This is a genomic window from Pseudomonas sp. MWU12-2029, from assembly GCF_023242425.1.
Lineage (GTDB): Bacteria > Pseudomonadota > Gammaproteobacteria > Pseudomonadales > Pseudomonadaceae > Aquipseudomonas > Aquipseudomonas kribbensis.
Genome location: NZ_JALJDY010000009.1, coordinates 115,343 through 171,331 on the forward strand (window position 1 = coordinate 115,343; position 55,989 = coordinate 171,331).

The 55,989-nt window shown below is 61.9% G+C and carries 55 protein-coding genes (2 of these 55 only partly in view); 25 read left to right on the forward strand and 30 right to left on the reverse strand.

Annotation, left to right across the window (positions count from 1 at the left end):
- Window positions 1-120, forward strand: partial view of an autoinducer binding domain-containing protein gene (locus tag M5B44_RS21875; RefSeq protein WP_248740463.1) — the 3' end only. The gene continues 594 nt to the left of window position 1, outside the view; the window shows 120 of its 714 coding nt (coding positions 595-714); the start codon falls outside the window, past its left edge; its stop codon occupies window positions 118-120.
- A gap of 165 nt (window positions 121-285) precedes the next feature.
- Window positions 286-1,410, forward strand: coding sequence for a methyltransferase (locus tag M5B44_RS21880; RefSeq protein WP_248740464.1), 1,125 nt, complete (start codon window positions 286-288; stop codon window positions 1,408-1,410).
- Window positions 1,411-1,479: 69 nt separating this feature from the next.
- On the opposite strand, the gene M5B44_RS21885 is transcribed toward M5B44_RS21880, so the two are convergent.
- The 3 genes from M5B44_RS21885 to M5B44_RS21895 are packed head-to-tail and all read right to left on the reverse strand — an operon-like array spanning window position 1,480 to window position 4,152.
- The gene (locus M5B44_RS21885; RefSeq protein ID WP_248740465.1) at window positions 1,480-1,647 is read right to left on the reverse strand and encodes a DUF2474 domain-containing protein; all 168 of its coding nucleotides are present in this window, start codon (window positions 1,645-1,647) and stop codon (window positions 1,480-1,482) included.
- Window positions 1,648-1,704: 57 nt separating this feature from the next.
- Window positions 1,705-2,712: a cytochrome d ubiquinol oxidase subunit II gene (gene cydB / locus M5B44_RS21890; protein WP_248740466.1), complete on the reverse strand. Its 1,008-nt coding sequence runs from the start codon at window positions 2,710-2,712 to the stop codon at window positions 1,705-1,707.
- A gap of 3 nt (window positions 2,713-2,715) precedes the next feature.
- The gene (locus M5B44_RS21895; RefSeq protein ID WP_085712222.1) at window positions 2,716-4,152 is read right to left on the reverse strand and encodes a cytochrome ubiquinol oxidase subunit I; all 1,437 of its coding nucleotides are present in this window, start codon (window positions 4,150-4,152) and stop codon (window positions 2,716-2,718) included.
- A gap of 400 nt (window positions 4,153-4,552) precedes the next feature.
- On the opposite strand from M5B44_RS21895, the gene M5B44_RS21900 reads away from it, so the two are divergent.
- Complete coding sequence (locus M5B44_RS21900) at window positions 4,553-5,791, forward strand: MFS transporter (protein WP_248740467.1); 1,239 nt, start codon at window positions 4,553-4,555, stop codon at window positions 5,789-5,791.
- Window positions 5,792-5,796: 5 nt separating this feature from the next.
- Here M5B44_RS21900 and M5B44_RS21905 read toward each other — a convergent pair whose 3' ends face one another.
- Window positions 5,797-6,348: a DJ-1 family glyoxalase III gene (locus tag M5B44_RS21905; protein ID WP_248740468.1), complete on the reverse strand. Its 552-nt coding sequence runs from the start codon at window positions 6,346-6,348 to the stop codon at window positions 5,797-5,799.
- Window positions 6,349-6,414: 66 nt separating this feature from the next.
- Complete coding sequence (locus M5B44_RS21910) at window positions 6,415-6,864, reverse strand: DUF4879 domain-containing protein (RefSeq protein ID WP_248740469.1); 450 nt, start codon at window positions 6,862-6,864, stop codon at window positions 6,415-6,417.
- Window positions 6,865-7,084: 220 nt separating this feature from the next.
- Here M5B44_RS21910 and M5B44_RS21915 point away from each other — a divergent pair, with 220 nt between their 5' ends.
- A complete protein-coding gene (locus M5B44_RS21915; protein WP_085712226.1) occupies window positions 7,085-8,380 on the forward strand; it encodes an NCS2 family permease in 1,296 nt (431 codons plus the stop codon).
- On the forward strand, window positions 8,377-9,456 hold the full coding sequence (trmA, locus tag M5B44_RS21920) for a tRNA (uridine(54)-C5)-methyltransferase TrmA (RefSeq protein ID WP_248740470.1): 1,080 nt from the start codon (window positions 8,377-8,379) through the stop codon (window positions 9,454-9,456). The genes M5B44_RS21915 and trmA overlap by 4 nt, the downstream gene beginning before the upstream one ends.
- Before the next feature lie 55 nt (window positions 9,457-9,511).
- Here the strand turns inward: trmA and M5B44_RS21925 are convergent, their stop codons facing one another.
- Both M5B44_RS21925 and M5B44_RS21930 read right to left on the reverse strand, forming a co-directional pair.
- Window positions 9,512-9,958: a hypothetical protein gene (locus tag M5B44_RS21925; RefSeq protein ID WP_248740471.1), complete on the reverse strand. Its 447-nt coding sequence runs from the start codon at window positions 9,956-9,958 to the stop codon at window positions 9,512-9,514.
- Window positions 9,955-10,383, reverse strand: a complete 429-nt coding sequence (locus M5B44_RS21930) for a DUF4160 domain-containing protein (protein WP_248740472.1) — start codon at window positions 10,381-10,383, stop codon at window positions 9,955-9,957. Before M5B44_RS21930 ends, M5B44_RS21925 begins: the two co-directional genes overlap by 4 nt.
- 203 nt (window positions 10,384-10,586) lie before the next feature.
- Between M5B44_RS21930 and M5B44_RS21935 the strand changes: the two genes are divergently transcribed.
- The 3 genes from M5B44_RS21935 (at window position 10,587) to M5B44_RS21945 (ending at window position 12,930) form a co-directional block, all read left to right on the forward strand.
- On the forward strand, window positions 10,587-11,498 hold the full coding sequence (locus M5B44_RS21935; protein WP_248740473.1) for a LysR family transcriptional regulator: 912 nt from the start codon (window positions 10,587-10,589) through the stop codon (window positions 11,496-11,498).
- A gap of 131 nt (window positions 11,499-11,629) precedes the next feature.
- Window positions 11,630-12,070, forward strand: coding sequence for a type II 3-dehydroquinate dehydratase (aroQ, locus tag M5B44_RS21940; RefSeq protein WP_011336043.1), 441 nt, complete (start codon window positions 11,630-11,632; stop codon window positions 12,068-12,070).
- 5 nt (window positions 12,071-12,075) lie between these two features.
- Window positions 12,076-12,930: a shikimate dehydrogenase gene (locus tag M5B44_RS21945; protein WP_248740474.1), complete on the forward strand. Its 855-nt coding sequence runs from the start codon at window positions 12,076-12,078 to the stop codon at window positions 12,928-12,930.
- A gap of 33 nt (window positions 12,931-12,963) precedes the next feature.
- On the opposite strand, the gene M5B44_RS21950 is transcribed toward M5B44_RS21945, so the two are convergent.
- A complete protein-coding gene (locus tag M5B44_RS21950) occupies window positions 12,964-13,641 on the reverse strand; it encodes a TetR family transcriptional regulator (protein WP_114885674.1) in 678 nt (225 codons plus the stop codon).
- 102 nt (window positions 13,642-13,743) lie between these two features.
- Window positions 13,744-15,645: a 3-dehydroshikimate dehydratase QuiC gene (gene quiC, locus M5B44_RS21955; RefSeq protein WP_248740475.1), complete on the reverse strand. Its 1,902-nt coding sequence runs from the start codon at window positions 15,643-15,645 to the stop codon at window positions 13,744-13,746.
- Between the two features lie 272 nt (window positions 15,646-15,917).
- Between quiC and M5B44_RS21960 the strand changes: the two genes are divergently transcribed.
- A complete protein-coding gene (locus M5B44_RS21960) occupies window positions 15,918-17,255 on the forward strand; it encodes an MFS transporter (protein WP_114885678.1) in 1,338 nt (445 codons plus the stop codon).
- Window positions 17,256-17,297: 42 nt separating this feature from the next.
- On the opposite strand, the gene M5B44_RS21965 is transcribed toward M5B44_RS21960, so the two are convergent.
- Both M5B44_RS21965 and M5B44_RS21970 read right to left on the reverse strand, forming a co-directional pair.
- On the reverse strand, window positions 17,298-18,176 hold the full coding sequence (locus M5B44_RS21965) for a DMT family transporter (protein WP_248740476.1): 879 nt from the start codon (window positions 18,174-18,176) through the stop codon (window positions 17,298-17,300).
- 145 nt (window positions 18,177-18,321) lie between these two features.
- Window positions 18,322-19,098 carry an IclR family transcriptional regulator gene (locus M5B44_RS21970; RefSeq protein WP_134828185.1) on the reverse strand — a complete coding sequence of 259 codons (777 nt, stop codon included), beginning with the start codon at window positions 19,096-19,098 and terminating at the stop codon, window positions 18,322-18,324.
- Window positions 19,099-19,274: 176 nt separating this feature from the next.
- On the opposite strand from M5B44_RS21970, the gene M5B44_RS21975 reads away from it, so the two are divergent.
- The 3 genes from M5B44_RS21975 (at window position 19,275) to M5B44_RS21985 (ending at window position 22,132) form a co-directional block, all read left to right on the forward strand.
- The gene (locus M5B44_RS21975) at window positions 19,275-20,108 is read left to right on the forward strand and encodes an aldo/keto reductase (RefSeq protein ID WP_248740477.1); all 834 of its coding nucleotides are present in this window, start codon (window positions 19,275-19,277) and stop codon (window positions 20,106-20,108) included.
- Window positions 20,109-20,290: 182 nt separating this feature from the next.
- Complete coding sequence (locus M5B44_RS21980; RefSeq protein ID WP_248740478.1) at window positions 20,291-21,178, forward strand: neutral zinc metallopeptidase; 888 nt, start codon at window positions 20,291-20,293, stop codon at window positions 21,176-21,178.
- Complete coding sequence (locus tag M5B44_RS21985; protein WP_248740479.1) at window positions 21,179-22,132, forward strand: alpha/beta hydrolase; 954 nt, start codon at window positions 21,179-21,181, stop codon at window positions 22,130-22,132.
- A 29-nt stretch (window positions 22,133-22,161) separates the two neighbouring features.
- Here the strand turns inward: M5B44_RS21985 and M5B44_RS21990 are convergent, their stop codons facing one another.
- The 3 genes from M5B44_RS21990 to M5B44_RS22000 form a co-directional block, all read right to left on the reverse strand.
- On the reverse strand, window positions 22,162-22,755 hold the full coding sequence (locus M5B44_RS21990) for an HAD family hydrolase (RefSeq protein ID WP_248740480.1): 594 nt from the start codon (window positions 22,753-22,755) through the stop codon (window positions 22,162-22,164).
- The gene (gene tesB, locus M5B44_RS21995; RefSeq protein ID WP_085608733.1) at window positions 22,752-23,621 is read right to left on the reverse strand and encodes an acyl-CoA thioesterase II; all 870 of its coding nucleotides are present in this window, start codon (window positions 23,619-23,621) and stop codon (window positions 22,752-22,754) included. Before tesB ends, M5B44_RS21990 begins: the two co-directional genes overlap by 4 nt.
- A gap of 105 nt (window positions 23,622-23,726) precedes the next feature.
- Window positions 23,727-24,296: a GNAT family N-acetyltransferase gene (locus tag M5B44_RS22000; RefSeq protein ID WP_248740481.1), complete on the reverse strand. Its 570-nt coding sequence runs from the start codon at window positions 24,294-24,296 to the stop codon at window positions 23,727-23,729.
- A gap of 83 nt (window positions 24,297-24,379) precedes the next feature.
- On the opposite strand from M5B44_RS22000, the gene M5B44_RS22005 reads away from it, so the two are divergent.
- Both M5B44_RS22005 and M5B44_RS22010 read left to right on the forward strand, forming a co-directional pair.
- Window positions 24,380-25,300, forward strand: coding sequence for a histone deacetylase (locus M5B44_RS22005; RefSeq protein ID WP_248740482.1), 921 nt, complete (start codon window positions 24,380-24,382; stop codon window positions 25,298-25,300).
- 175 nt (window positions 25,301-25,475) lie between these two features.
- On the forward strand, window positions 25,476-26,717 hold the full coding sequence (locus M5B44_RS22010; RefSeq protein ID WP_248740483.1) for a TIGR03862 family flavoprotein: 1,242 nt from the start codon (window positions 25,476-25,478) through the stop codon (window positions 26,715-26,717).
- Window positions 26,718-26,755: 38 nt separating this feature from the next.
- On the opposite strand, the gene M5B44_RS22015 is transcribed toward M5B44_RS22010, so the two are convergent.
- Together M5B44_RS22015 and yedA are read right to left on the reverse strand one after the other, a co-directional pair.
- Window positions 26,756-28,096: a DEAD/DEAH box helicase gene (locus tag M5B44_RS22015; RefSeq protein WP_248740484.1), complete on the reverse strand. Its 1,341-nt coding sequence runs from the start codon at window positions 28,094-28,096 to the stop codon at window positions 26,756-26,758.
- 52 nt (window positions 28,097-28,148) lie between these two features.
- The gene (gene yedA, locus M5B44_RS22020) at window positions 28,149-29,099 is read right to left on the reverse strand and encodes a drug/metabolite exporter YedA (RefSeq protein ID WP_248740485.1); all 951 of its coding nucleotides are present in this window, start codon (window positions 29,097-29,099) and stop codon (window positions 28,149-28,151) included.
- A 163-nt stretch (window positions 29,100-29,262) separates the two neighbouring features.
- On the opposite strand from yedA, the gene M5B44_RS22025 reads away from it, so the two are divergent.
- Window positions 29,263-29,718 (forward strand): Lrp/AsnC family transcriptional regulator, encoded by a 456-nt coding sequence (locus tag M5B44_RS22025; RefSeq protein ID WP_248740486.1) that lies wholly within the window; start codon window positions 29,263-29,265, stop codon window positions 29,716-29,718.
- Window positions 29,719-29,845: 127 nt separating this feature from the next.
- Here M5B44_RS22025 and M5B44_RS22030 read toward each other — a convergent pair whose 3' ends face one another.
- From M5B44_RS22030 to M5B44_RS22040, 3 genes are all read right to left on the reverse strand, one after another.
- Window positions 29,846-30,451 carry a PolC-type DNA polymerase III gene (locus M5B44_RS22030; RefSeq protein WP_085703127.1) on the reverse strand — a complete coding sequence of 202 codons (606 nt, stop codon included), beginning with the start codon at window positions 30,449-30,451 and terminating at the stop codon, window positions 29,846-29,848.
- 40 nt (window positions 30,452-30,491) lie between these two features.
- A complete protein-coding gene (locus M5B44_RS22035; RefSeq protein ID WP_007958730.1) occupies window positions 30,492-30,971 on the reverse strand; it encodes an NYN domain-containing protein in 480 nt (159 codons plus the stop codon).
- A gap of 137 nt (window positions 30,972-31,108) precedes the next feature.
- On the reverse strand, window positions 31,109-31,867 hold the full coding sequence (locus M5B44_RS22040; RefSeq protein ID WP_248740487.1) for a DUF2076 domain-containing protein: 759 nt from the start codon (window positions 31,865-31,867) through the stop codon (window positions 31,109-31,111).
- 178 nt (window positions 31,868-32,045) lie between these two features.
- Between M5B44_RS22040 and M5B44_RS22045 the strand changes: the two genes are divergently transcribed.
- Together M5B44_RS22045 and M5B44_RS22050 are read left to right on the forward strand one after the other, a co-directional pair.
- Complete coding sequence (locus M5B44_RS22045; RefSeq protein WP_248740488.1) at window positions 32,046-32,720, forward strand: YciC family protein; 675 nt, start codon at window positions 32,046-32,048, stop codon at window positions 32,718-32,720.
- 73 nt (window positions 32,721-32,793) lie between these two features.
- Window positions 32,794-33,870 carry an endonuclease/exonuclease/phosphatase family protein gene (locus tag M5B44_RS22050; protein WP_248740489.1) on the forward strand — a complete coding sequence of 359 codons (1,077 nt, stop codon included), beginning with the start codon at window positions 32,794-32,796 and terminating at the stop codon, window positions 33,868-33,870.
- A 2-nt stretch (window positions 33,871-33,872) separates the two neighbouring features.
- Here M5B44_RS22050 and M5B44_RS22055 read toward each other — a convergent pair whose 3' ends face one another.
- The 5 genes from M5B44_RS22055 to M5B44_RS22075 form a co-directional block, all read right to left on the reverse strand.
- Window positions 33,873-34,709, reverse strand: a complete 837-nt coding sequence (locus M5B44_RS22055; protein WP_248740490.1) for an ABC transporter ATP-binding protein — start codon at window positions 34,707-34,709, stop codon at window positions 33,873-33,875.
- Window positions 34,697-35,500 (reverse strand): ABC transporter permease, encoded by an 804-nt coding sequence (locus M5B44_RS22060; RefSeq protein WP_065259616.1) that lies wholly within the window; start codon window positions 35,498-35,500, stop codon window positions 34,697-34,699. Before M5B44_RS22060 ends, M5B44_RS22055 begins: the two co-directional genes overlap by 13 nt.
- 10 nt (window positions 35,501-35,510) lie before the next feature.
- Window positions 35,511-36,488 carry an ABC transporter substrate-binding protein gene (locus M5B44_RS22065; RefSeq protein WP_248740491.1) on the reverse strand — a complete coding sequence of 326 codons (978 nt, stop codon included), beginning with the start codon at window positions 36,486-36,488 and terminating at the stop codon, window positions 35,511-35,513.
- Between the two features lie 388 nt (window positions 36,489-36,876).
- On the reverse strand, window positions 36,877-38,247 hold the full coding sequence (locus tag M5B44_RS22070) for an aspartate aminotransferase family protein (RefSeq protein WP_248740492.1): 1,371 nt from the start codon (window positions 38,245-38,247) through the stop codon (window positions 36,877-36,879).
- Window positions 38,248-38,279: 32 nt separating this feature from the next.
- Entirely contained in the window at window positions 38,280-39,773 is a 1,494-nt protein-coding gene (locus tag M5B44_RS22075) for an aldehyde dehydrogenase (RefSeq protein WP_248740493.1), read from the reverse strand.
- Between the two features lie 238 nt (window positions 39,774-40,011).
- On the opposite strand from M5B44_RS22075, the gene M5B44_RS22080 reads away from it, so the two are divergent.
- On the forward strand, window positions 40,012-40,926 hold the full coding sequence (locus M5B44_RS22080; protein WP_007958716.1) for a LysR family transcriptional regulator: 915 nt from the start codon (window positions 40,012-40,014) through the stop codon (window positions 40,924-40,926).
- A gap of 3 nt (window positions 40,927-40,929) precedes the next feature.
- Here the strand turns inward: M5B44_RS22080 and hrpB are convergent, their stop codons facing one another.
- Window positions 40,930-43,449, reverse strand: coding sequence for an ATP-dependent helicase HrpB (hrpB, locus tag M5B44_RS22085; protein WP_248740494.1), 2,520 nt, complete (start codon window positions 43,447-43,449; stop codon window positions 40,930-40,932).
- Between the two features lie 108 nt (window positions 43,450-43,557).
- On the opposite strand from hrpB, the gene M5B44_RS22090 reads away from it, so the two are divergent.
- Window positions 43,558-43,977, forward strand: a complete 420-nt coding sequence (locus M5B44_RS22090) for a polyribonucleotide nucleotidyltransferase (RefSeq protein ID WP_248740495.1) — start codon at window positions 43,558-43,560, stop codon at window positions 43,975-43,977.
- Between the two features lie 15 nt (window positions 43,978-43,992).
- Entirely contained in the window at window positions 43,993-44,889 is an 897-nt protein-coding gene (locus M5B44_RS22095) for a cation diffusion facilitator family transporter (protein WP_085712262.1), read from the forward strand.
- Here the strand turns inward: M5B44_RS22095 and M5B44_RS22100 are convergent.
- A complete protein-coding gene (locus tag M5B44_RS22100; protein WP_248740496.1) occupies window positions 44,883-45,935 on the reverse strand; it encodes a DUF6515 family protein in 1,053 nt (350 codons plus the stop codon). The genes M5B44_RS22095 and M5B44_RS22100 overlap by 7 nt on opposite strands.
- 456 nt (window positions 45,936-46,391) lie before the next feature.
- Between M5B44_RS22100 and M5B44_RS22105 the strand changes: the two genes are divergently transcribed.
- Both M5B44_RS22105 and M5B44_RS22110 read left to right on the forward strand, forming a co-directional pair.
- Complete coding sequence (locus tag M5B44_RS22105) at window positions 46,392-46,871, forward strand: Lrp/AsnC family transcriptional regulator (RefSeq protein ID WP_007909658.1); 480 nt, start codon at window positions 46,392-46,394, stop codon at window positions 46,869-46,871.
- 106 nt (window positions 46,872-46,977) lie between these two features.
- Entirely contained in the window at window positions 46,978-47,187 is a 210-nt protein-coding gene (locus tag M5B44_RS22110) for a DUF2788 domain-containing protein (RefSeq protein ID WP_003228500.1), read from the forward strand.
- Here the strand turns inward: M5B44_RS22110 and M5B44_RS22115 are convergent.
- The 4 genes from M5B44_RS22115 to M5B44_RS22130 form a co-directional block, all read right to left on the reverse strand.
- Window positions 47,182-47,817 (reverse strand): pseudouridine synthase, encoded by a 636-nt coding sequence (locus M5B44_RS22115; RefSeq protein ID WP_248740497.1) that lies wholly within the window; start codon window positions 47,815-47,817, stop codon window positions 47,182-47,184. The genes M5B44_RS22110 and M5B44_RS22115 overlap by 6 nt on opposite strands.
- 72 nt (window positions 47,818-47,889) lie before the next feature.
- On the reverse strand, window positions 47,890-49,389 hold the full coding sequence (gene amn, locus M5B44_RS22120) for an AMP nucleosidase (RefSeq protein ID WP_162130486.1): 1,500 nt from the start codon (window positions 49,387-49,389) through the stop codon (window positions 47,890-47,892).
- Between the two features lie 180 nt (window positions 49,390-49,569).
- The gene (locus M5B44_RS22125) at window positions 49,570-51,210 is read right to left on the reverse strand and encodes an acyl-CoA dehydrogenase family protein (protein WP_248740498.1); all 1,641 of its coding nucleotides are present in this window, start codon (window positions 51,208-51,210) and stop codon (window positions 49,570-49,572) included.
- Window positions 51,211-51,305: 95 nt separating this feature from the next.
- Window positions 51,306-53,654 (reverse strand): hybrid sensor histidine kinase/response regulator, encoded by a 2,349-nt coding sequence (locus M5B44_RS22130; RefSeq protein ID WP_248740499.1) that lies wholly within the window; start codon window positions 53,652-53,654, stop codon window positions 51,306-51,308.
- A gap of 304 nt (window positions 53,655-53,958) precedes the next feature.
- Between M5B44_RS22130 and M5B44_RS22135 the strand changes: the two genes are divergently transcribed.
- The 3 genes in view from M5B44_RS22135 to hemL are tightly spaced (at most 18 nt apart) and all read left to right on the forward strand, a layout consistent with a single transcriptional unit that may run on beyond the window.
- Window positions 53,959-54,756 carry a hydroxymethylpyrimidine/phosphomethylpyrimidine kinase gene (locus M5B44_RS22135; protein WP_085712267.1) on the forward strand — a complete coding sequence of 266 codons (798 nt, stop codon included), beginning with the start codon at window positions 53,959-53,961 and terminating at the stop codon, window positions 54,754-54,756.
- Window positions 54,757-54,774: 18 nt separating this feature from the next.
- Window positions 54,775-55,398 (forward strand): thiamine phosphate synthase, encoded by a 624-nt coding sequence (thiE, locus tag M5B44_RS22140; RefSeq protein ID WP_248740500.1) that lies wholly within the window; start codon window positions 54,775-54,777, stop codon window positions 55,396-55,398.
- Window positions 55,399-55,408: 10 nt separating this feature from the next.
- Window positions 55,409-55,989 carry the beginning of a glutamate-1-semialdehyde 2,1-aminomutase gene (gene hemL / locus M5B44_RS22145; RefSeq protein ID WP_248740501.1) on the forward strand. Its footprint extends 703 nt past the window's final position, so the window shows 581 of its 1,284 coding nt (coding positions 1-581); the start codon lies at window positions 55,409-55,411; its stop codon lies off the right edge, out of view.

Below are 55,989 nucleotides of genomic sequence, written 5' to 3' on the forward strand. Positions count from 1 at the left end.
AGAATCCTCAGCCTGAGTGAGCGCACCGTGAACTATCACGTGCAAAACGTGATCGTGAAAATGAACGTCTGTAACAAGATCTCCGCCGTCATCGCCGCCGCCAAGGCAGGGATCATCTAGTCGACAGCCTCGAAAACAAGCAAGTAAAGCAGCCGAAAAAAAAGTACCATTTGCGACCTTCCTGAGTGATGACGCGTATCTTCGCGCCGCTGTCCACTCGGACGGTTCCGCCGCACGATACCCTGGGCCGCGGGACACCCGTTGATTACCCAGAGTCCCCGCCCCATGCCTTTGCTCGATACGCCCTTCGCCCAGCTTGATCTGATCCGCCAGCCCGAACAGCAGAACGAACCGCTGCAAGCCTTCGATGCAGCCGACGAATACCTGCTCAATCATCTGGCTGAACAGAATCTGCCGGTCGAGACACGGGTTCTGGTGCTCAACGACAGTTTCGGCGCGCTGGCCATCAGCCTCTTGGGCAAAGTGCAAGTCAGCACCAGCGGCGACTCATTCCTGGCGTTTCAAGGCCTGGAAAAAAACCTGTTACGCAATGGGCAGGCGTTCGATGCTCTGCATGGCATTCCCGCCAGTGAGCCATTGATCGGGCCATTCGACCGCGTACTGATCCGTGTACCGAAAACCCTCGCGCTGCTGGAAGAGCAACTGATTCGCCTGCAAGGTCAACTGGCACCTGGCGCACAAGTGGTAGCCGCAGCGATGGTCAAGCACTTGCCACGTGCCGCTGGTGATCTGCTGGAACGCTACATCGGCCCGGTTCAGGCTTCGCTGGCGGTGAAGAAGGCGCGCTTGCTGATCGCCACGCCCGAGGTAAAGGCTCCGGCCGCCTCGCCTTATCCGACCCGTTATCGCCTCGACGAGCCGGCCATTGAACTGCTCAATCACGCCAACGTGTTTTGTCGCGAAGGTCTGGATATCGGGACTCGCGCCTTTCTCCCGCACTTGCCGAAAAACCTCGGCTCAGCGCGGGTCGCGGATCTAGGCTGCGGCAACGGTGTACTGGCCATCGCCAGCGCCCTGCAAAACCCCGATGCGCATTACACGTTGGTGGACGAATCGTTCATGGCTGTGCAATCCGCCGCCGAAAATTGGCGTGCGGCGTTGGGAGAACGGGATGTGATCGTGCGCGCCGGCGACGGTCTGGCGGGGCAGGAAGCGCAATCGCTCGACGTGGTGCTGTGCAACCCGCCGTTCCATCAACAACAGGTGGTCGGCGACTTCCTCGCCTGGCGCATGTTCCAGCAGGCCCGCGAAGCGCTGGTGGTTGGCGGTGCGCTGTACATCGTCGGCAACCGTCACCTGGGTTATCACAGCAAACTGGCGCGGCTGTTCCGCGGTGTCGAGCAAGTCGCGGCCACGCCGAAGTTCGTGATTCTCAAGGCGCGCAAATAATCCGGGCAAAAAAAACCCTCCGGTCGGAGGGTCAAAAATCCGTGCCGCAAGGCGACGGGATGGGAAATTTCAGTGCGTCGTCAGGCCTGCGGCATTCATGAACATGCGCATCAGGCTGGCGACGATGAACAATGCACCGACGCTGCCGACCCAGATCATGGCCAGCCAGCCGAGCCGCTGCCACAGCGGTTTTTTTTCGACTTCTTCAATGTCGTGCAGGGAATGTTTGCCGCTCATGCTCTCATCCTCCGGTTGAGGGGGATGGCGCCGCTGTCGGCGCCATCGTGATCACGCCTAGTGATAACCGTCTTCATGGGTGACCTTGCCGCGGAACACGTAGTAGCTCCAGAAGGTGTAACCCAGGATGAACGGGATGATGAACAGCGTACCCACCAGCATGAAGCCCTGACTCTGCGGCGGAGCGGCAGCGTCCCAGATCGAGATCGACGGCGGCACGATGTTCGGCCACAGGCTGATGCCCAGACCGCTGTAGCCGAGGAAAATCAGCACCAGGGTCAGCAGGAACGGCATGTAGTTGGCATTGCGTGCCACGGCGCGAATCAGTCCGTACATCGTCACCAGCACCAGAATCGGTACCGGCATGAACCAGAACAGGTTCGGCATGCTGAACCAGCGCGTAGCGATTTCCGGGTGGGCCAGTGGCGTCCAGAGGCTGACGATGCCGATCACCGCCAGCAGCACGAAAGCCAGCGGGCGCGCCAGGTCATGCATCTGCTCTTGCAGCTTGCCTTCGGTCTTCATGATCAGCCAGGTGCAGCCCAGCAAGGCGTAAGCCACCACCAGCGCAGCGCCGCAGAACAGCGTGAACGGCGCCAGCCAGTCCAGTGAACCGCCGGCGTATTGCCGGTTGACCACCGGCAGCCCGTCGATGAACGCGCCAAGCGCCACGCCCTGGAAGAACGTCGCCGCCACCGAACCACCGATGAACGCCTTGTCCCACAGGTGACGCTTGGCGTCCTTGGCCTTGAAGCGGAACTCGAACGCCACGCCACGGAAGATCAACCCGATCAGCATGAAGATCAGCGGCAGGTACAGCGCCGACAACACCACCGAATAGGCCAGCGGGAACGCACCGAACAACGCCGCACCGCCCAGAACCAGCCAGGTTTCATTGCCGTCCCATACCGGGGCGACGGTGTTCATCATCACGTCGCGGTCGGTCTTGCCGGGGATGAACGGGAAGAGAATCCCGATCCCCAGGTCGAAGCCGTCCATGACCACGTACATCATGATCCCGAAGATGATGATCACGGCCCAGATCAGCGGAAGATCAATACCCATGATTCAAATCTCCTTGGTCAGGCTGCGGTCGTGTTCGGCGCCATCGTCGTCGGCAGCGGACAACGGACGGGCCGGCGTGCGTTTCTGGCCAGGACCACCGTCGTTGGTTTCCTTGCCTTCGTCGGTCTTCGGCCCTTTGCGCACCAGGCGCATCATATAGCCCAGACCCGCACCGAACAGCGCGAAATACACCACCACGAACATGATCAGCGTGATGCTCATCTGCATGAAGCTGTGATTGGAGGACGCATCCGCCGTGCGCATCAGCCCGTAGACCACCCACGGCTGACGACCGATTTCAGTGGTGAACCAGCCCGCCAGGATCGCGATCAGACCGGACGGCCCCATCCACAACGCCAGGTACAGGAACGGCCGCGACGTGTAGAGCGTGTCGCGCTTGCGCAGCCACAGGCTCCAGAGGCCGGTGAAGATCATCAGGAAACCGAGGCCGACCATGATCCGGAACGACCAGAACACGATGGTCGAATTCGGCCGGTCTTCAGGCGGAAACTCCTTGAGCGCCGGGACTTGCTTGTCCAGCGAGTGGGTCAGGATCAGGCTGCCGAGGTACGGGATCTCGACGGCATATTTGGTTTTCTCTTCTTTCATGTCCGGCCAGCCGAACAGGATCAGCGGCGTCGCTTCGTTACCGACGTTTTCCCAGTGACCTTCGATCGCGGCGATTTTCGCCGGCTGGTGCTTGAGGGTGTTGAGCCCGTGGAAGTCGCCGATGACCGCCTGGATCGGAGCAACGATCAACGCCATCCACATCGCCATCGACAGCATGGTGCGGATCGCCGGGTTGTCCTTACCGCGCAACAGATGCCAGGCCGCCGACGAGCCGACGAAGAACGCCGTTGCGACGAACGCCGCAGTCGCCATGTGCATCAGGCGATACGGGAACGAAGGGTTGAACACGATTGCCAGCCAGTCGGTCGGGATCACCTGACCGTTGACGATCTCGAAGCCCTGCGGCGTCTGCATCCAGCTGTTGGACGCGAGAATCCAGAAGGTCGAAATCAGCGTACCGATGGCCACCATTACCGTGGCGAAGAAGTGCAGTTTGCGTCCGACCTTGTTCCAGCCGAACAGCATCACTCCGAGGAAACCGGCTTCGAGGAAGAACGCCGTGAGCACCTCATACGTCAGCAATGGCCCGGTGACGGAACCGGCGAAGTCCGAGAAGCGGCTCCAGTTGGTACCGAACTGGTAGGCCATGACCAGCCCCGAGACCACGCCCATGCCGAAGTTCACGGCAAAGATCTTCGACCAGAAATGGTAGAGATCGCGGTAGGTGTCGTTGCCGGTTTTCAGCCACAGGCCTTCCAGCACCGCGAGATAGCTCGCAAGACCGATGGTGATTGCCGGGAACAGGATGTGGAACGAGATGGTGAACGCGAACTGGATTCGGGCGAGATCTAGTGCCTCTAAACCGAACATAAGCTTTCCTCTATCAGATAACGGTTCCAAGGCTGGCGGCCTTGAACCACTGCCCCCACGGGTATGGAGTGCGGCGAACTCGGATTCGTTCTTCTTTTTACAGGCATCGCGACGCAGGGAGTCTGCCGACGGGTCCGGGATCGGTTCCGCGAAGGGTCTTGATCTGGATCAATCAACGTAGAAAGAGTAGTCCCATTTCCGACGGGGAACCGCGTGGTCTTTTGCCGCGTGACAAGTTGCCTCACAGTTCCGGCAACGCCCTGCAATACATCCCTGACCGGGTCAGGTGTCCGGGTGCGGAAAAATCGATGTCTGGCTAACTAAATTTTTTGTCATAGCAACTTCCTGTTACAGACTGGTGATAATCTCGCGGTTCCCCTCGATCAAGACCGGCCCGCAGATGCCCAGCCAAGAGCCCTTGCTGTTACGTCACCATCGTCCGTTTCTTGCGTTCTGGTTTGCCCGGATCTTCACCGCCAGCGGCTTCCAGATGCTCACCGTGGCCATCGGCTGGAACCTCTATCAACTGACCGGCAACGTGCTCGACCTTGGCCTGGTCGGTCTGGTGGAATTCGCACCACGGGTGCTGTTCATGCTGCACACCGGCCACGTTGCCGATCGTTACGACCGGCGCAAGGTCGCAGCAATCTGTCAGTCGTTGCAGGCGTTGATCGCTCTGGCACTGGCCATCGGCAGCGCTACCGACCATGTCACCCGGGAAATGATCTTTATCCTGGCGTTCCTTCTGGGTGCTGCACGTTCCTTCGAAATGCCGACCACCCAGGCGCTGCTGCCGAGCATCGTGCCCAGTACGCTGTTCCCCCGGGCGGTCGCCGCCGCGCAGTCGGCGCAGCAATCGGCAACCATCGTCGCCCCGGCGCTTGGTGGTCTGCTTTATGCCTTCGGCAGCGTCTGGGTGTATGGCCCGACCGTCGTTCTGTACGTCATCGCCTGCACCCTGATGCTCAACCTGCCCGCGCGACAGACCCCGTTGAACAAGGGCAAGGCGACCTTGGACTCATTGCTGGCGGGGATTCGTTTCATTCGCAGCCGCCCGGATATCCTCGGCGCGATTTCGCTGGATCTGTTCGCCGTGCTGCTCGGAGGCGCCACGGCGCTGTTGCCGGTATTCGCCAAGGACATCCTGCTGACCGGACCATGGGGACTCGGGTTGCTGCGTTCGGCGCCGGCGGTGGGGGCGTTGATGATGTCGCTGTTCCTGGCGCGCTTCGCCGTCGAGCGCAACGTCGGTCGGGTAATGTTCACCGCCGTCGGCGTATTTGGCGTAGCCACCATCGCCTTCGGTCTGTCGACCTCGTTCTGGTTCTCCCTGGCGGTGCTGGTGGTGCTCGGCGCGGCGGACATGATCAGCATGGTGATCCGCGCCTCCTTCGTGCAACTGGAAACCCCGGACGAAATGCGTGGCCGGGTCAGCGCGGTGAACGGCCTGTTCATCGGCGCCTCGAACCAGTTGGGCGAATTCGAATCCGGCCTCACCGCCCACTGGTTCGGCACCGTGCCGGCGGTGGTGATGGGCGGCATCGGTACGCTGGTGGTGACCGGGACGTGGATCAAGCTGTTCCCGACCCTGGCCAACCGCGACCGGATGCATGTGCCGGTGGAAGAGGTGAAGGCCTGACCCTCTCAGGCCAGCAACTCTCCCGCAACCTTCGATCTGGCGGCCTTGCCCGCCAGTTGCTCGACCAGCGTCAGGGCAAATGCCAGCGCGGCGCCGGAACCCTGGGCGGTAATGCAATTGCCGTCGACCACCACCGGTTGATCGACGAAGGTGCAACCGGACAATTGATGGCTGGTTGTGGGCAGGCAGGTCATGCGGCGTTGGCGTAATACACCGAAGCTTTGCAGGGCTACCGCCGGGGCTTCGCCGATGGCGGCGAACAGGCGTCCGGCGCTGGCCTGGTCCTTGAGCAATTGTTGCAGAGGTTGATGGGCCGCCAGATGCTGTGCGCCGACCGCGCCGCCGGGCAGGACGATCAGGTCGAAGGTCTGGGCCAGCACATCAATGAGCATGCCGTCGGCGGTCAGTCGTGTGCCTCGGGCGCAGGTCAGCATGCGCCGTCCTTCGATGCTGGCCGCCATCACTTCGATACCGGCCCGGCGCAGCACATCGATCAGGGTCACGCTTTGCAGATCATCGATGCCCTCGGCGAGGGTAATCAGGGCTCTAAAGGTCATGGGCGCCATCCGCTGGGTGATCTTTAAAGCGTAGTCAGCTTTGCCCTGCCCTGTTCGCGGCAGCCGTTACTTGATGTAAAGCTGGGTCGACATCGTGTTGCGTGGGGCGTTGATCGAGGTGTTGCTGAACGTGAAAGTGCCTTCCTGCCGGCCTGCCAGATCGAAGGTATAGAGAGAGCCGACGGTTTTGCTGCCGGGCGTGCACTCGGTCAGATTGCCGTTATCAAAGGCGCACACAGGGCTTCGCGTGCCGTTCACTTCAAAACCGTCCAGTGCCGCCTGGGGCTGGCTCTGGCCGTAGCCGATTTCCAGCACATAGACCTTGATGCCCGGGCCGCTGTGATCGCAACGGGTCTGCACCTGACCGTCGGTAATGTCTTCGAGCCCGCAGGACGCCGACTGAACCTTGATGACTTTCACCTCGCTCAGCGGTGGTGCCGATGCGGCGAATGCGGCAGGCACCCCGGCCAGCAACAGTGCGATCAACCCGCCAGCCTTCATCCAATGCTTGTTCATGCGATCCACTCCCCAAAAATCAGCGCGCAGTATGGCCGGTTTGGCCGCGACACAAAACTTCGCCGACGATCGATACCAACATCCGCCATATTCCTCACGCTGCTGGTATGATGCGCGGCTTTTTCCGGCCCACCACAATTTTCCAGGCGCTTGCGACGGTCTGTGCTTTGCTGTTGAGGTCGATACATTCACGGCGCCACGCGCGCCACGGGGAGCAGACATGCTGGAAAGGCTGTTTCAACTCAAGGCACACAACACCAACGTGCGGACCGAGATTCTGGCGGGCGTCACGACCTTCCTGGCCATGGCCTACATTCTGTTCGTCAACCCGAGCATCCTCGGCGAGACCGGCATGGACAAGGGCGCGGTGTTCGTCGCCACGTGTCTGGCAGCCGCCATCGGCTCCACGGTCATGGGCCTGATCGCCAACTACCCGATCGCCCTCGCACCAGGCATGGGCCTGAACGCCTTTTTCACCTACACCGTCGTGCTGCACATGGGCCATACCTGGCAAGTGGCGCTGGGTGCGGTGTTCATTTCGGCCGTGTGCTTCTTCCTGCTGTCGATCTTCCGTATCCGTGAATGGATCATCAACAGCATTCCGCTGCCGCTGCGTTCGGCGATTGCCGCCGGTATCGGCCTGTTCCTGGCGCTGATCGCCCTGCACAACGCCGGCATCGTGGTCAGCAACCCGGCGACCATGGTCGGCCTCGGTGACCTGAAGCAACCGGCACCGATCCTCGCCACCCTCGGTTTCGCCCTGATCGTCGCCCTTGAAGCCCTGAAAGTGCGCGGCGCGGTGCTGATCGGCATTCTCGCGGTGACCATCGTCTCGATCGTGATGGGTTTCACCCCGTTTGGCGGCGTGACGTCGATGCCGCCTTCGCTGGCCCCGACTTTCCTGCAACTGGACATCAAGGGCGCACTGGACATCGGTCTGGTCAGCGTGATCTTCGCCTTCCTGTTCGTCGACCTGTTCGACAACTCCGGCACCCTGATCGGCGTCGCCAAGCGCGCCGGTCTGATGGGCAAGGACGGCCACATGCCGAAAATGGGCCGTGCGCTGATCGCTGACAGTACCGCTGCGATGGCCGGTTCGCTGCTGGGCACCTCGACCACCACCAGCTACATCGAATCCGCTGCAGGCGTGAGCGCCGGCGGCCGCACCGGCCTGACCGCCATCGTCGTCGCGATCCTGTTCCTGCTGGCGCTGTTCTTCTCGCCACTGGCTGCCAGCGTGCCGGCCTTCGCCACCGCGCCAGCGCTGCTGTTTGTCGCCGTGCTGATGACTTCGGGCCTGGCGGAAATAGAATGGGACGACATCACCGTCGCCGCGCCGGTCGTGGTCACCGCCCTTGCGATGCCTTTCACCTATTCCATCGCCAACGGCATCGCCTTCGGCTTCATCGCCTGGACCGCGATCAAACTGCTGTCCGGCCGCGCCCGTGAGCTGAACCCGGCGCTGGTGATCCTGTCGATTCTGTTCGTGATCAAGCTGGGTTGGTTCAACGCATGACTTTTGATTCCCAGGCCTACGCCGCACAACTCGAAGACAAGGTCACGCGCCTGCGTGACCTGCTGGCTCCGTTCGATGCGCCGGAACCAACGGTGTTCGACTCGCCGCTGCAGAACTTCCGCCTGCGTGCCGAATTCCGCCTGTGGCGCGAGGGCGGAGAGCGGCACTACGCGATGTTTTCCCAGGACGACAAGCGCACGCCGATCCTGATCGAAGAATTCCCGATCGCCAGCCTGCGCATCAACCAGCTGATGCCGCAATTGAAAGCGGCCTGGCAGGCCAGTGCGGCGCTCAGCCACAAGCTGTTCCAGGTGGAATTTCTGACCACCCTGGCCGGTGACGCGATGATCACCCTGTGCTATCACCGTCCGCTGGACGAGCACTGGCACGCAGCGGCCACCAAGCTGTCGGCGGACCTGGGCATCAGCATCATCGGTCGCTCCAAGGGCAAGCGCGAAGTGCTCGGCCTCGATTACGTAGTCGAGAAGCTCGAAGTCGGCGGTCGCACCTTCAGCTATCGCCAGCCAGAAGGCGCGTTCACCCAGCCTAACGGCACCGTGAACCAGAAGATGCTCAACTGGGCATACGAAGCACTGGGCGATCGCAGCGACGATCTGCTGGAGCTGTACTGCGGCAACGGCAACTTCACCCTGCCGCTGGCGACCCGTGTGCGCAAAGTGCTGGCCACCGAAATCAGCAAGACCTCGGTCAACGCTGCATTGAGCAACCTGGCCGAAAACGCTGTGGATAACGTCACCCTGGTGCGCCTGTCCGCCGAAGAGCTGACCGAAGCCCTGAACGAAGTTCGCCCGTTCCGTCGCCTGCACGGCATCGACCTGAAAAGCTACGAGTTCGGCAGCGTGTTCGTCGACCCGCCACGGGCCGGCATGGACCCGGACACCTGCGAGCTGACCCGTCGCTTCGACAACATTCTGTACATCTCCTGCAACCCGGAGACCCTGGCGGCCAACATCGCCCAACTGCACGACACGCACCGCATCACCCGCTGCGCGTTGTTCGACCAGTTCCCGTGGACCCACCACATGGAATCCGGCGTGCTGTTGACCCGGCGTTGATCGCCGGTGCCAGAAACAAGAAAGCCGTCCTGACCGACGGCTTTTTTGTGCCTGTTCATGGCACGGGATCGACTTTGCGCGGGCGTCCGCCCTTCCTGCCGTTGGCCCGTGCAGCTTCAGCTTTCGCGGTGCTGCTCTGGCGGCCATTGCGTGAGGCGATCACCGAAGCCGCCATCGCCATCAATGGCTGACTGGCGGAGATCATGCCCGCGATGGAAACCTGCAGGTCCTTGCCGTCGTGGCACAGCGCGGTGCCGGCAAAGCCGATATTCAATCCGGTGAAGTCTTCCGGTTCGAAATCATCGAATTCACGGTAAAGATTCACCGGCAGCAACACGCCGCTGTCGTCTTCAAAGTGAATCACCAGGCACGGTTTGTGAAAGGCTACCGACACGGCTTGCAGGCTGCTGCGACGACGCACGCCGCCACGGTCGACGGCCTCGTCCAGACGCTTTTCCGTGACGGGGCGATCCGCGTGCAAGCCGGCTTTGACTGTTTTCATAGTTCGATCTCCACACCTTCCCGAGCACCGACCAGGGCCAGCAGGGTTTTGTTTTCTTCTGGTTCGTAATACGCCGATCCGATTCTGAAAGTCGCACCGGTGACTTCACGCATGACGGCCACTTCGTTCGAGTCCCCGTCCCACCATTGGTTATCGAGACACGCCGTCTGCAAACGAGACCACCAGATTCGGCGGGCCCGCCGCAGATGATCCGTTTCACGCAGCGACTGACGCAACCCCTCAAGCACTGCAATCGGTGGCCGTCGCGACAGGGGCACTACATCCCATAACTCCACGCCGTTGTGCCAGAAGCTGAATTTGAAGCGGGCACTCCATGCACCTGAATCTACGTGCGCATGAGGCGGACAATGTTCGTCACGCAACATGATCACCACTGACAGTCCTTTGTAACTGCATACCTTCATGCTAACCCATCCGTTAGGTTTAAAAGTTTCAACATTTGCCATTCCCTGGCAAATCCGACCACCGGCGCCGACGCCCGCTTTGGTCGTTACCTTTCGAGCCTAGTGCGGCAGCCGCAAAAGCCCCGCGCAAAATGGTAAGCAGTTCTTTCGCAGCGTCCGCGCATTTGCTACATACGAAGACTCATTCCCCGGTGTAATCAATCATGCAGCGACACTTCGACGATCTTCAGCTGGGCAGCATCGAGTTGTTTTGTCTGGCGGCCGAGTGCGGCAGTTTCACCGCTGCGGCGCAGGCGGCGTCGGTAACGCCGGCGGCGGTGAGTCGCTCGGTTTCGCGCATGGAGGAACGCTTGGGCGTGCGGTTGTTCGCGCGCACGACTCGCAGCGTGAAACTGACCGACAGCGGCCGACGCTATTACGAAGAATGCCGTCAGGCACTGGCGCAACTGGTGGAGGCGCAACGGGAAGTCATGGGCCAGCAGCAGGAACCGTCCGGCACCTTGCGTATCAGTATTCCTACAACTTACGCCCACCACCGGATCCTGCCGCTGCTGCCGGCCTTTCGTGCTCGCTTTCCGCAGGTGAAGGTCGACATGCACATCAGCAATCGCAACATCGACTTCGTCGGCGAGGGTTACGACATGGCGATCCGCGTGCGGGCAATTCCCGATTCGGGCCTGATCGCCCGACACCTGGAAGATGCGGCGCTGGTGATGGTCGCCAGCCCCGATTACCTGAAGCGCGCCGGCACGCCACAGACCCTCGAAGACCTCGAACAGCACGAGTGCATCCAGTACGAATTGCCCAGCAGCGGGCGGCGGATTACCTGGCTGTTTTACGAAGAGGACGCGCCACGGGAAGTCCTCGCCGAGGGTAATTTCTGCTGTTCCGATGACGTCCTCGGTGGCGTGACCCTGGCCAGACACGGCGCCGGGTTGTTCCAGACTTATCGCTTCATTGTGGAAAAGGAACTGGCCGACGGTTCGCTGGTGGAAGTGCTCAAACCCTACAGTGGACGCTCGCGACCGTTCACCTTGCTGTACCCGCAGAATCGCCATATGCCACTGCGCGTCAGGGCTTTCATCGATTTTCTGGTCGAGCAATTGCCACACTAATGTCCGATTACCGAACACAAAACGGCGTAGCGATCGTTGATCAATTGATTAAAGTAACCAGCTAGTACAATTTAACTCCACAGGTCGAAACCCTCGGCCCAAGCCAAAAACAATAAGTGGAGTTTGCCCCCATGCCCCCTATCGTTCTGGTGCTCAACGGCCCGAACCTGAACCTGCTCGGCACCCGTGAACCGGCGACCTACGGTCACGAAACCCTGGCCGACATCTCCGCCCTGTGCGGGCGCGCCGCCGAAGAATTTGGCCTGGCCGTGGAGTTTCGCCAGACCAACCACGAAGGCGAATTGCTCGACTGGATTCACGGCGCCCGCCAGCGCTGCGCCGGCATCGTGATCAACCCGGCCGCCTGGACTCACACTTCGGTAGCGATCCGCGACGCATTGGTCGCCAGTGAACTGCCCGTGATTGAAGTCCACCTGTCCAACGTCCACGCCCGTGAGCCATTCCGTCATCACTCATTTGTCTCGGCCATCGCCACCGCCGTGATGTGCGGCTTCGGCAGCCACGGCTATCGGCTGGCCCTGGAGCATTTCAGCCAGCGGTTGAAGGGGTGAACCGCATGAACCGCAACAACGTGATACTCGCCGGGCTGATCGGCGCCGGCATTCAGGCCTCCCGCACTCCGGCACTGCACGAACACGAAGGTGATGAACAGGGCCTGCGTTATCTGTATCGACTGATCGATCTCGATCAACTGCAACTGGACAGCAACGCCCTGCCCGACCTGCTGCTGGCCGCCGAACGAATGAACTACACCGGCTTGAACATCACGTTCCCGTGCAAGCAGGCCATCATTCCGCTGCTCGACGAGTTGTCTGCGGAAGCCCGGGGCATCGGAGCCGTGAACACGGTGGTGTTGAAAGACGGTAAACGCATCGGCCACAACACCGATTGCCTGGGTTTCGCTGAAGGCTTTCGTCGGGGTCTGCCAGACGTCGCCCGCGAGCGTGTAGTCCAGATGGGCGCCGGCGGCGCAGGCGCGGCAGTGGCCCACGCCTTGCTGAGTGAAGGCGTACGTCAGTTGAGCATTTTTGATGTGGATGTCGAGCGGGCCGAAAGCCTGGCCAACAACCTTAACCAGCATTTCGGCGCTGGTCGGGCCGTGGCCGGGCGCGATCTGTCGAGCGCGCTGAGTCAGGCCGATGGTCTGGTGAACACCACGCCGATGGGCATGGCCAAACTGCCGGGCATGCCCGTGCCGGCAGCATTGCTGCGGCCGGAGCTGTGGGTGGCGGAGATCGTGTATTTCCCGCTGGAAACCGAACTGCTGCGCAACGCCCGCGCCCTGGGTTGCCGAACCCTGGATGGCGGCAACATGGCAGTGTTTCAGGCAGTGAAGGCGTTTGAACTGTTCAGCGGCGTGGCGCCGGATGCGCAACGAATGCTGGCGCACTTTCAAAGCATGAAGGGATAAAACCGTGAGGGGGCGACGCCCCCTCGACGCCGGTCAGGCCTGCAGGTAGCGCAGCACCGACTCGCAAATCATCTCGCGATGACGCTGCTTGATGGTTTCGTCCGGCAGGTCGATCTGAAAGATCTCACCAAAGGTGTGGCGGTTCGACACGCGATAGAAGCAGAACGAACTGATCAGCAGATGCACATCCAGCGCATCGAGCCCGGCCCGGAACAGGCCTTCAGCAGCACCGCGCGCCAGGATCTCCCCCAGCGAATCAAGAATCGTATTGTTCATCGCCTTGATCGCATCGGAACGCTTCACGTACTCGGCGTTGTGGATGTTTTCGATGCAGACGATGCGCACGAAATCGACGTTGCGGTCGTGGTGATCGAAGGTGAATTCCACCAGGCGCCGGATCGCTTCCACTGGCGGTAGCTCGGCCAGGTGCAGACGGTTTTCGGTGCTGCGGATATCGCCGTAGAGCTTCTCCAGCACCTCGACGTACAACTGCTCCTTGCTGCCGAAGTAGTAATAGATCATGCGCTTGGAGGTGTGGATACGCTCGGCGATCGCATCGACGCGGGCGCCGGACAGGCCCTGCTGGACGAACTCGACGATCGCTTCCTGCAGGATGTTCTCGCGGGTTTTTTCCGGGTTGTTCTTGCGACTCTTGCGCGGCTCTACCGCTGATGAAACGGGGGCTGCGGAAAGTTCTGAAGTCATTGTCATTGCGGGCTCACGGCCATCACTGCACAGGCTGGCGATTATGGGCCGCGCGGCACAGTGAAGGAAGCCGCGCGGCCCGTGTTTAATCCCGCGTTTACGAATTTCCTACAACTTAGCCTGGCGAACAGCGCCACTGCGTGCTTTGGCCATCGCCGCCAGTCGCACCGCGACGTTGGCCGCGCCGTAACCGGCGTAACCATTCTTGCGCTGAATGATCTCGAAGAAGAACCGCCCTTCGAACGGCTCGGTGTAGACGTGGAACAGCTCGCCGCCCTGAGCATCGCGGTCATACAGCACGTTGTAGTACGCCAGCTCGCTGAGGAACTCGTCGTCAAAATCGAAACGCGCCGCGAGGTCATCGTAATAGTTGAGCGGAATATCCAGCAGTGGCACGCCCGCCTCTTTCGCCCGGCGAACCTGAGCAAAGATGTCATCGCAATCGAAGGCAATGTGATGCACTCCGGAACCGCGATAACTCGACAGCGCGTGTGAGATCGCGGTGTTGCGGTTCTCGGAAATGTTAAGCGGCAAGCGGATCGAACTGTCGCGACTGCGCAGCGCGCGACTCTTCACCAGCCCGTACGGATCGGGCAGCACCACTTCGTCGTCAGCCTCGAAATCCAGCAGGCTCTTGTAGAACAACACCCAACTGTCGAGGCTGTCCGCCGGCAGCGCCATGGCCATGTGATCGATGCGCTTGAGCCCGCCACTTGTTACCGCGCCCGGCAGCAGATTGAAATCGGTGCCGTAGACATCCGCCTCTTCATCCACCAGATAGATCAGGCTGCCATCCGGCGCCCGCACCGCTGCCAGCTCCAATTCATTGGGGCCGACCAGTCCGCGATACGGCTGACCTTTATAGGCGACGGCCCGCGCCAGCGCACTGGCGCTGTCCTTGACCCGCACGGCGGTGGCGCACAGCGACGGGCCGTGGGCCTCGAAGAAACTGTGGCCGAACGAATAAGGCTCGGAGTTGAGGATCAGGTTGATATCGCCCTGGCGCAGCAGGCTGACACATTTCGAACGGTGCTGCCCGGCCTTGACGAACCCCAGCCGCTCCAGCCAGTTCGACAGCTTGGCGCCGAGGGCTTCGTCGACGGCGAACTCCAGAAACTCGATGCCGTTGTATTCGCTCGCCTTCGGCGTCTCGAAGAGGATTTCGCGGTTATCCACAGGGCGGATTTCCTGCTCCAGACGCTGGCGGGTTTTCTCCTCCAGATACAGCAGCGAACGCAAACCGTCGGCGGCATTGGCCCGAGGCGGCGCGGCACGGAAGCCGTCGTTGAAGATTTCCAGCGACAGCGGCCCGGTGTAGCCGCTCTGGATGATTGGCGCGAGAAAGCCCGGCAAATCGAATTCGCCCTGTCCCGGGAAGCAGCGGAAATGCCGGCTCCACTCCAGCACATCCATGGCCAGAATCGGCGCGTCGGCCATCTGCACGAAAAAAATCTTGTCTCCGGGAATCTCGGCAATCGCCCGTGGATCGCCCTTGAGCGACAGGGTGTGGAAGCTGTCGAGCAACACGCCAAGGCTTGGGTGATCGGCCTGACGCACGATGTCCCAGACCTGTTGATAAGTATTGACGTGACGGCCCCAGGCCAGCGCTTCATAACCGATGCGCAAGCTTCGGGCACCGGCGCGCTCGGCCAGCAGACGCAGGTCGTCGATCAAAATCTGCTGATCGCCAACGCTGTCGGGAGAAGCATTGCTGCAGACCAGCACCAGGTCGGTGCCCAGTTCCTGCATCAGATCAAACTTGCGTTCGGCCCGCTCCAGATTGCGCTCCAGGCGATCGCGGCGGCAGCCTTCGAAATCGCGGAATGGCTGGAACAGGGTGATGGCAATTCCGAGGTCGGCGCACATCTGCCGGATTTCCCGGGGGCTGCCGTCGTAGTACAGAAGGTCGTTCTCGAAAATCTCCACCCCGTCGAACCCGGCGGCGGCAATGGCCTCGAGTTTTTCCGGCAGGGTTCCGCTCAAGGAAACGGTGGCAATGGATCGCTGCATGTTTCAACTCCCGGTGGAGACGTCGGCTACGGGGATTGCGCCGCTTTTATAAGGTGAGCGAATTATTGGTCCCGGTTTTTCATTGAGCAATTTAAACTGTACTACCCGGTTAGTTTTGCGTGCGATTATCGAACACAATGCCGGTTTGGCGAATTGACGATTTTTCGCCCACTGCCCAACATCCCTTTCACCTTGAGTCCGGATCTGAACCACCGGTCGCAGCGTGCACAAGAAAGCACACCAAATAACAAATCCAAAAACGGGTGGAACACATGATTCCTTCACAGACTTCCCGCATGGCCCCGGCCATGAGCACTGCCACGGGTGGCATCGGCGACAAGATCCGCGGCGCCATGGCCGTCGGCAAGACCCGTTGGGGCATGCTGGCGCTGGTGTTTTTCGCCACCACCCTGAACTACATCGACCGCGCCGCCCTCGGCGTCATGCAGCCGATCCTCGCCAAGGAAATGAGCTGGACGGCGATGGACTACGCCAACATCAACTTCTGGTTTCAGGTCGGCTACGCCATCGGCTTCGTGCTGCAAGGACGGCTGATCGACCGGGTCGGCGTGAAACGTGTGTTCTTCTGCGCGGTGCTGCTCTGGAGCCTGGCCACCGGCGCCCATGGCTTGGCGACCTCGGCAGTGGGCTTTATGGTCTGCCGATTCATCCTCGGCCTGACCGAAGCGGCCAACTACCCGGCCTGTGTGAAAACCACGCGCCTGTGGTTCCCGGCCGGCGAGCGAGCAGTGGCCACCGGCATCTTCAACGCCGGCACCAACGTCGGTGCGATGTTCACCCCGATGCTGCTGCCGTTGATTCTTCACGTGTGGGGCTGGCAGGCCGCGTTCCTGTGCATGTCGGCACTGGGCGGGATCTGGTTGCTGTTCTGGGGCCTGAAGTATTTCAACCCTGAAGATCACCCGAGCGTGAAACAGTCGGAGCTGGATTACATCCAGAAAGAAGTCGAACCGGAACAGGCCCGCGTGCCGTTCTCGCGAATCCTGCGCATGCGCGGCACCTGGGCCTTCGCCCTCGCCTACTCGCTGACTGCGCCGGTGTTCTGGTTCTACCTGTACTGGCTGCCGCCGTTTCTCAATCAGCAATACAATCTGGGCATCAACGTCACCCAGATGGGCATTCCGCTGATCATCATCTACGTCACCGCCGACTTCGGCAGCGTGGGTGGCGGGATTCTGTCTTCGTTCCTGATCGGTCGCGGTATGAACTCGATCAAGGCGCGGCTGCTGTCGATGTTCCTGTTCGCTTGCTGCATCATCGGCGTGGTCATGGCCGCCGGTTCCGCCAACCTGTGGATCGCAGTGGCCGCCATCTCCCTGGCGATCGGCGCACACCAGGCCTGGACCGCCAACATCTGGAGCCTCGTGATGGACTACACGCCCAAGCACATGATGAGCACGGTGTTCGGTTTCGGCGGCATGTGCGCGGCAATCGGCGGGATGTTCATGACCCAGATCGTCGGCCACATCCTCACCGTCACCAACAACAACTACACCGTGCTGTTCACCCTGATCCCGGCGATGTACTTCATTGCGCTGACCTGGATGTACTTCATGGCACCGCGCAAGATTCCTACGGTTACCGAATAATCCTCCTGCACCGACCGGCCTGATTTCAGGCCGGTTGTCCTTTCAGCGCCGGCTCTGCTGCCACGCTGCCGCCAGCCCGCTGCAACAGATCACCGCAATCCCGATCACCGTCATCAGGGTCGGCGTGTGCGCGAACAGCAACCACCCCAGCAACCCCGCAAACACGATCTGGCAATAACCGAACGGCGCCAGCAACGCCGGCGCGGCATGCCGGAATGCCTGGGTCAGAAACAGGTGCGCGGTCATCCCGCACGTGCCCAGCGCCAGCATCAACAAGGCATGTCCCAGGCTCGGCACCTGCCAGAAGAACGGCACCAGCGCACTCATCACCAGCGTGTTGCACAGCCCGGCGAAAAAGTTGCTGGTGGTCGGGCTGTCGATCTCGCTGAGCTTGCGGGTGAGCAACTGATAGAAGCAGAAAAACAGTGCCGAGCAGAACGGCAACAGAATCGCCGGGGTGAACAGTTCGCCACCGGGATGGACGATGATCAGCACGCCGATGAAGCCGCAGATCACCGCGATCCACTGCCCCCGGGTCACCCGCTCCTTGAGCAACGGCACCGACAGCGCCGTCACCAGCACCGGCGCAAGAAAGTTGACCGACGTGGCTTCGGCCAGCGGGATGTACAAAAGCGCCGTGGTGAAAAACAGGCTGGTGCCCAGCAGGCAAAGCGCCCGCGCCAACTGCCACAACGGGCGTTTGGTGCGCAGCACACGCAACCCGGACTGCGGCAGGAAAATCCCCGCCATCAACAGCGTGTGCACCAGATACCGCGCCCACACCACCATGACGATCGGATAAAAACCCGAGAGGTATTTCGACAGCGCATCGTGGGTGGAGAACAGGAACGTCGCCACGACAATCAGCAAGATCCCCTTGAAGGGCTGGTTGACGCCGGAAAGCGGTGTGCTGACGGTCATTGGCAATCTCTGGAAATCAAAATGAGGAAAAAGCCTCCAGCGATAATTTAGAACCAGGTTCCAAATTCTCACACCCTTCAAGCCAAATTCTGTGCGATCAACGCACAGCTTTACAGACAACCCGATCGCGCCTGCCGTTGCACGGCTAAACGAACAACTCCGAAGCCAGGCTCGCCGCCGATAACTCTTCGGTAAACTTCAACAACAGCGGCGCCAGTTCATGCAATCTCGCCCCCGGCAGCCGCGCACTCGGCCCGGCAATGCTCAACACACCGATAACCCGGCCATCTGCCGGATGCCGCACCACGGCAGCAATGGCCGATGTGCCCACCGCCGAGCTTTCTTCGACACAGGCGTAACCCTGTTCCCGCGCCACCCGCAGATGTTCGAGCAATTCAATGTTGGTTCGTGGTGCATTCGGCCCGATATCCGCCGGTATTTCTGCGGCCTGACGTTCAACCAGCGACAGGGCCTCGGCATCACTCATGCTCGCCAGCCACGCATGGCCGGACGCGGTGTAGAACAGCGGTGCATCGCGGCCCATGTCCGGGTCGTAACGCAAACCGCTGCGCGCGCCCTGTGACTTGGCAATCCAGGTCTGACGCTCGCCATCGGTGACGCCCAGCCGCACCAGTTCGCCGGTTTCCTGCGCCAGTCGATCAAGCACCGGCTGCACGATGTCGGCGCCGCTGCTCGACAGATAACGAAAACCCATCGCGACCAATTTGGTCGACAAGTGATAACGCAGGGTTTCCGGGTTCTGCCGCACATAACCCAGCCGGGACAATTCGGCGAGCAAGCGGTGGGTCGCACTTTTCGGAATGTCGATTTGTTCCGCGAGGGTTTGCAGCGGCAGTCCGCGCGGCTCGTGGGTAAGGCTTTCGAGCACGCTGAAAACCCGTTCGATCTGACTGCCGGCCATTGTGCGATCCCAGTGAAATTTTGCCGATTCTAAAATACATATCACTGATTGCGAAATCTGGAACCGAACGCTCGATAATCGCCCCCTTTCTCGGCTAACAAGTTGCCGATATTGGCTGGCGTTGTTTAGTTTTCAGAATCCCATTCTGAAACCCATCAATGCAGGAAGCGCCGACCATGCAGCACATCGTCAACAAACACGGACTGAACCTGCCCAAACTCGGCCTTGGCACCTGGCCGATGCTCGGCGACGAATGCACCCGCGCCGTGGAGCAGGCACTGGCACTCGGTTACCGGCACATCGACACGGCAGCGGCCTACAACAACGAAGACGCCGTCGGACAGGCACTGGCGAATACGCCGACACCCCGCGAGCAGATCCACGTCACCACCAAGGTCTGGTGGGACCAGTTGCAACCGGATGCCATGCGTCACTCGCTGGAGCGCAGCCTCAAGGCCTTGCGCAGCGAGTACGTCGATCTGTTCATGATCCATTGGCCGACCACCGACTGGGACTTGCCGCGCACTCTCGAGACCCTCGCCTCGTTCAAGGAGCAAGGCCTGGCTCGCAACATCGGTGTGGCGAATTTTCCGCTGCCGTTGCTGCGCAAAGTCGTCGAGGAATACCGCATTCCTCTGTCAGCGATTCAGGTCGAGTACCACGTCCTGCTCGGACAAAACGCTTTGCTCGACTACGTCCGCCAACACGATCTGGCGCTGACGGCCTACACGCCGCTGGCACGCAACAAGGTCTCGGAGGTTGCACAGATTCAACAGATCGCCAAAAAGCACGGCGTGCTGCAGACTCAGATCGCACTGAAGTGGTTGCTGGATCAGGACAATGTCGCAGCGATTCCCAAGGCCAGCAGCAGAACCAATCAACTGGCCAACCTCGCTTCACTGAATGTGGAACTGGACGATGACGACCGCGCACTGATTGCCGCATTGTCCAAACGCGAGCGTCAGGTCAGCCCGGCCTTCGCGCCGGTGTGGGACGCCTTCGACCGCTGATCCGGCGAAAGAAATCCGCCGACGGATTGAATTCCCGGCGCTCATACTCGTCAATAACAGGCCCGACCTCGTCCCCCGAGGTCGGGCCTGTTTGCCTGTGTACGAATGGACGGACGGCCGGACTGGCGCCACACTCACACACCAGCAACACTCATCACCACGATCAGACAGAGGATTCCCACATGCTATGGAGAAAAGGTCGACGCAGTGACAACGTCGTCGATGCCCGTGGCGATGACATGGGCGGTGGTGGCGGCATGCGTTTCGGTGGCGGCAAGGGCCTGAGCCTCGGCGCGATTCTGCTGATCGTCGGCATTGGCTGGATCACCGGGCAGGACCCGTTGCAGATCCTCGGCCAGCTCACCGGGCAGATGACCGAGCAATCGGGCCCTGCTTCGCAAACCCGCCAGGCACCTCCGGCCAACGATGAACAGGCCGAATTCGTGCGCTCGATCCTCGGCGACACCGAAGACACCTGGGGCGCGATCTTCCAACAGGCCGGTCGTCAATATAAGGACCCGACCCTGGTGCTGTTCAGCAACCGGGTCAATTCGGCCTGCGGCATGGCCACCTCGGCCACCGGCCCGTTCTATTGCCCGGCAGACCAGAAGGTCTATCTGGATATGGCGTTCTTCCAGGAAATGGCCCAGCGCTTCAAGGCCGCCGGTGATTTCGCCCAGGCCTACGTGATCGCTCACGAAGTCGGACACCATGTGCAGACGCTTCTCGGCGTCTCGGCGAAAATTCAGGCTGCCCGCCAGCAAGGTCGGCAGATGCAAGGCGACGGCGGTTTGCTGGTACGTCAGGAACTGCAGGCCGATTGCCTGGCGGGCGTCTGGGCCTACCACGCGCAGAAACGCCTGAACTGGCTGGAGCCGGGCGATATCGAAGAAGCCTTGAACGCGGCGAACGCCATCGGTGATGATCGCTTGCAACAACAGGGTCAGGGCCGCGTGGTGCCGGACTCGTTCACCCACGGTACGTCGGCGCAAAGGGTGCGCTGGTTCAAAACCGGATTCGCCCAGGGCCAGGTCGGCCAGTGCGATACCTTTGCGGCGAAAAACCTGTAAATGCATAAATGGCTGTTGGCTTTATTGTTCATCGGCGGCACCGCACAAGCGGCCGGCGTCGACGCGATCAGCCCCGGACGCCTGCAACTGCAGGCCGGCGAAATGGCGGTGGGCATCGGCCCGGCGCCGGCGAAAATCGAGCGGGTGCTGATCGTCATTCATGGCAAGCTGCGCAACGCCGAAACCTATCGCAAGAGTGGCGAGAGCGCCGCCGAACTGGTCGGACAAACCGCCAACACCCTGGTGATCGCACCGCAGTTTCTCAACGAAAGCGATGTCGCCCTCTATTCGTTGCCCGCCAGCGTGCTGCGCTGGAAAGGCAATGAGTGGATGGGCGGCGGGTTATCCACAGGGCCCAACCCGCTGAGTTCCTACGCCGCACTGGACGAAATCATTGGCCGACTGAGTGATCGCAAGCAGTTTCCGGACGTGAAGCAGATCGTGATCTTCGGCCACTCCGGCGGCGGTCAGGTGGTGCAGCGCTATGCCCTGCTCGCCCGCGAACAACCGGCGCTCAAGGCTGAAGGCATTCGCTTGCGGTATGTGGTGGCCAACCCGTCGTCCTACGCCTACTTCAACGAACAACGGCCGGTGGCGTTCGATCATGCGCAGTGCCCGGGTTTCAACCGCTGGAAGTACGGTCTGGTGGATCCGCCGATCTACTCCGGTGGGCAAACGCCTGCGCAGCTTGAAGGCAGTTACGTCAAACGCGAGGTGATTTATCTGCTCGGCCAGCAGGACACCGACCCGCAACACCCGGCCCTGGACAAGAGCTGCGCCGCCGAAGCGCAAGGCGCCTATCGCCTGATGCGTGGGAAGATGTTTTTCAGCTACCTGCTGCGCCGGCATCCGGAAGGGGTGAATCAGCGGCTGGTGGAAGTGCCCGGTGTCGGGCATAACGGCGATGGCATGCTGACCTCGCCGGAAGGTCAGAAAGCAATCTTCGACCAATAAAAAACGGGGGCCAAAGCCCCCGTTTTTTTTCAAGCGAACAACATTCGCCGCAACTCCACACAATCCTTCGCATGCCAGTCGGTCAGCTCGGGCCAGGGATTATCCGGCAGGTTCACCAGCACCGTGTGCGCCCCGGCGGCCCGACCACAATCAAGATCAAATCGGTAATCACCGACCATCACCATCTCGCTCGCCGGTACTTGCCAGGCTTCCGCCAGCTTCAGCAGGCCACCCGGATGCGGTTTCGGCGGCGCTTCATCGCGACCCAACACATCCTCCACCGCAAAGCAGTCCGCCAGGCCGATGGCCTCCAGCGTCACATGGGCCAGTTCCCGCGCATTGCGGGTCAGGATGCCGAGCCGATAACCCCGCGCGTGCAGCTCGCGCACCAGTTCCACCGCGCCGACTGCCGGGGTCGAGCCGAGCGCCAGATCCCGTTCATGCTCCAGCAGCCACGCATGTTTCGCCGCTGCTTCCTCGGCGGGCAACGCCGCGAGGTGCGTGAGGATGTCGTCCTCCGGCGGGATCGACAGCGCCACGCGAATCGCCGCGAAATCATGCACGGCGACGGTCAGGGTGCCGTCCATGTCGAACACCCAGTGCCGCACCTCCGCCAGACTCATGCCCAGTCCTTGCGATGACGGATCAGGCCTTCCTGGGTCACCGACGCTACGAGTTGTCCGGCGCGGTTGAACACGCTGCCACGGGAGAACCCGCGAGAGTTGCCGGCCCACGGACTGTCCATGGCGTAGAGCAACCAGTCATCGGCGCGCAGGTCGTTGTGGAACCACAAGGCGTGATCGAGGCTGGCGACCTGCATGTCTTTCTGCCAGACCGACTTGCCGTGGGGCAGCATCGAGGTGGTCAGCAGACCGAAGTCCGAGGCGTAGGCCAGCAAATATTTGTGCAGCGCTGGGATGTCGGCCAATGCGCCGTCGGCACGGAACCACACGTACTTGACCGGATCCGCCGGTTGCGGGTTGTACGGGTCTTTTTCAGTGACCGGGCGCACTTCGATCGGTTTCGGGCACAGCAGCTTTTCGCGCATGTGTTCCGGGATCAGGTGCGCACGTTGCTGGGTCAGTTCCAGCTCCGACGGCAGGTTTTCCGGGCCGACCACTTGCGGCATCTGGCTCTGGTGTTCGAAGCCTTCTTCGTCGTACTGAAACGAAGCGCTGCAGGTGAAAATCGGGTGGCCCTTCTGGATCGCCGTCACGCGGCGGGTGCTGAAGCTGCCGCCGTCACGCACGCGGTCAACCGAGTAGACCACCGGCAACTTGGCATCACCCGGGCGCAGGAAATAACCGTGCATCGAATGCACATGACGCGTCTCTTCAACCGTCTGACTGGCCGCCGACAACGACTGGCCGAGTACCTGGCCGCCGAACAACTGGCGAAAGCCCAGATCCTGGCTGCGACCACGGAACAGGTTTTCCTCGATCGGTTCGAGGGTCAGCAGATCCACCAGATCTTCCAACACTTGGCTCATTCAGACTCTCCTCACACAACGCTATGCCGCGCAGTCTTGGCTGCGGCGGCCAATTCAGGTTCTGGCGCGAGCCATGATCGCGCCATTGTAAACGTCCGTGTCGGCTTAGCCATGCAGGGTCTGCAGCCATTGCTCCCTGGTGATTCGGTACAACAGATGTCGACGCAACGGGTGATCGACAGCCAGTTTCGGGTGATCGAAATCATGGGTCGGGTCGTGATGCATGCCGATGGCCTGCATGACTTTTTCCGACGGCAGATTGCTCTGCGCCGTGAAGGACACGATCTCTTTCAAGGCCAACCGGTCAAAGCCGCAACGCAGCGCAGTCCACGCCGCCTCGCTGGCATATCCCAGACCCCAATGTTCCTTCGCCAGACGCCAGCCGATTTCCACCGCCGGGGTGAACGGCGCGTCGAAACCGACCACGCCGAGCCCGGTAAAACCGATGAATTCGCCAGTGTCCTTGCGCTCCAGCGCCCACAGGCCGAAGCCGTGTTCGGCGAAATGGCCGCGCACACGGCCGATCATTGCGGCACTTTCCAGCCGGCTCAACAGCGCGGGAAAATAGCGCATCACCTGCGGATCGGCGCACATCGCCGCAAATGCCGGCAAATCCGCGTCCTGCCACTGACGCATCAGCAGTCGCGCGCTTTCCAGCTGCAGTATCGGCTCCATCGTGCCCCTCCGTTTCCATGCCGCCAGTCTACATCGCTGGTAGGCTTTGCACTCTTTCCTACAGCCTTTATGAATAGTCCGCCATGCCATTGCCGTTGATCTACCACGAAGACTACAGCCCCGAGTTTCCGGCGGATCACCGCTTTCCCATGGACAAGTTCCGCCTGCTGCGCGATCACCTGGTGGACAGCGGCCTGACCCGCGATGAAGACTTGCTGCGCCCTGAGCTGTGCCCTGCCGACATCCTCGCCCTGGCCCATGACCGCAGCTATATCGAACGCTACATGAGCGGCGAGCTGTCCCGCGAAGACCAGCGGCGCCTCGGTCTGCCGTGGAACGAAGCGCTGGCCCGGCGCACGGTGCGGGCGGTCGGCGGTTCGATTCTGGCAGCGGAAAAAGCACTGGAGCATGGCCTGGCCTGCCACCTGGCCGGTGGCACCCATCACGCCCATTACGACTACCCCGCCGGGTTCTGCATCTTCAATGACCTGGCGATCATCAGCCACTACCTGCTGCAAAGCGGCCGGGTGAACCGGGTGCTGATCTTCGATTGCGACGTGCATCAGGGCGACGGGACTGCACGGATCCTGCACAACACCCCGGAAGCCATCACCGTTTCCCTGCACTGCGAAAAGAACTTTCCTGCACGCAAGGCCGAAAGCGACTGGGACATTCCGCTGCCCAACGGCATGGGCGATGTCGATTACCTGAAAGTCGTCGATGACGCGCTCAACTATCTGTTACCGCTGTATCAGCCGGATCTGGTGCTGTACGACGCCGGCGTCGACGTGCACAAGGACGATGCCCTCGGTTATTTGCAACTGACCGACGACGGCGTTGCCGCCCGCGACGAAAGCGTGATGCGCCACTGCCTGGGCCGCGATATCCCGGTGGTCGGCGTGATCGGCGGTGGCTACAGCAAGGATCGCCAGGCCCTCGCCCGCCGCCACGGCATCCTGCATCACAGTGCGCAGCGCGTCTGGCAGTCATCCGGTTGTCATTGAGTTGTGCTGCGTTACCCACAATGGCTGTGGAACGGCCTGTGGATAACCTGAGCGAAAGGGACTACAGCCCACGCTGAACATGGCCTGCAGCGCGCTGGTTGTTTTTTGATCAGGCCTGACGCCGGCCGCTGCTGCTAGAATGCGCGGCTTATTCCGCCACGCTATTGCCGCTGCCATGACCCAGACTTCCCTCGCCCTTCCCGCTCTCGTCGCCATCATCGGCGGTGGCCCCGCCGGCCTGATGGCCGCCGAAGTGCTGAGCCAGGCCGGAGTCCGCGTCGATCTGTACGACGGCATGCCCTCGGTGGGCCGCAAGTTCCTGCTGGCCGGGGTTGGCGGCATGAACATAACCCATTCCGAAGCCTGGCCGGCCTTCCTCTCGCGCTACGCCGAACGCGCCCCGAACATCGCCCCGCTGCTGCGCGCGTTCGACGCCGACGCACTGTGCCGGTGGATTCACGAGCTGGGCATCGAAACCTTCATCGGCAGCTCCGGCCGGGTATTCCCCACCGACATGAAAGCCGCGCCATTGCTGCGCGCCTGGCTCAAGCGCCTGCGCGACAGCGGCGTGGTTATCCACACCCGCCACCGCTGGCTCGGCTGGGATGAAAGCGGCGCGTTGCGCATCGACAGCCCGGAAGGCGAGAAAACCCTGAGCCCCGACGCCACCCTGCTCGCCCTCGGCGGTGGCAGCTGGTCGCGACTGGGTTCCGACGGCGCGTGGATGCTGCCGCTGGAGCAACGCGGCGTAGGACTGGCGCCCTTGCAGCCAAGCAATTGCGGCTTCGAGGTGCAGGCCTGGAGCGAAGTGATGGTCAGCAAATTCGCCGGCGCGCCGCTGAAAAATATCGCCATCGGTTTGAACGACGATGTTCCGCGTCTGGGTGAATGCGTGATTACCGCGACCGGCATCGAGGGCAGTCTGATTTATGCGCTGTCGGCGCCGATTCGTGAGGCGATCAATGTGCACGGTACCGCGACTGTTCACATCGACCTGTTGCCCGGCCGACCTGTGGATAAATTGCAGGCGGCATTGAGCAAACCACGGGGTTCACGCTCAATGGCCAAGCATCTGCACAGTCAGGTCGGGATTGATGGGGTGAAAGCGGCGTTGCTGCGTGAACTCACTGACGCCGCAACGTTTGCCGATCCAGCATTGCTGGCCCGGGCGATCAAGGCCTTGCCGCTGACGCTGGTGAAAACCCGACCGCTGGATGAAGCGATCAGCAGTGCCGGTGGCGTGACGTTCGAAGCGATGGATGAGCGGATGATGCTCAAGGCGTTGCCGGGGGTGTTCTGTGCGGGGGAAATGCTGGATTGGGAGGCGCCGACTGGCGGGTATCTGCTGACGGGGTGTTTTGCCAGTGGCCGGGCGGCCGGAATTGGCATGCTGGACTGGTTGAAACAGCGCAACTGATCGTTCCCGCATTGCGCGGGAACGATCCGATTTGACGCTTAAGGCTTACGCTTACGCGGCCCGGTATTGAACACCGGCACCTTGCGCACAGGCTTGATCGCCACCTCCGGCGCCGGGGTATCCCCGCTGTCCACCCACTTGCCCAGATTGCGCTTGCCACCGCCGCCGCCGGAAACCTTCGGCTTCTTAGGTTTCTTCGGCTTCTTGATCACCTGACCACTGGCATCGGTGTCCGGCACACGGTGCTCCGGCACGAAGTCCGGTTCGATCTCGCGCTTCAAGGTACTGCGGGTCAGCATTTCAATCGCCGACAACATGTTCACTTCATCAGCGCACACCAGCGAAATCGCCTGACCAGTCGAACCGGCGCGGCCAGTCCGGCCGATACGGTGAATGTAATCCTCGGCGACGATCGGCAGATCGAAGTTGACCACCAATGGCAGGTCTTCGATATCCAGACCACGGGCCGCCACATCGGTGGCCACCAGAATCTGCACTTCGCTCAGTTTGAAACGGTCCAGCGCCCGCTGCCGGGTCGCCTGGGGCTTGTCGCCGTGGATGCCGTCGGCGTTCACGCCCAGGCCCTGGAGCTTCTCGACCAGCGCGTCCACACCATTACGGGTCTTGGCGAACACCAGTACCTGCTTCCACTTGTTCTTGCGCATCAGGTGCACGAACAGTTCCGGCTTGCGCTTCTTGTCCACCGTCACCACCCACTGCTTGACGGTGTTGGCGGCGACGTTGCGCGGGCTGACTTCGATGCTCTGCGGATCGTTGAGCATCTGCCCGGCCAGCAGGCGGATGTCATCGGAGAAGGTTGCGGAGAACAGCAGCGTCTGACGTCTCGATGGCAGCGCGCGGTAAATGTTCGCCAGCTCTTCGGAAAAGCCCAGGTCGAGCATGCGGTCGGCTTCGTCCAGCACCAGAGTTTGCAACTGATTGAACTTCAGCGCGTTCTGGCGGAACAGGTCGAGCAGACGGCCCGGAGTGGCGACCAACAGATCGACGCCGCCGCGCAGCTTCATCATTTGCGGGTTGATGCTGACGCCGCCGTACACCGCATAAGTGCGCAGCGGCAGGTTTTCGGCGTACTGGCGCACGGCTTCGTGGACTTGTTCGGCCAGCTCGCGAGTCGGCACCAGAATCAGCGCACGCACCGAGTTGGCGGTGACTTTCGGCCCTTCCATCGCCAGCAGTTGCAGCAGCGGCAAGGCAAAACCGGCGGTCTTGCCAGTGCCGGTCTGGGCCGCGGCCATCAGGTCGCGACCGGCCAGCACGGCCGGAATGGCCTGCGCCTGCACCGGCGTCGGGGTCTGGTAGCCGAGCTTCTCGAGGGAGCGCAGCAAGGGTTCGATCAGGCCAAGGGTGGCGAAAGTCATGGGAGTACCGTAGGAAAAATCAGGGCAAGTGTGCAATGGCGCGCAGTTTACCCTAATTCGCACGCTGCTCCGTCGGAATGGCCGTCGTTGCGGCGGCAGGCTCGCTGACCACCGGCGGCTGCCGAGGGCGGCGCCACTGTGGCAGACCGATCAGCACCACCGCGCCGATGATCACCAGCATCGCCAGCGCCTCTTCGACGCCGATGGTCTCGCCGACAAACACGATCCCCAGCAACACCGCCACCGCCGGGTTCACATAGGCGTAACTGGTGGCTGCCGCCGGACGAACGTTTTTCAACAGATACATGTAAGCGTTGAAAGCGATGATCGAGCCGAAGAAGATCAGGTACGCCAGCGCCAGCCAGCCTTCCAGTGGCGGCATGGCTTGCAGGTGTTCGCCGCTGGCCGCGCTGCCGATCAACAGCACCACGCCGCCCACCAGCATTTCCACGGCACTGGCCATTGCGCCCTGAGGCAGCGGCAAGTGCTTGCTCCACACCGAACCGAACGCCCAGCTCGCCGCCGCGAAAATCAGCAGCGCCGCGCCCAGCGGGCTGGATTGCAGGTTGGAACCCATGTTGAGCATCGCGATGCCGATAATCCCCATCGCCACCCCGGCCCATTCCAGACGCGTGTTGCGCGCGCCCCAGAAATAACCGCAGAGCAAGGTAAACAGCGGCACCGTCGCCACTGCCAGTGCGGCAACACCCGACGCCACACCGCTGTGTTCGGCCAGGGTCACCGCACCATTACCGAAACTGAGTAACAGAATCCCGATCATCCCCGCCGCTTTCCACTGCGCCCAGGTCGGCGCCGGTGCCCCGCGCCAGCGCAGGAAGGCGTACATCAGAGTGCCCGCAATCACGAAGCGCACGCCGCCAAGCATCAGCGGTGGCCAGTATTCGACGCCGATGCGGATCACCAGATAGGTCGATCCCCAAATCACGTACAACGCAAAAAACGCAGCGATCAATGGCAAGGAAAAACGGCGCAAGGCAGACATGGGCAGCTCGAAAGTCAGACTCAGGGGATGGCTTATTCTAGAAAGGCCAACCGCTAAAAATAAGTTACAAAACCTGTTTATAGCGCCGGTACACTTTTGAAAACACGGAGATCGACGGCCGAAACCGCGATTTCGAAAGTCTGGCATTTTCAGGAGTCCGACCTTGGACAAATACGACCGCATGTTGCTCGGCGCCCTGCTCGAAAACGGTCGCGCGTCTTACGCCGACCTCGCCCGCAAAGTGAACCTCTCCGCCCCCGCTGTCGCCGAGCGCGTGGCCAAACTCGAGGCGGCCGGAGTCATCACCGGGTATCAGGCGAACATCGACCTGTCGAAAATCGGCTTGCCGATCCAGTGCGTGATCGAATTGCGCCTCCACCAGAACGGCAGTCAAAAGGTCTACGACGAACTGGTGAAAATTCCGCAACTGACCGAGTGCTTTCGAGTGACGGGCGATCCGTGCGTGATCATGAAGGCCGCCGTCGGCTCGATGACCGAGCTGGAAGAACTGATCAACCGGGTGGCGAAATTCGGCTTCAGCAAGACGTCGATCGTGTTGTCGAGTGCGATAGAGAAGCGGGTGCCGCTCGGTCATCTCGAAGGGAACGGCAAACCCTGAGGCGATGGTGATCCCTGTGGGAGCGGGCTTGCCCGCGATGAGGCCATCAGATCCTACAACTTGGGTGACTGACAATACGCCATCGCGGGCAAGCCCGCTCCCACAGGGAAATGTGTTTGCCTGAGAATCAGCGATAGCGTTGCAGGTGCTCGCCCACTTTAGCGGCCGGGACTTTCTGCAATTTGCACAGCAGGTCGTGCGACAACTCCCGCACCCCATGCTTGTGCCGCAACTCATCCGCCAGATGCGCCAGCAAATTCGCCGCCATCTCCGCATCCGCCATCGCCCTGTGCGCCTGGCCGGTGTGCGGCAGTTGGGCGAAGGTCGTGAGCGTACCGAGCTTGTGGTTCGGCGCCGCCGGCATCAGGCGGCGGGCCAGCAGTAGCGAGCAGGCGAAGTTCTGCAAACGGGTGCGTTTGATCCGGCCCAGTTCGAAGTCCCAGAACTTCTGGTCGAACGCGGCGTTGTGCGCCAGCAGGGGTGTGCAGCCGACGAATTCGTTGACTTCGTTCATTACCTGTTCGGCCGACGGCGCGGTGCGCAGCATGGCGTTGCTGATGCCGGTGAGTTGTTCGATGAAGGCCGGGACGCGGACGCCGGCGTTCATCAGGCTCTGGTAACGCTCGACGATGCGGCCGTTTTCCAGCATGACCACGGCGATTTCCGTGGCCCGGCAGCTGCTGCTCGGCGAGATGCCGGTGGTTTCAAAGTCGATGACTGCAATGCGTTCCAAACCGGGTTCAACTCCGTTCAAATCAATTCTTGAGCAACGCTCAGTTTTTCAACAGCAGTGCGCCTTCGATCGGCACATAACGGCTGGCGGCGCGGATCAGCGAGTTGGCGGTCAGGCCGGGAACGCCGTAGGCCACCGCTTGTACGCCGTGTTTGTTGATGATGCGTTCGAGCAGCATGTCGAAGTCGCCGTCACCGGAGGCCAGGACGATTTCGTCGACGTGGTCGGCGGCGTCCATGATGTCGAGAGTGATGCCCACGTCCCAGTCGCCCTTGGCCGAGCCGTCGCTGCGCTGGATGTAGGGTTTGAGTTTCACGGTGAAACCGAGGTTGCGCAGGATCTGCTGGAACTGCTGCTGTTTGCTGTCGCCCCGGTCGATCGCGTAGGCGTAGGCCTCGACGATCTGCCCGTGCTGGCTGACATCCGCCCACAGCGCCGCGTAGTTGAAGTGGCAACCGTAGGCCTGGCGGACGGTGTAGTAGAGGTTCTGCACATCGGCGAACACTGCGATTTTTTTCACCGGAGTTCCTGTGAGCGCTTGCGCGCATGAGCCGGATCAGGCACCAGGCCCGAAAAAGGCGCTCAGTATGCCAGCCCGAAGGAAGGTTCCGCGAATAATCGGCCCGGGGCGCTCAGGCGCCCCGGACGAATGGTGAATCAGACGAAGGAGTCGTCGTCATCGAAGAACGATGAGTTGTCATCGCTGTAGTCGGTGTCGCTGAAGCCACCCTGGTTGTTGCCCCAGGAATCGTTGTTGGCCATGCGCTGGTCATCGCCCCAACCGTTGTTGCCCTGATCGTTGACCTGCGCCGGCTCTTCCTTGATCACTTCGACGATTTCTTGCGGCTGCTGGTTTTGGTGGAACAGGCTGCTGATGCCTTGTGCCAGCATCACGCCACCCGCCACACCGGCAGCGGTTTTCAGGGCGCCACCGAGGAAGCTGCTGCCGGCCGCCGGGGCCGCTGGTTGCTGGCCATAACCCGGTGGTGGTGCGCCGAAGTTCTGTTGTGGCGCGGGAGCACCGAAGTTCTGCTGCGGAGCCGGTTCACGCCAGCCGCCGGTGGACGCCGGTGCGCTCTGGGCCGGGGCCGGGCGCGGGCTGCTGCCACCGAAGATGCTCGACAGGAAACCGCCGCCGCTCGACGCCGGGGCTGCGCTCTGTGCCTTGGCCGATTGCAGTTCGGCCTGCAGTTGCTGGACCTGTTGAGTCAGTTGTTTGTTCTGTTCGTCGAGGCTCTTGATCGCGGCCTCCTGCACCAGAATCGCCTGGGTCATGAAATAGCCTGCGGCCGGCTGGCGCGTCAGGTGTTCCTTGATCCGCGCTTCAGCCAGGGCGTCACGCGGGGCTGCCTCCGTTTCGGCCTGTTGCAGCCGGGAAAACAGTCCATCGATCAGGGTTTGCTCTTCGCTGTTCATGGCGACCTCGTAGATTGCCGGGGATAACGTTGCCCTCGTCCACAGTGGAGGAGGCGCACCTACGTAATGGAGGCAGCGACAGAATGTTTCAATGGTCTTTACCGAACGTTTACGTTTGCGCCCCGCAGCACATCATCGGTTAAAGTGAGCCACTGTTTTTGACCTGCGATACCGACTGATGAATGCCTTCGATGTGCTGCGTGACTCGCTGTATTTCTTTAAACGCAATCTGGCGCGGATCGTCCAGCTGTGTCTGCCGCTGGTGATCTTCGAAGCCGCGTTGCAACAGGTGGTCGATCACACAAGCGACCCGGACGGTTATTCGGCCATCAGCGTGATCGTCGGCCTGCTGGTCTACCCGCTGTACACCGCCGCGCTGATCCTGTTTCTCGACGCCCGCACCCGTGGCGAATCCCCGCAAACCCTCGACCTGCTGGCGATGGCGGCGCGCCTGTGGCCGCGTTTCGCCGTGCTCACCGCGCTCAATACGCTGCTGATCCTGCTCGGTCTGTCCCTGTATTTCCTGCCAGGCTTGTGGCTGATGGTCACCCTGGCCTTCGGTGAATACCTGCTGGTGCTGCGCGGCTATGGCCCGTTGCAGGCCATGAAGGAAAGCCTGCGCCTGAGCCGTGGGCATTTCCTGCGGATTCTGGTGTGCATCCTCTGTGTGATGGGGCCGTTGTGGCTGCTCAAGGGCCTGACCCTGCAGGTCTACCCCGATCCGCAGAATCCGTTGATCGCCATATTGATCGACAGTGGCCACAGCTTCCTGCAGCTGTTCACCAGCGTGGTGCTGTTCCGCCTGTTCATGTTGATCAGCGAATTGCCCGACAAACGTGACGGAATAGTCTGACCGCTCTGCGCTTGGGTGATGCGGGGGTCTCGTATATGCTCGGGACCACTTCCGTATCGCTATAAGCCGAGCCATGACCCGTCTACTGCGCTACATCCTGCTCTGCGTGCTGCTGGCCGTCGCCCTGATCGGCGTGATGATTTTCAGCCTGACCTGGCGCCCCGACGCCCGGGAGACCCTGCCGGTCAGTTGCACCGGGCAACCGCCGACGCTGGTGCCCGGCCAGGCGCTGAAGGTCATGACCTGGAACGTGCAATACCTGGCCGGCAAGCGCTACGTGTTCTGGAATGACCTGGCGCAAGGCGACGACGAAGCCCCGACCCCGGAAGACATGGCGTTCAGCCTCGATGAAGTGGCCCGGGTGATCCGCGACGAGCAGCCCGATGTGGTGCTGATCCAGGAACTGGATGACGGCGCCAAGGCCAGCGACTATCAGAACCAGCTCAAGCTGTTGCAGGAACGCCTCACCGACCTCTACCCGTGCAGCGCCCACGCCTTCGACTGGAAGGCCGATTTCGTGCCGGATCCGCATATCTTCGGCAGCGTCGGCCGACAACTCGCGACCCTCAGCCGGTTCCGCATCGAACACGCCGAACGCCTGCAATTGCCGGTGCAGCCGCTGAATATCATCAGCCGCCAGTTCCAGCCGAAAAACGCCCTGCTCGCCACCACGCTGCCGTTCAGCGATGGCGGACAACTCGTGGTGTTCAACACGCATCTGGATCGCGCCATGCAGCCGGACGAAACCTTGCAGACGCAAGTGGCGGCGGTGGCCAAGGTGCTCGACAAACACGAAAGCCACGGCACGCCGTGGCTGATCGGGGGCGACTTCAACCTGTTGCCGCTCGGCCAGTACCGGCGCCTGCCGGTCGAACAGCGCACGCCCTACTCCGTGGACAGTGCGCTGCATCTGTTGTGGGACAAGTACCCGATGATCCCGACCAACAACGAAGCCAGCGGCATCGACCGCGCCAAGTGGCTGACCCACTATCCCAACGACCCCGGCCTCAACGGCCCGGACCGTACGGTCGATTACCTGTTCTACAGCCCGAAGATCAAACGGGTCGAAGCCACGGTGCGTCAGGACGATACGTTGCGCATCTCCGATCATCTGCCGGTGATTGCGAAGTTCCTTCTGCCACCCAACTGATCTCAGTGCGCTTCTTCAAGATCGTCGTGCAACAGCCCGAAGATCTGCCGCTTCATTTCGATGAACGAGCGTTCCATCACCATGTCCAGCGTGCGTGGGCGTTCGATCGGCACATCGAGAATCTGCTTGATCCGCCCAGGCCTGGCGCCCATTACGTACACACGGTCGCCGAGCAGGATCGCCTCGTCGATATCGTGAGTGACGAACAGCACAGTCTTCTTGCTGTTGCCCCACACCCGCAGCAACAGCTGCTGCATTTGCAGACGGGTCTGGCTGTCGAGGGCGCCGAAGGGTTCGTCCATCAGCAGGATCTGCGGGTCATTGGCCAGGGCCCGGGCAATCGCCACCCGCTGCATCATGCCGCCGGACAACTGCTTGGCGTAGTTGTCGGCGAAACCGGACAAGCCGACTTCATGGACGTAGTGATCGACGATTTCCTTGCGTTTGGCCGCCGGCATGCCCCGGCGCTTGAGGCCGAACTCGACGTTCTGCCGCACCGTCAGCCACGGGAACAGCGTGTAGCTCTGGAACACCATTCCGCGATCCGCGCCGGGGCCTTGCACTTGCTGGCCGCCGACGTAGATCTCGCCGGACGTCGGCTCGGCAAGGCCGGCGGTGAGATACAGCAGGCTCGACTTGCCGCAGCCCGACGGCCCGACCAGCACTGCAAATTGCTGATCCGGCACTTCGAACGACACTTCTTCCAGCGCGGTGAATGTACCGCCGCCGGGCTTGGTGTAACGCAGGCTGACCTTGTCCACCTGCAACCTTGGCGCGGCGTGTGCCGGTGCAGCGACCGGCTCGATGAAACGACGGTTGGCAGCGGTTACTGAGCCCATGCGGCAATCCTCAAACGCAAGAAGCGGAACAGTTGATCGGTGACCAGGCCCAGCAGGCCGATGATCGCGATGGCGAGAAAAATCACGTCGACCTGAAAACCACGCATGGCCTTGAGGCTCAAGTAACCGAGACCACTGGAAGCGGCGACCAGTTCGGCAACCACCAGATAGGTCCAGGCCCAGCCCATGGTCACCCGCAAGGTGTCGAGTACGCCGGGCAACGACGCCGGGGCGATCACGTGCAGCACCGCGTCACGCCGGTTGGAGCCGAGGGTGTAGGAGGCGTTGATCAAGTCCTTGGAGATGCCTTTGGACACGTCCGCGACCATCACCAGTTGCTGGAAGAACACGCCGAAGATGATCACCGACACCCGCTGCTCCAGACCGATGCCGATCCACAGGATGAACAGCGGCACGAACGAGGTCACCGGCAGGTAGCGGATGAAATTGACCATCGGCTCGAGGAACGCCTGGACGATGCGGAAACTGCCCATGAGCAACCCCAGCGGCACCGCCACCAGCGACGACACGATGAAGCCGACCATCACCACTTCGACGCTGGCCCAGACATGCTGGCCGAGGGTGCCGTCGCGGCTCAGGCGCAGGGCCGCTTCGACCACCGCACCGGGCGTCGGCAGGAACATCCCCGGCACGATGCCGCCGTAGGACAACCCGGCCCACAGGCCGACCAGCAACACCCAGGCCAGACCGCTGGCGCTCCACACCACCGGCACCGGCAGCCCGGTCTTCGGCGTGATGCAGCGGCTCAGCCATGAATTGCGCTTGAACATGACCAGTCTCCTAGAGCGGGCTGACGAAACGGTTATCCACCAGATCGTCGTTGCTGACGTTGTAGGGCTTGCCCTGCAGTTCGCTGGCGGTTTCGTTGGCCAGTTTGATCAGCGGCTCGCTGTCACCCGGTGCGCCCGGCTTGCCCAGCAGCTTCTCGCTCATGGCCTGATCGTAGAAGCGCACGCCTTGCGCGGCGGCGGCCAGTTCCTTCGGATCGGACAGGTAACCGCCGACGCCCTTGGCCATGATTTCGTAGGCTTTCTGTGGATGGTCCTTGGTGTACTGCACGGCTTTGTAGAGACCGGCGACCAGCGCCTTGACGTCTTCCGGCTGCTTCTCGATCACCGTGCAATTGAGCGCCACTACATCGACAATCACACCCGGCGTACTGCTGCTGTCGATCAGCACCTTGCCCTGCTGCTTGTCGCGCACCATCGACAGATGCGGCTCCCAGGTCACGGCGGCCGGCACGCGACCGGCGATGAACGCCGTGGCGGCGTCGTCGGCGGTCATGTTCTGCACGGTGATGTCGCTCATGCTCATGCCGTTCTTTTTCAGCAGGTACGACAGCCAGAACTGCGAGGTCGACCCTTCGTTGACGGCCACGGCCTGGCCCTTGAGTTCCTGCAGGCTCTTCACGTTTTTGCCGACCAGCACGCCGTCGCCGCCATGGCTGTCATCCAGCGCGGCCACGGCCTTGAAGCAGAACTGCGGGCGGTACTTGAGCACTTCGTCGATGGTCGAGGCCGAGCCGGACAATTGCCCGGACGCCTGGGCGGCCATGTACATCGACGCTTCTTCGACCACCGGCAATTCGACGGTCAGGCCGTTTTCCTTGAAGTAGCCCAGATCCTGGGCCAGATACAGGGTGCCGTAACCGACCCACGTGGTGTGGCCGATCGACAAGATGCCGGCCTGGGCGGCGGTGACGGAAAGGGCGGAAATCGCCAGAGGACAAGCAAGACGGGTAAACAAGGACTTGTTCATGGAGCACTCCCAACGCTGTTGATTTAGTTGTCATGGGCAGTACGGCCAGCCGGGGTCGCGCGATTGCACGCTGCGGTCTCTGTCGGACTCTGGCGGGCAATGCATTGGCTGGCGAAATCGATGTTGACCCAGGCCCGGCGTCAGGAAAACGAGGAAATAGTTAGACGCGAACGATGAAAAAACTGGGTAGTGCGCACCGCGAAAGGGCGCGTCGGGCGGGGGTGCACGGAGGGGGTGCAAGACAGCTAAAACAGAGGTGAATCGACCGACGCAATCGCGGGCAAGCCCGCTCCCACAGGTTTATCGGACGTTCACAAAATTGTGATCCACCCCGATAACTGTGGGAGCGGGCTTGCCCGCGAAGGGGCCCTTGAGCTTTACGAATATCTCAGAGCCGACCGTATTCCTGCGCCGTACGATCAACCGCTTTCAAGGTCTTGCCCACCAGCTCGTCAATCTCTTCACGGCTGGCAATCAACGCCGGCGCCATGATCATCCGCCCCAGCGTCGAGCGAATGATCACCCCCTCCTCAAAACCGATCGTGCGGCAGCGCCAGGCGATGTCGTTCTCGTTGGCGAAGCGCTTGCGCGTGGCCTTGTCTTCGGCCAGTTGCAACGCCGCGACCATGCCCGTGCCCTGAATATCGCCCACCAACGGGTGATTGCCGAACACCTCGCGCAGGCACTGTTGCAGGTACGGCCCGATGTCATCCTTGACCCGCGCCACCACGCCTTCATCGCGCAAGGCCTTGAGGTTGGCAATCGCCACCGCCGCCGCCACCGGGTGCCCGGAATAGGTCAGGCCGTGAGCGAACACACCGCCCTGCTCCACCAGCACGTCGGCCATTTTCTTCGACAGGATCAGGCCGCCCATCGGGATGTAACCGGAGGTCAGCCCCTTGGCAATGGACAGGGTGTCCGGCTCGAAACCGAAGTATTCGTGAGCGAACCATTCGCCGGTGCGACCGAAGCCGCCGATCACTTCATCGGCACACAACAGCACGTCGTACTTGCGGCAGATGCGCTGGATTTCCGGCCAGTAGCTTTCCGGCGGGAAGATCATTCCGCCCGCGCCCTGGAACGGTTCGGCGATGAAACCTGCGACCTTGTCCGCGCCCAGTTCGAGGATCTTCGCTTCCAGTTGCTGCGCCGCCCGCAAGCCAAATTCAGCCGGGGCCAGGTTGCCTTCGTGGGCGAAGAAGTACGGCTCATCGATGTGCGCGATGTCGGGAATCATCCCGCCCATTTCGTGCATGAACTTCATGCCGCCGAGGGCCGTCGCCGCCAGGGTCGAACCGTGATAGCCGTTCCAGCGGCCGATCATGATTTTCTTCTCGGGCTTGCCCAGCACCTGCCAGTAACGGCGCACGGTACGGATCAGCACCTCGTTGGCTTCGGAGCCGGAGTTGGTGTAGATCGCGTGGCTGTAGTGCCCCGGCAGCAGGCTGAACAGCAGTTCGGAGAGTTCGATCACCTGCGGGTGGGTGGTGTGGAAAAACATGTTGTAGTACGGCAACTGCTCCAGTTGCCGGCTCGCGGCGGCGTTCAGGTCCTTGCGCCCATAGCCGAGGTTGGTGCACCACAGCCCGGACATGCCGTCGAGGTAACGCCGGCCGTCGTTGTCCCACAGGTGCAGGCGGTCACCGCGCACCATCACCCGTGGGCCTTCGTCGTTGAGGGCCTTCTGGTCGACGAACGCATGAATGTGATGCGCTGCATCGGCGGCCTGGTAGTCGCGGGTTTCACGTGAGGTGGTCATCGCCGGATCTCCTTTTTTGTTGTGAGCGGCTGTCATGAGCGCAGTTGAAACCAGGTGGTTTTCAACTGGGTGTATTTGTCGAACGAGTGCAGCGACAGGTCGCGGCCGAAACCGGATTGCTTGCCACCGCCGAACGGCACGGTCACGTCCAGCGCATCGACGCTGTTGACCGACACCGTACCGGCTCGCAATTGCCGCGCCACCCGATGCGCGCGGTGTAGATCGTCAGTCCACAGCGACGCTGCCAGACCGTAGACGCTGTCGTTGGCCAGTTGCAAGGCGTGGGCCTCGTCATCGAACGGAATCACCGCCAGCACCGGCCCGAACACTTCTTCGCGAAACAGGGTCATGTGCGGCTGCACGTCGGTGAAAATCGTCGGCTGAACGAAGTTGCCCGAACCGTTGAAACTCAGCTGTCGCCCGCCGCAGACGCGGGTCGCGCCATCACGTTCGGCCTGGTTGATGAAGCGCAGAATGCTTTCGGTCTGACGGGTGTCGACAACCGCCCCCGCCGCACTTGCCGGGTCCAGCGGATCACCCGGTTGCCAGCGTTCGGCCTGAGCCTTCAGTCGCTCGACGAACTCGTCGTGAATCGAGCGCTCCACCAGCAATCGCGAGTTGGCCGAGCAGACTTCGCCCTGATTGAAGAAGATCCCGAACGCGGCTTTCTGCGCCGCCAGGTCCAGATCCTTGCAGTCGGCGAACACCAGATTGGCGCTCTTGCCACCGCACTCCAGCCACACCTGTTTGAGGTTCGACTGCGCGGAGTACTGCATGAAATATTTGCCGACCTGGGTCGAGCCGGTGAACACCAGACAATCGACATCCGGGTGCAGGCCCAAGGCTTTGCCGGTCTGCTCACCAAGCCCCGGCAGCACGTTCAGCACACCGGCCGGCAGCCCGGCCTCCAGCGCCAGCTCGGCCAGACGCAAAGCGGAGAACGGTGATTGCTCGGCGGGTTTGAGGATTACCGAGTTGCCCGCCGCCAGCGCCGGCGCGAGTTTCCACGCGGCCATGTCCAGCGGGAAGTTCCAAGGCACCACGGCGGCGACCACGCCCAGCGCTTCACGGGTGATGGTCGCCAGTACGTTCGAGGCGCTTGGCGCGACCTGGTCGTAGAGTTTGTCCAGGCTTTCGGCGTACCAGCGGAACACCCCGGCAGCGCCCGGCACGTCGATGTTGTAAGCATCCATCACCGGTTTGCCCATGTTCAGCGAATCGAGCAGCGCCAGTTCTTCGCGATGGGTCAGGATCAGATCCGCCAGCCGCAGCAAGACTTGCTTGCGCTCGGTCGGTGAACGCCCGGCCCAGGTGCCGGCCTCGAATACTTCGCGCGCATTGCGCACCGCCGCGTCGACATCCTCTTCACCGCACGCGGCGACGTTTGCCAGCAACTGGCCGGTGGCCGGGTTGATCGCGGCAAAGGTCTGCCCCGACTGCGCCGCACGCAGCTTGCCGTCGATCACGGCCTGGTACGGATAGCTCAATTCAGCGGCCTTGCGCTGCCAGTCTGCAAGTTCGAACACGGTGGATGCTCCTTGGACTTTTATTCTTTTATAAACAGCTGCCGTCGATAGTCGCTCAGGCCGGCGCGAGCCAAAACCAGTAAAAATGTCTTCGCAGACAATAAAAAAGGTAACCAGCCAGTGGCCCCCTCGCGCGCGTATGGGGCTATTGTTCAGGGACAAAAAAACCGCCGACAGAACGGAGGCCGGCGGCGTACAAATTGCTTGGATGTGAAATCCGTTCGCTTTGAGGTTCACCGTGGCCGCTTACAACCTGCGTCAGTTGAAATACTTCATCACCACCGTCGAATGCGGCAGCGTCGCCGAAGCCTCGCGCAAGCTGTACATCGCGCAACCGGCGATCTCCACGGCGATCAAGGGGCTGGAAGACAGCTTCGGCGTGCAACTGCTGATCCGCCATCACGCTCAGGGCGTGTCGCTGACGCCGAGCGGCGCGCGGTTCTTCCGCAAGGCCCAGGAACTGCTGCGCATGGCCAAGGAGTTCGAACAGAACGCCCTCGCCGACAACGACGTGGTGGCCGGGCAGATCGATATCGGCTGTTTTGAAACAGTGGCGCCGCTGTACCTGCCGCAGCTGATTGCAGGCTTCTCGGCGCTGTATCCGGGGGTGAAGATCCGCATCCGCGACGGCGAACAACAGGAACTGGTGCAAGGCCTGACCTCGGGCACCTTCGACCTGGCAATCCTGTACAAGCACGACCTCGACGCCACCATCGAAACCGAACCGCTGATGCCGGCCCAACGGCCTTACGCCCTGCTCCCGGCGGACCACCGCTTCGCCCAGCTCAAGCAGGTTTCGCTGCGGGACTTGTGCCTGGAGCCGATGATCCTGCTCGACGTGCAGCCGAGTCGCACCTACTTCGTCAGCCTGTTCGAAGAACTCGGCTTGTCGCCACGCATCGAGTTCAGCTCGCCATCGATCGAAATGGTGCGCGGCATGGTCGGTCAGGGCTTCGGCTTCTCGATCCTGGTCACCCGCCCGCATTCGGAATGCACCTACGACGGCAAGAAAGTCGTGTGCGTGGACATCGTCGAAGACGTCACCGGCTCAGGCCTGGTGGCCGCGTGGCTCAAACGCGGCCAACTGACCAAACCGGCACAGTTGTTTGCCGATTATTGCCGGGAGCAGTTGACCGCGAAGGCTAGCCGCTGACCCTCACGTACCCCGTGGTTTGGCCCGGGCAGTGGCTTCGGCCACCAGCGGATCATCCGGCCAATAATGCTTCGGATACCGCCCCTTCAAATCCTTCTTCACCTCGGCATAGGTGCTGCGCCAGAAGTTGGCCAGATCCTGCGTCACCTGCACCGGCCGCCGCGCGGGCGACAGCAGGTGCAGCTTGACCACTTGCCGGCCGCCGGCAATGCGCGGCGTGTCGGCCAGGCCGAACAACTCCTGCAAACGCACGGCGAGAATCGGTGGTTGCTCGCTGTAGTCGAGTCGAATCGACGAGCCCGACGGCACGCTCAGGTGATGCGGTGCCTGCTCATCGAGTTGTTGCGGTAGCGGCCATGGCAGCAGATTGCGCACGATGCTCGACAGGTCGAGGTTGGCGAAATGGCTGAGGCGCGAGACCTTGCCCAGATAAGGCATCAGCCAGTCTTCGAGGGTTTTCAGCAGTGTAGCGTCGCTGACATCCGGCCATTGGCTGTCACCCTTGGCGTCCAGATCGAGCTGGCGCAACAAGGCGACTCGCGCCTGCCACTGGCGCAGCTCCGGGGTCCACGGCAGCAGTTCCAGACCTTTGCGTCGCACCAGATTGACCAGTGCCTGACTGCGGGCGTTTTCGTCGAGACCGGTCAGCGGTTCGCGGCTGAGGATCAGTTCGCCGACCTTGCGTTGACGCTCGGCCCGCAGCACGCCTTCCCGCTCGTCCCAATCCAGTTGATCGACGTTGTGCACCTGTTCGGCCAGCACCGAATCGAACAGCGCCGGATCGAAATCCGCCGCCAGATAAATCCGCTCTTCGCGCTGACCTTGGCGGCTGCCGAGGTCGGCGATGACGATCCACGGTTCCTTCATCAGGCTGTCGGCTTCGGCGAACAACGCCGCTCGGCCATTGGCCAGACGATATTCGGCACCACCGGCACGCCGCTGCTGGGCGACGCGATCCGGGTAGGCCAGTGCCAGCAGAGCACCGAGCCAGCGCGGGTGATCCGGATCGGCAACTGGTTCGCTGGCCTTGCCGCGCAGGTAGCCGCGATATTGCCGCGCCAGTTGCCGGGCGCGCTGCACGCCGCCCTGAGCGCCCCGGGCCGCGCGCTCTTCGCCGGACAGCAGCACCAGACGACTGTGCAGATCCGCCCCGGCGCCACGCAAAATATCCCGTTCGCCGAGCAACGCGGCAACGTCGCACGCCATGGTCGCCAGACCCAACGCCTGACCGCGCAACAGCAAATGAGCAATGCGCGGGTGCGCCGGCAATTCGGCCATGGCCTGACCGTGACGATTCAGGCTTTCACCGTCCAGCGCACCGAGGCGCTGCAACAAGTCTTGAGCCTGTGCATAAGCGGCCGCTGGCGGCACGTCCAGCCAGATCAGATCACTCGGCGCCACGCCCCAGCGTCCGAGTTGCAGAGCGAGTCCGGCGAGATCCGCCGAGAGGATTTCCGCGCTGCCATAGGCCGCCAGTTGTTCGTGCTGATCCTGCGACCACAGGCGATAACACACGCCCGGCTCCAGACGCCCGGCCCGACCCGCGCGCTGGGTGGCGCTGGCTTTGGAGATCCGTTGAGTGTCGAGGCGGGTCATGCCGCTGCCCGGATCGAAACGCGGCACCCGCGCCAGCCCGGCGTCGATCACCACGCGCACGCCGTTGATGGTCAGGCTGGTCTCGGCGATGTTGGTGGCCAGCACCACTTTGCGCTGGCCTGCCGGGGCCGGGTCGATGGCGGCGCGCTGAGCATTCAGGTCGAGTTCGCCGTGCAACGGGCAGAGCAACACGTCGCTGCGCTCACCGATGGCATCCGCCAGTTGCTGATGCACACGGCGGATTTCCGCTTGCCCCGGCAGAAACACCAACAGGCTGCCGGTTTCATCGTGCAGCGCTTCGAGCACCGTTTGCGTGACGCGCTGATCGATGTATTCGCCGGGCTGGAACGGCCGGCCCCAGCGCATCGTCACCGGGAACATCCGGCCCTCGCTGCGCAGGATCGGCGCATCGTCGAGCAAACCGGCCAGACGTTCGCCTTCGAGGGTGGCGGACATCAGCAGAATCTTCAGCGGCTGTTCAGCTCGAAACAGTTCGCGACCTTTCAGACTGAGGGCCAGCGCCAGATCGGCGTCGAGACTGCGTTCGTGGAATTCGTCGAAGATCAGCAGGCCCACGCCTTCCAGCGCCGGATCGTCCTGCAAACGCCGGGTGAGGATGCCTTCGGTGACCACTTCGATGCGCGTATTGGGGCCGACCTTGCTGTCGAGGCGAATGCGATAACCGACGGTTTCACCGACCTTCTCGCCCAGCTCGCTGGCCAGCCGTTCCGCTGCTGCGCGCGCCGCCAGCCGACGGGGCTCGAGCATGAGAATGGTCTGCCCGTTCAGCCATGCTTCATTGAGCAGGGCCAAAGGCACGCGGGTGGTCTTACCGGCGCCGGGCGGTGCTTCGAGCACGGCTTCGTGGCGTGTCGCGAGGGCTTCACGCAGGGCGGGTAAAACTTCATCGATTGGCAACGAATTCATACTGGCTCCAAAACAGAGCCGCGAGTATAACGGCGAACTGCCAGGCGTTCGTCAGGGTCTTAACTTCACACGATAACGCTTCGTTAACAGATGACTCAGGAGATTCCCATGCGCTTACCTTTTCGCCTGATCGGCGGTGTACTGGTTGCCACCCTGCTCACTCAGATCACCGCGTGCGGTTCGATTTTCTACCCCGACCGGCGCGGCCAGATCGACGGCAAGATCGACCCGGCGATTGCCGTGCTCGATGCCGTGGGCCTGCTGTTCTATATCCTTCCCGGCGTAATCGCGTTTGCCGTGGACTTCACCACCGGCGCGATCTATTTCGAACCGGGCCGCACGGCGCAGGTCGATCCGGTCAAGCTCAAACAAGCCGTCGGCCCGGATGGCCAGGTCGATAACCTCAAGTTGCAGGCTATTCTCGAAACAGAACTGGGCCGCAACCTGCCTCTAGATGACCCACGGCTGATCCAGCACAAGGGCAGCACCCAGCAACTGGCGATGTTCGGCCTGCAACCTGCCGCATAAGGAATCAACGCACCCATGACCTCCAGCCCCGAACACGCCCGCCTGCTGCGGCTGGCGACCCGCGCCTCGGTGGCGGTGGCCTGTACGCTGATCATCGCCAAAGCCATCGCCTGGTGGCTGAGCGGTTCGGTGAGCATGCTCGCCGGCCTCACCGACTCGGCCCTCGATGGCGTCACTTCGTTGCTCAACTTGCTGGCGGTGCACTACGCGCTGCGCCCGGCGGATGACGATCACCGCTATGGTCACGGCAAGGCCGAATCCCTGGCGGGCATGGCGCAGGCGCTGTTCATTGGCGGCAGTGCGGTGCTGATTGCGTTTCAGGCTTATGAACGCATTCAGCAACCGGAACCGCTCGGCGCGCCCTGGATCAGCATCGGCGTGATCGTGTTTTCCCTGCTGCTGACAGCGGCGCTGCTGATGCTGCAGCATCGGGTGATCAAGCAGACCGGCTCCAACGCCGTTCGCGCGGACTCGCTGCATTACCGTTCGGACATGTTGCTCAACGGCAGCATCCTGATCGCCCTGATCCTGGCGGGTCTGGGCTTTCATCAACTGGATGCGTGGTTCGGTCTGGGGATTGCCGTGTACATCCTGTGGAGCGCGATCCAGATTGCACGGGAGAGTTTTTCGGTGTTGATGGATGAAGAGCTGCCGGTGGATGTCAGTCAGCACATGCTTGAACTGGCCTGCGGTGTGCCGGGTGTGCTGGGCGCACATGATCTGCGCACGCGGATCTCGGGTAATCACTGGTTCGTGCAGTTGCACCTGGAATTGCCGGGAGAACTGACGCTGTCAGTCGCCCACGGCATCAGCGATCAAGCGGCCGATGCGATCCACGCTGCCTACCCGCGGGCCGAAGTGCTGGTGCACGCCGACCCGCAGGAAGTAGTGAAAGCCGCCCGGGCTCAGTAGTTGACCTGATAACCGCGGCTGCTCAGGCAATTGCCCTGGGCCTGACGGTAGGCCTGCACCACTTCGGGTGCGGGCTGGTAGGTCGCGGTACGCGGATCGAAACCGCTTTGCTGCACCGCGTATTGATAGCACTGGTAGCCGTCCTGCTGGACCTGCTCCGGCGACTGGCCGTTGGCGGGATAGGCTTCCACGTCATAACCGTTGTTTGTCGGTTGCGGAGGCTGCTGTACTGGCGGCTCGACCACCACGTAATCCTGGGTCGCTTCCTGATAGGCGTAGTACGAGCCTGCCGCCAGGAACAACAGCGAACCGCCGATCCACACTTCACGGGCGTAATCCGGCAGGTACTGGATACGGATGCCCCGTGGCGGCTGAACCACGACATATCGCGGACCTTGCGGGCGATACCAGTAGCCGCCGGAGAAGAAATAATCCTGGCCACGATACGGAACGCGGAAGTCACGATCCGGGAAGCGGTCGATCACATGGCCCGGCCGGTACTGCGGGCCGGGGCCCCAACCGTTGCCATGCCCGTCGGGGCGACCTGGCCAGCGACGGTCATCGGGTCGGTTGCCGGTCTGCCAGTTCTGGTGGTAGCCATTCTGCGGACGCTCGTCGCGGTAGTAGCCCTGACGCGGTTCCTGGGTCTGGCGCACGGTGTCGGGGCGCGGCTGGATCGGCAGGCTGTTGGCCGGCAGTTGTGGTGGCGGTGGCGGCTGGCGGACCGGATTGGGATTGTAGGCCGGACGGTTCTGGTCGTGGTTCTGCCACTGCCCATTGTTGTGCTGCTGACCGTTGTGCTCGAACTGGCGGCTGTTGTCGCCGCGAATGATCTCGTTGTTCTGCGGCCGCGGCTGATTCTGCTGCGGCTGGTTTTGTGGACGTGGCTGGTTGTTGCCTTCACGGCCTTCGTTGTGGCCCTGATGTTCCCGCTCGCGACCGCCACCTTCGGGGCCGCGATTCTGCGGCTCATCGGCCAGCGCCTGGGCGCAGACACTCACACACAGCAAACCTACACTGGCCAGACGCCAGATACGCGACTTCATGAAATTCCTCACTGCGGGCCGGACCCTGTAATTAAGTAGGGCTTGTAGCTAAGACCGGGAAGGGGCACACCGGGTTCTGCAACAGGTTATCAGTCACGCCATTTATTTATTGAGCGAACGAGGTCAAATCGCGGGCAAGAAAAAAGGGAGACCCGTCGGCCTCCCTTCTAGAGAACTTCGTCCTGGCTCGACGCTTTTGACGTCGGCTCACCTCACGCCGTCTTCTGGACAGTGTGCAGCTCGGGGGCCGGCACGTCCCCGGTGGGGGCGGCGGCCGCGGCGGGCCTGATTGGGCGGGCCGCAGTGGACTGTGTTACCGAGCAGTGATTCTGGTGATAAGAATAGGCCTGAGGCCGCGACAGATGATTGCGAAGATTGCTCAATTAAACACCACTTGCGCAATTTTTAACCCTGGATAGATAATCCGCCGCAATAGTTAGAACCAAGGACCGATTGATGAGCAAACTCGACCGTTACGACCTGAGCATTTTGGCGGAATTGCAGCGCGACGCCCGCATCTCCAACCAGGAACTGGCCGAGCGCATCGGTCTGTCGCCCTCCCCGTGCTCACGCCGGGTCAAGCAACTGGAGGACGACGGCTACATCTCGCGCCAGGTGGCCCTGCTGGACCGCAAGATGCTCGGCCTGAGCCTGACCGCTTACGTGCTGATCGGCATGGACCGGCACACGCCGGAACGTTTCGAGAACTTCGAAGCGGCGATCCGCACCTTGCCGCAGGTGCTTGAGTGCAGCCTGGTGACCGGGGTGGATGCCGACTATCAACTGAAGGTCGTGGTGCCGGACATGGATCACTATCAGAAGCTGCTGCTGGGGCACCTGACCCGGATCGAAGGCGTGACCAGCGTGCGCTCGAGCTTTGTGCTGAATCAGGTGCTCAACAGCACCGAATTGCCGCTGACTCATCTGCGTAGCTGAAATCGACGAATGACTGCGGCACACCGACGCAGGTCAATGCTGCGTCGTTCGCCGCTGGCGTATACTCCCGGCCGCCCTTTCAGCCGCACAGCGCCGGAGATGCCCGATGGATCCAGCAGTATTTGAAGAGTGGATGATGACCGGTCTGGTCAGCATCCTGATCATTTTCATGGGTTTCATCGTCTGGGATCTGGCGAAGAAGTCCAAGGCCGGGCGCTTCGGCTCGTTCATTCTGTTCTTCGTGCTGGGTCTGGGTGTGGCCGCGTTCATCATCAAGAGTGTGGTGATCGGCCTGATCGAATCCGGTGCCTTATAAGCGCGCCGGCACTTCTTTCCACTGGCCCTGATCGAGCCCTTCGATCGTCCAGTCACCAATCCTGACCCGCACCAGCCGCAACGTCGGCAATCCTACCGCCGCCGTCATTCGCCGCACCTGACGGTTGCGCCCTTCGCGAATCACCAGCTCCAGCCAGGTTGTCGGAATGGTCGCGCGAAAGCGTACCGGCGGATTGCGCGGCCACAGTTCAGGCTCATCCAGTTGCCGCGCTTCGGCGGGCAAGGTCATGCCGTCATTCAGCTCGACACCGTCACGCAGGCGCTGCAACTGCTCGGCCGTCGGCACGCCTTCGACCTGCACCCAATAGGTTTTCGCCAGTTTGTGCTTGGGGTCGGCGATCCGCGCCTGCAACTGGCCGTCGTTGGTCAGCAGCAGCAAACCTTCGCTGTCACGATCCAGCCGCCCGGCCGGGTAGATGCCCGGAACGTCGATGTAATCCTTGAGCGTCGCCCGCCCTTCGCCGTCGCTGAACTGCGTCAGCACATCGAACGGTTTGTTGAACAGGATCAGCTTCGGCTCGGCCGGTGGCGCCTTGGCGACGCGGCGCGGGGCTGAAGAAACTGGCTTCGCGCCGGGGCGGCGGGAAGGTGGACGTTGGGGACGGGACATGGACAAAACAACATCTAACGGTCGGGGCTGACAATGCTAGTGCCCCGACCGCCAAATGACCACGACTAACCGTTAGCGGAACGGCGGTTCGTCGAAGCTGCGCAGTTTGCGCGAGTGCAGCGAGTTGAGCTCGGTGCGCAGCAGATCCACCGCTTCGATACCGATCTTCAAGTGCTGGCTGACCGCGCGCTCGTAGAACGCGTTGGCCGAACCCGGCAGCTTGATTTCACTGTGCAGCGGTTTGTCCGAAACACACAGCAACGTACCGTATGGCACCCGCAGGCGATAACCCTGAGCGGCGATGGTGCCGCTTTCCATATCCACTGCCACGGCGCGGGACAGGTTGATCAGCGGTCGCTCCTGGGCCCAGCGCAATTCCCAGTTACGGTCGTCATAAGTCAGCACGGTGCCGGTGCGCAGGCGCTTCTTCAGCTCTTCGCCCTTCTCGCCGGTGATGTTGGCCGCCGCTTGCTGCAGCGCCAGTTGTACTTCGGCCAGGGCCGGGATCGGAATGTTCGGCGGCACCACCCGGTCGAGAATCCCGTCGCGACGCATGTAAGCGTGAGCCAGCACATAGTCGCCGATGGTCTGCGACTGACGCAGGCCACCGCAGTGACCGATCATCAGCCAGCAATGCGGACGCAGCACGGCCAGGTGATCGGTGATGTTCTTGGCGTTGGACGGGCCAACCCCGATGTTCACCAGGGTCACGCCGTGGCCATCGCTGGCGATCAGGTGATAGGCCGGCATCTGGTAGCGGTGCCAGACCACACCGGCCGCAATCGCCGAGGCTTCGCCGTGATCCATGCCCTTTTCGATGATCACGTTGCCCGGCAACACCATGCGCACGAAGCGCGGGTCGCGGCGCAATTGCTCCAGACCGTGAACGATGAACTGGTCGACATAACGATGGTAGTTGGTCAGCAAAATCCACGGCTGCACATGGCGCCAGTCGCTGCCGGTGTAGTGCACCAGACGACGCAGCGAGAAGTCGACGCGGGCCGCATCGAACAGCGCCAGCGGCAGCGGATCGGTGTTTTCCCAGTCATAGAGACCGTCGGCGATGCCATCGGTGGCGGCGGACAGGTCGGTGCTCGGGAACACCCGCGCCAGCACGGCGGCAGTGACGCCGGAGCCGGCCAGTTCATCGCCCTGCTCGACTACGTACGGGTACGGAATGTTCTGCTCGCTGACACCGACTTCCACGGTCACTGTGAAGTCATGCATCAGCGGGGTGAGCTGTTCCAGCAGGTATTTGCGAAACGCCGCCGGGTGGGTGACGGTCACGCTGTAGGTGCCCGGCAACTGCACCTTGGCGTAGGCGCGGGTGGTCTGCGGGACTTCGCCCTGGCAGTGGTAGGTCAGACGCAGTTCGGGATAACGGAACAGGGCACGTTGCTCGGCGTCGGGCTCGACGCGATCCTTGAGATAACGCTTGAGCGCCGAGTTCAGCGCCGTGGTGGCCCGCTCATGCAGCTCGGCCAGACGATCCACGGCTTGTTCGGCGGTTTGAACGACAATAAACGCTTCGGTCACGATCAGCTTCCTGTGTTCTGACTTGCAGAGCTTCATCTTGCCTGCATCGTGGCTTCACGGAAACAGTGGCGTTGTGGCTATTCATCAATCTGACAGGTATAGGCGATCCCTGTGGGAGCGGGCTTGCCCGCGAAGGCGTCAGCACAGCCAACATTGATGTTGAATGTACCGGCTCCGTCGCGAGCAAGCCTGCTCCAACAGGGTGTTTTAGAAACCTTACGGCGTCGAGCGGGCAACGATGGCTTCGACATCCAGCCCACGGGGCAACGCGCCGTAGACCCGACCGCCGTTACTCAGGCGACTGGCGATAAAGGCATCGCTGACCGCCGAATTCCCGGCCTCCAGCAACAGCTTCGCTTGCAACCCCAGAGCGATGTCTTCGGTCAGTTGCCGCGCACGGTATTGAATGTCGCTGGTGTCCTTGAACGACGCCTGCAACTGCTGGATATGCGCTGCAAGACGTTTGTCGCCATGGCCGTCGCCCAGTTCGTTGAACAGCACATCCAGCACACCCGGCTCTTTCGACAGTGCGCGCAACACATCGAGGCATTGCACGTTGCCGGAACCTTCCCACGTCGAGTTCACCGGAGCTTCGCGGTACAGGCGCGGCAAGATGCTGTCTTCGACATACCCGGCGCCGCCCATGCATTCGGCGGCTTCGTTGATCATTCCCGGCGCACGTTTGCAGATCCAGTATTTGCCCACCGCCGTCACCAGGCGTGCGAATTGCGCTTCATGGCGATCATTCAGATGATCCAGTGCCTTGCCCATGCGCAGGCTCAACGCCAGCGCGGCTTCGCTTTCCAGCGCCAGATCGGCCAGCACGTTCTGCATCAGCGGTTGTTCGCTGAGCAGTTTGCCGCCGACCTTGCGGTGGGCGCAGTGATGGCTGGCCTGGGTCAGCGCCTGACGCATCAGCGAGCTGGAACCGACCATGCAATCGAAGCGGGTCATCGCCACCATTTCGATGATGGTCGGCACGCCTCGCCCTTCCTCACCGACCATCCACGCCAGCGCACCACGGAACTCCACTTCGCTGGAGGCGTTGGACTGGTTGCCGAGTTTGTTTTTCAGACGCTGGATGTAGAACTGATTGCGCGTGTCGTCCGGGCGATGGCGCGGCAGCAGGAAACAGGTCAGGCCCTTGTCGGTCTGTGCCAGCGTGAGGAACGCATCGCACATCGGCGCCGAGCAGAACCACTTGTGGCCCACCAGCTCATAAGCCTGGCCCGGGCCGCTGGCGCCGACCGGATAAGCCTTGGTGGTGTTGGCCCGCACGTCGGTGCCGCCCTGTTTCTCGGTCATCGCCATGCCAATGGTCACGCCCGCCTTGTGGGCCATGCCGACATTGCGCGGGTCGTATTCGGTGGCGAGGATTTTCGGTAACCATTGCTCGGCCAGATCCGGCTGCAAACGCATCGCGGGGACACTGGCGAAGGTCATGGTCAAAGGGCAACCGCTGCCGGCCTCGGCCTGGCTGTGCAGATAACTCATGGAGGCGCGAGCCACATGGGCGCCATCCTGTGGATGGGCCCAGGGCAACGACGTCAGGCCATGTTCGATGGCCGTGCGCATCAACTCGTGATACGCCGGATGAAACTCCACCAGATCGATGCGATGACCGTAGCGGTCATGGCTGGCAAATACCGGTTTGTTCTGGTTGGCGAGGAACCCGGCCTCCATCAACGGCCCGCCGGCCAATGCGCCGTAGGCATCGATCCGCGATTCGGCCCAGCCGGCGCCGAACCGCCGCGACCACTCCTGCAGCGGCAGGTCGATGCGGTACAGATTGGTGCCGTCCAGCGACGGTGGCTGGTTGGTCACTTCGTGGGTTTCGGCGAACTGATGCAGGTTCATGATGGGGCTCCTTGATCGGCCAGAGCTTCAGTTAAGCACCGCCCCCGGACCGATCAAAGTGTCATATCGGCCTAAATACCGGCGCTTTCACCCTATCAGCAACTCAATACCCGCCGCTGCATCGCGACCTGCAAGTCTTCGAATTTCACCGGTTTGCTCAGGTAATCGATCGAGCCGGCGGAGGCGCAATGCTCTCGATCCGCCCCCAACGCGATCACGAACACCGGCAGGTTGGCACAGCCCGGCAGGTCGTGGATCTGGCAACACAGCGACGCACCATCGAGCGGCGGCAACTGGCAATCGATCAGCACCGCATCGAACGGCTCGCGCTGCAAATATTCGAGCGCCGCGGCACCATGGTCGGCAGTGCGCACGCGGAAACCGAGCTTGAGCAACATCCCGCGCATCACCAATTGATTGACGCTGTTGTCGTCCACCAGCAAAACGGTGCAGTCCTGCGGTGCGCGTATGGCATCGCGAACAGGCGTCGGCGCGGCTTCGACGGCCGGCAATTCAAACTCGACGTCCAGCTGGAAACGGCTGCCGCGTCCCGGCTCGGAGCGGTGGGTCAACTTGCCGCCAAGCAGTTCCACCAGTTGTCGGCAGATCGCCAGACCGACGCCCAGACCGCCGTACTCACGGGTCATTGAACCGTCGAGCTGGAAGAAGCGCTGATACAGCGTGGCTTCGCCCAGATCGGTAAAACCGATGCCGGTGTCGATGACCGCAAACGACAGCGCCAGGCGATTGTCCGTCGACGGTTTGCCGGTGACCCGTAGGGCGAGACCGCCGACGCGGGTGAACTTGATCGCGTTGTCCAGCAGGCATTCCAGGCATTGCGCGAGTTTGGCGCTGTCGCCATGCAGGCGATCCGGCAGGGTCGGCAGCACGTCGACCTTGAAGTCCAGCGACTTGCTCGACGCATTGCCGTCGAACTGCACGCGCAGCGCCTCGACCACCGCCCGCAGACTGAAACTGCCCGGCGTCGCCTTGAGCTTGCCGGCCTGCAATTCGGTCAGGGTCAGGATGCCGTTGACCATGCGCATCATGTCCCGGGCCGAACCGGCGGCGGTCTGCTGGTATTGCTCCAGTTCCGGATCCAGTTCGACGGTCTGCATCAGCTCGAGCGAACCGATCACCCCGTTCATCGGCGTGCGCAGTTCGTGGGTCAGGGTCGCGAGGAACTCGTCCTTGAGCTTGTTGCTGTGGGCCAGTTGCTGGTTGAGCACTTCGAGTTTCTGGCCGGCATCGAACAGCGTCTGCGCCTGTTGTTCACGCATCGCGTTGATGCGGTCGGCCAGCGCCAGCGACAGCAGCGCCACTTCGATGGCCGAGCCGATCTGGCTGGCGTACATGGTCAGGAATACGTTCGGCAGCAAGCCCAGAACCATCATCGTGTTGACGATCCCGCCGAGCAGAAACGCCGACCAGGCGATGATGAAGTAGCGCGCCACCCGCAGGCCGCGCCACCAGGCGAGGATCCCGGCGGCGAAGATCACCACGGTGAAAGTCAGCGCCAGGGTTGTCGCCAGGCGCAAGGCCAGGGCGTAACTGGTCATCAGCGACAGACCGATTACCAGCGCGCCGAAAACGATCAGGGCGATCAACAGACGGTCGAGCCAGCGACTGTGGTTTTTGGTCTGCAAGAAGCTGCGGGCGAACTGGCTGCCGAACAGTCCCGCGCAACCAATGAAAAACGGCGTGGCGGCGTTGGCCCACCATGGATTGTCCGGCCAGAAATACTCGACCGCCGCGCCATTCACTGACAGCTGGTACAGGCCGAACGACGCGATATAGAAGATGTAATAGAGGTAACTGGTGTCGCGCACGCTGAGGTAGATGAACAGGTTGTAGACCAGCATCCCCAGCAGCACGCCATAAATCAGGCCCAGCACATACAGGCGCACCGGCTGGTCTTCGAGGTACGCAGTGCTCGACCACAACGTCACCGGTGCCTGGATCGAGCCTTCGCTGGACAGTCGCAAATAGACGGTCTGTTGCTGGCCAGGCTTGAACGTGAGGTTGAACAGGTAGTTGTTCTGTCGAATCTCGCGACTGGCGAACGGCAGCGCGTCCCCGGTCTGGCGCACCAGCCGATAGTCGCCGGCGGCGTCGGGCAGATACAGATCGAGGTGATCGAGCGGTGGGTAGGCCAGCTCCAACAACCAGGTACGCTGCGCCGCCGGATTGCTCGGACGGTAATGCAGGTCGATCTTCAGCCAGAACGCCGAGCGCGAGTAACCGGCATTGAGTGTGGCTTTATCGTGTTTTTTGAATTGTCCGGCAGCGGCCTGCGCGCGGACGTCGGCAATGCTCGCCTGACCGCTCGGGTCTTCGAACACTTGCAGGGATCGACCCAGGGGGAGGCTCTGGGTGAACTCGTCGAACTCGACGGCGTTTGCCAGGAGGGGCAAACAGAACAGCAACATCAACAAATAGCGCATTGAAGCCCCAGCGTGGCTTGTCCGGTTGTGTCAGGAAGCCCCCCATTCCCTTTGAGATGACGTAAAACCGGTATTACCTGTTATTGGTTTGGATCCACTCTAGCATAGCCGTTGATGGCCATTAAGCACCATGGAAATTTTTCTGACAAAGGCTCTAGAACGGGCGTTTCAGAGCAAAACGCCGAGCTAGAGCTGTTGGCTTGGTCAGATTGTTACAACCCTTGCGGATCCGGTTATCGAGGTTATCGGCCAAGCGCTGCGCCACAACACCCGAAAAACAGGTTTGGTGGTAAGCTCGCGCACCATGAATATCTACAGCTCACGCCCCGTTGTCCTCTGTCTCTCCGGCCACGACCCCAGTGGTGGCGCCGGCTTGCAGGCAGATATCGAAGCCCTGCTCGCTCAGGGTTGCCATGCGGCTCCGGCCGTCACCGCCCTGACCGTGCAAGACACTGTCAACGTCACTGATTTTCGCGTCCTCGACCGTGAGTGGGTACTGGCCCAGGCCAATGCCGTGCTCAACGATTCCGAAGTCGCGGCAGTGAAACTGGGCATGCTCGGTTCCCTGGAAATGGTCGACACCGTTGTCGAACTGCTCCAGGCGCACCCGCACTTGCCAGTGGTCTGCGACCCGGTGCTCCGCGCCGGCGGTGGCGGACGCCTGGGCAAGGACGAAGTCGGCTACGCCATGCGCGAACGCCTGCTGCCGCTGTCGATCATCGCCACCCCCAACCTTCCCGAAGCCCGGATCCTCGCCGAACTGCCAGAAGGCACCGCGGACGAGTGTGCTGAAAAACTGTTGCCGTTCATCAAGAACCTGCTGATCACCGGCGGTCACGGCGACGAAACCGAAATCCACAATCGCCTGTACAGCCGTGATGGCCTGCGCGAAACCTTCAAGTGCCAGCGCCTGCCGGGAAGCTATCACGGCTCCGGCTGCACCCTGGCCAGCACCCTCGCCGGTCGACTGGCACAGGGCGAAAACCTGGCCAGCGCCGTGCGTACTGCGCTGGATTACACCTGGCGCACCCTGCGCGATGCCGAACAACTGGGCAAAGGCCAGTTCGTGCCGCGTCGCCTGCCGCTGGATTTCTGCTCGTAACGTCGTGAGGTCTGCCTGATGAAACTACGTGGCCTGTACGCCATTACCGACGGTCCATTGCTGGCCGGCAAGTTTCTGCCGTACGTGGAGGCGGCGCTGGAAGGCGGCGTCACCCTGCTGCAATACCGCGACAAGAGCAGCGACGAAGCCCGGCGCCTGCGTGAGGCCGAGGCCTTGCGTGATCTGTGCGAGCGCTACAAGACGCAACTGATCATCAACGATGACGCCGAACTGGCCGCACGCCTGAACGTCGGCGTACACCTGGGCCAGACCGACGGCCCGCTGTCGCCGACCCGCGCCCTGCTCGGCTCGAAAGCGATCATCGGATCGACCTGCCACGCCCAGCTCGAACTGGCCGAACAGGCCGCCAAAGAAGGCGCGAGCTACGTCGCCTTCGGCCGTTTCTTCAATTCCAATACCAAACCTGGTGCGCCGACCTGCAGCCTCGATCTGCTCGACGAAGCCAAACGCGCCTTGCACCTGCCGATCTGCGCGATCGGCGGCATCACCCTCGACAACGCCGCGCCGCTGGTGGCCCACGGTGTCGATCTGCTGGCCGTGGTCCATGGCCTGTTCGGCGCCGACAGCACCGCCGAAGTGACCCGCCGCGCCCGCGCATTCAACGAATTACTAAAAGTCTGAGAGCCCGATCATGTCTCGTTCCGAAACCCTGTTTGCCAACGCCCAGAAACACATTCCCGGTGGCGTGAACTCGCCGGTTCGCGCGTTCAAGAGCGTCGGCGGCACGCCGCTGTTCTTCAAGCACGCCGAAGGCGCCTACGTCACCGACGAAGACAACAAGCGTTATGTGGATTACGTCGGTTCCTGGGGCCCGATGATTCTCGGCCACAGCCACCCGGACGTGCTGGACGCTGTGCGTAACCAGTTGCAACACGGCCTGTCCTACGGCGCGCCGACCGCGATGGAAACCGAGATGGCCGATCTGGTCTGCTCGCTGGTGCCGTCGATGGAAATGGTGCGCATGGTCAGCTCCGGCACCGAAGCGACCATGAGCGCAATCCGTCTGGCCCGTGGCTTCACCGGCCGTGACAGCATCATCAAGTTCGAAGGCTGCTACCACGGTCACTCCGACAGTCTGCTGGTCAAGGCCGGTTCCGGGGCACTGACCCAGGGCGTGCCAAGTTCGGCCGGCGTACCGGCGGCGTTCGCCAAACACACCCTGACCCTGCCGTTCAACGACATCGACGCGGTTGAAAAAATGCTCGCCGAAGT

Bases quoted from the DNA above. Each gene is read 5' to 3' on its own strand.
- M5B44_RS21880 (WP_248740464.1), top strand. From the start codon at position 286: ATGCCTTTGCTCGATACGCCCTTCGCCCAGCTTGATCTGATCCGCCAG.
- M5B44_RS21885 (WP_248740465.1), bottom strand. From the start codon at position 1,647: ATGAGCGGCAAACATTCCCTGCACGACATTGAAGAAGTCGAAAAAAAA.
- cydB (WP_248740466.1), bottom strand. From the start codon at position 2,712: ATGGGTATTGATCTTCCGCTGATCTGGGCCGTGATCATCATCTTCGGG.
- M5B44_RS21895 (WP_085712222.1), bottom strand. From the start codon at position 4,152: ATGTTCGGTTTAGAGGCACTAGATCTCGCCCGAATCCAGTTCGCGTTC.
- M5B44_RS21900 (WP_248740467.1), top strand. From the start codon at position 4,553: ATGCCCAGCCAAGAGCCCTTGCTGTTACGTCACCATCGTCCGTTTCTT.
- M5B44_RS21905 (WP_248740468.1), bottom strand. From the start codon at position 6,348: ATGACCTTTAGAGCCCTGATTACCCTCGCCGAGGGCATCGATGATCTG.
- M5B44_RS21910 (WP_248740469.1), bottom strand. From the start codon at position 6,864: ATGAACAAGCATTGGATGAAGGCTGGCGGGTTGATCGCACTGTTGCTG.
- M5B44_RS21915 (WP_085712226.1), top strand. From the start codon at position 7,085: ATGCTGGAAAGGCTGTTTCAACTCAAGGCACACAACACCAACGTGCGG.
- trmA (WP_248740470.1), top strand. From the start codon at position 8,377: ATGACTTTTGATTCCCAGGCCTACGCCGCACAACTCGAAGACAAGGTC.
- M5B44_RS21925 (WP_248740471.1), bottom strand. From the start codon at position 9,958: ATGAAAACAGTCAAAGCCGGCTTGCACGCGGATCGCCCCGTCACGGAA.
- M5B44_RS21930 (WP_248740472.1), bottom strand. From the start codon at position 10,383: ATGAAGGTATGCAGTTACAAAGGACTGTCAGTGGTGATCATGTTGCGT.
- M5B44_RS21935 (WP_248740473.1), top strand. From the start codon at position 10,587: ATGCAGCGACACTTCGACGATCTTCAGCTGGGCAGCATCGAGTTGTTT.
- aroQ (WP_011336043.1), top strand. From the start codon at position 11,630: ATGCCCCCTATCGTTCTGGTGCTCAACGGCCCGAACCTGAACCTGCTC.
- M5B44_RS21945 (WP_248740474.1), top strand. From the start codon at position 12,076: ATGAACCGCAACAACGTGATACTCGCCGGGCTGATCGGCGCCGGCATT.
- M5B44_RS21950 (WP_114885674.1), bottom strand. From the start codon at position 13,641: ATGACAATGACTTCAGAACTTTCCGCAGCCCCCGTTTCATCAGCGGTA.
- quiC (WP_248740475.1), bottom strand. From the start codon at position 15,645: ATGCAGCGATCCATTGCCACCGTTTCCTTGAGCGGAACCCTGCCGGAA.
- M5B44_RS21960 (WP_114885678.1), top strand. From the start codon at position 15,918: ATGATTCCTTCACAGACTTCCCGCATGGCCCCGGCCATGAGCACTGCC.
- M5B44_RS21965 (WP_248740476.1), bottom strand. From the start codon at position 18,176: ATGACCGTCAGCACACCGCTTTCCGGCGTCAACCAGCCCTTCAAGGGG.
- M5B44_RS21970 (WP_134828185.1), bottom strand. From the start codon at position 19,098: ATGGCCGGCAGTCAGATCGAACGGGTTTTCAGCGTGCTCGAAAGCCTT.
- M5B44_RS21975 (WP_248740477.1), top strand. From the start codon at position 19,275: ATGCAGCACATCGTCAACAAACACGGACTGAACCTGCCCAAACTCGGC.
- M5B44_RS21980 (WP_248740478.1), top strand. From the start codon at position 20,291: ATGCTATGGAGAAAAGGTCGACGCAGTGACAACGTCGTCGATGCCCGT.
- M5B44_RS21985 (WP_248740479.1), top strand. From the start codon at position 21,179: ATGCATAAATGGCTGTTGGCTTTATTGTTCATCGGCGGCACCGCACAA.
- M5B44_RS21990 (WP_248740480.1), bottom strand. From the start codon at position 22,755: ATGAGTCTGGCGGAGGTGCGGCACTGGGTGTTCGACATGGACGGCACC.
- tesB (WP_085608733.1), bottom strand. From the start codon at position 23,621: ATGAGCCAAGTGTTGGAAGATCTGGTGGATCTGCTGACCCTCGAACCG.
- M5B44_RS22000 (WP_248740481.1), bottom strand. From the start codon at position 24,296: ATGGAGCCGATACTGCAGCTGGAAAGCGCGCGACTGCTGATGCGTCAG.
- M5B44_RS22005 (WP_248740482.1), top strand. From the start codon at position 24,380: ATGCCATTGCCGTTGATCTACCACGAAGACTACAGCCCCGAGTTTCCG.
- M5B44_RS22010 (WP_248740483.1), top strand. From the start codon at position 25,476: ATGACCCAGACTTCCCTCGCCCTTCCCGCTCTCGTCGCCATCATCGGC.
- M5B44_RS22015 (WP_248740484.1), bottom strand. From the start codon at position 28,096: ATGACTTTCGCCACCCTTGGCCTGATCGAACCCTTGCTGCGCTCCCTC.
- yedA (WP_248740485.1), bottom strand. From the start codon at position 29,099: ATGTCTGCCTTGCGCCGTTTTTCCTTGCCATTGATCGCTGCGTTTTTT.
- M5B44_RS22040 (WP_248740487.1), bottom strand. From the start codon at position 31,867: ATGAACAGCGAAGAGCAAACCCTGATCGATGGACTGTTTTCCCGGCTG.
- M5B44_RS22045 (WP_248740488.1), top strand. From the start codon at position 32,046: ATGAATGCCTTCGATGTGCTGCGTGACTCGCTGTATTTCTTTAAACGC.
- M5B44_RS22050 (WP_248740489.1), top strand. From the start codon at position 32,794: ATGACCCGTCTACTGCGCTACATCCTGCTCTGCGTGCTGCTGGCCGTC.
- M5B44_RS22055 (WP_248740490.1), bottom strand. From the start codon at position 34,709: ATGGGCTCAGTAACCGCTGCCAACCGTCGTTTCATCGAGCCGGTCGCT.
- M5B44_RS22060 (WP_065259616.1), bottom strand. From the start codon at position 35,500: ATGTTCAAGCGCAATTCATGGCTGAGCCGCTGCATCACGCCGAAGACC.
- M5B44_RS22065 (WP_248740491.1), bottom strand. From the start codon at position 36,488: ATGAACAAGTCCTTGTTTACCCGTCTTGCTTGTCCTCTGGCGATTTCC.
- M5B44_RS22070 (WP_248740492.1), bottom strand. From the start codon at position 38,247: ATGACCACCTCACGTGAAACCCGCGACTACCAGGCCGCCGATGCAGCG.
- hrpB (WP_248740494.1), bottom strand. From the start codon at position 43,449: ATGAATTCGTTGCCAATCGATGAAGTTTTACCCGCCCTGCGTGAAGCC.
- M5B44_RS22090 (WP_248740495.1), top strand. From the start codon at position 43,558: ATGCGCTTACCTTTTCGCCTGATCGGCGGTGTACTGGTTGCCACCCTG.
- M5B44_RS22095 (WP_085712262.1), top strand. From the start codon at position 43,993: ATGACCTCCAGCCCCGAACACGCCCGCCTGCTGCGGCTGGCGACCCGC.
- M5B44_RS22100 (WP_248740496.1), bottom strand. From the start codon at position 45,935: ATGAAGTCGCGTATCTGGCGTCTGGCCAGTGTAGGTTTGCTGTGTGTG.
- M5B44_RS22105 (WP_007909658.1), top strand. From the start codon at position 46,392: ATGAGCAAACTCGACCGTTACGACCTGAGCATTTTGGCGGAATTGCAG.
- M5B44_RS22110 (WP_003228500.1), top strand. From the start codon at position 46,978: ATGGATCCAGCAGTATTTGAAGAGTGGATGATGACCGGTCTGGTCAGC.
- M5B44_RS22115 (WP_248740497.1), bottom strand. From the start codon at position 47,817: ATGTCCCGTCCCCAACGTCCACCTTCCCGCCGCCCCGGCGCGAAGCCA.
- amn (WP_162130486.1), bottom strand. From the start codon at position 49,389: ATGAAGCTCTGCAAGTCAGAACACAGGAAGCTGATCGTGACCGAAGCG.
- M5B44_RS22125 (WP_248740498.1), bottom strand. From the start codon at position 51,210: ATGAACCTGCATCAGTTCGCCGAAACCCACGAAGTGACCAACCAGCCA.
- M5B44_RS22130 (WP_248740499.1), bottom strand. From the start codon at position 53,654: ATGCGCTATTTGTTGATGTTGCTGTTCTGTTTGCCCCTCCTGGCAAAC.
- M5B44_RS22135 (WP_085712267.1), top strand. From the start codon at position 53,959: ATGAATATCTACAGCTCACGCCCCGTTGTCCTCTGTCTCTCCGGCCAC.
- thiE (WP_248740500.1), top strand. From the start codon at position 54,775: ATGAAACTACGTGGCCTGTACGCCATTACCGACGGTCCATTGCTGGCC.